The organism is Methanospirillum stamsii, from assembly GCF_003173335.1.
Taxonomy (GTDB): domain Archaea; phylum Halobacteriota; class Methanomicrobia; order Methanomicrobiales; family Methanospirillaceae; genus Methanospirillum; species Methanospirillum stamsii.
Genome location: NZ_QGMZ01000018.1, coordinates 173,015 through 228,523 on the forward strand (window position 1 = coordinate 173,015; position 55,509 = coordinate 228,523).

The 55,509-nt window shown below is 46.1% G+C and carries 65 protein-coding genes and 4 tRNA genes (2 of these 69 only partly in view); 52 read left to right on the plus strand and 17 right to left on the minus strand.

The genetic code is table 11. The annotated features are described in order from the left end of the window. On the plus strand, positions 1-654 hold the final stretch of the coding sequence (locus tag DLD82_RS09855; RefSeq protein ID WP_181391362.1) for a phospholipase D-like domain-containing protein. The gene continues 1,014 nt to the left of window position 1, outside the view; 654 of the gene's 1,668 nt are visible here — the last part of the coding sequence; its start codon lies beyond the left edge, outside the window; it ends in the stop codon at positions 652-654. Positions 655-656: 2 nt separating this feature from the next. Here the strand turns inward: DLD82_RS09855 and DLD82_RS09860 are convergent, their stop codons facing one another. The 3 genes from DLD82_RS09860 to DLD82_RS09870 form a co-directional block, all read right to left on the minus strand. Next, a complete protein-coding gene (locus DLD82_RS09860; RefSeq protein WP_109940942.1) occupies positions 657-1,331 on the minus strand; it encodes a cytochrome c biogenesis CcdA family protein in 675 nt (224 codons plus the stop codon). 2 nt (positions 1,332-1,333) lie between these two features. Then, entirely contained in the window at positions 1,334-1,897 is a 564-nt protein-coding gene (locus DLD82_RS09865; protein ID WP_109940943.1) for a redoxin domain-containing protein, read from the minus strand. 68 nt (positions 1,898-1,965) lie between these two features. Beyond that, entirely contained in the window at positions 1,966-3,225 is a 1,260-nt protein-coding gene (locus tag DLD82_RS09870) for a GntP family permease (RefSeq protein WP_109940944.1), read from the minus strand. Positions 3,226-3,310: 85 nt separating this feature from the next. On the opposite strand from DLD82_RS09870, the gene DLD82_RS09875 reads away from it, so the two are divergent. Then, on the plus strand, positions 3,311-3,679 hold the full coding sequence (locus DLD82_RS09875) for a hypothetical protein (RefSeq protein ID WP_109940945.1): 369 nt from the start codon (positions 3,311-3,313) through the stop codon (positions 3,677-3,679). Here DLD82_RS09875 and nadC read toward each other — a convergent pair. From nadC to DLD82_RS09895, 4 genes are all read right to left on the minus strand, one after another. Beyond that, positions 3,669-4,511, minus strand: a complete 843-nt coding sequence (gene nadC, locus DLD82_RS09880; RefSeq protein WP_109940946.1) for a carboxylating nicotinate-nucleotide diphosphorylase — start codon at positions 4,509-4,511, stop codon at positions 3,669-3,671. The two genes, DLD82_RS09875 and nadC, sit on opposite strands and share 11 nt — an antisense overlap. Beyond that, on the minus strand, positions 4,508-5,410 hold the full coding sequence (gene nadA, locus DLD82_RS09885) for a quinolinate synthase NadA (RefSeq protein ID WP_109940947.1): 903 nt from the start codon (positions 5,408-5,410) through the stop codon (positions 4,508-4,510). Before nadA ends, nadC begins: the two co-directional genes overlap by 4 nt. Then, entirely contained in the window at positions 5,407-6,165 is a 759-nt protein-coding gene (nadX, locus tag DLD82_RS09890) for an aspartate dehydrogenase (protein ID WP_109940948.1), read from the minus strand. Before nadX ends, nadA begins: the two co-directional genes overlap by 4 nt. A gap of 124 nt (positions 6,166-6,289) precedes the next feature. After that, positions 6,290-7,654: a hypothetical protein gene (locus DLD82_RS09895; protein WP_109940949.1), complete on the minus strand. Its 1,365-nt coding sequence runs from the start codon at positions 7,652-7,654 to the stop codon at positions 6,290-6,292. A gap of 147 nt (positions 7,655-7,801) precedes the next feature. Here DLD82_RS09895 and DLD82_RS09900 point away from each other — a divergent pair, with 147 nt between their 5' ends. After that, positions 7,802-9,070 carry a radical SAM protein gene (locus tag DLD82_RS09900; protein WP_109940950.1) on the plus strand — a complete coding sequence of 423 codons (1,269 nt, stop codon included), beginning with the start codon at positions 7,802-7,804 and terminating at the stop codon, positions 9,068-9,070. Between the two features lie 47 nt (positions 9,071-9,117). Further along, positions 9,118-9,654, plus strand: coding sequence for a hypothetical protein (locus DLD82_RS09905; RefSeq protein ID WP_109940951.1), 537 nt, complete (start codon positions 9,118-9,120; stop codon positions 9,652-9,654). On the opposite strand, the gene DLD82_RS09910 is transcribed toward DLD82_RS09905, so the two are convergent. Together DLD82_RS09910 and DLD82_RS09915 are read right to left on the minus strand one after the other, a co-directional pair. Continuing rightward, positions 9,655-10,149, minus strand: a complete 495-nt coding sequence (locus DLD82_RS09910; RefSeq protein WP_109940952.1) for a hypothetical protein — start codon at positions 10,147-10,149, stop codon at positions 9,655-9,657. It abuts the gene before it with no gap. 10 nt (positions 10,150-10,159) lie between these two features. After that, positions 10,160-10,233, minus strand: a tRNA-Ile gene (locus DLD82_RS09915). Between the two features lie 133 nt (positions 10,234-10,366). Between DLD82_RS09915 and iorA the strand changes: the two genes are divergently transcribed. The 8 genes from iorA (at position 10,367) to DLD82_RS09955 (ending at position 18,835) form a co-directional block, all read left to right on the plus strand. Continuing rightward, positions 10,367-12,136: an indolepyruvate ferredoxin oxidoreductase subunit alpha gene (gene iorA, locus DLD82_RS09920; RefSeq protein WP_109940953.1), complete on the plus strand. Its 1,770-nt coding sequence runs from the start codon at positions 10,367-10,369 to the stop codon at positions 12,134-12,136. Continuing rightward, on the plus strand, positions 12,133-12,711 hold the full coding sequence (locus DLD82_RS09925; protein ID WP_109940954.1) for an indolepyruvate oxidoreductase subunit beta: 579 nt from the start codon (positions 12,133-12,135) through the stop codon (positions 12,709-12,711). Before iorA ends, DLD82_RS09925 begins: the two co-directional genes overlap by 4 nt. A 93-nt stretch (positions 12,712-12,804) precedes the next feature. After that, positions 12,805-13,317, plus strand: a complete 513-nt coding sequence (locus tag DLD82_RS09930; protein WP_181391363.1) for a hypothetical protein — start codon at positions 12,805-12,807, stop codon at positions 13,315-13,317. Positions 13,318-13,484: 167 nt separating this feature from the next. Beyond that, on the plus strand, positions 13,485-15,020 hold the full coding sequence (locus DLD82_RS09935) for a 2-isopropylmalate synthase (protein ID WP_109940956.1): 1,536 nt from the start codon (positions 13,485-13,487) through the stop codon (positions 15,018-15,020). Further along, complete coding sequence (locus DLD82_RS09940) at positions 15,001-16,254, plus strand: 3-isopropylmalate dehydratase large subunit (RefSeq protein ID WP_109940957.1); 1,254 nt, start codon at positions 15,001-15,003, stop codon at positions 16,252-16,254. The genes DLD82_RS09935 and DLD82_RS09940 overlap by 20 nt, the downstream gene beginning before the upstream one ends. Beyond that, positions 16,254-16,742 carry a 3-isopropylmalate dehydratase small subunit gene (locus tag DLD82_RS09945; RefSeq protein WP_109941074.1) on the plus strand — a complete coding sequence of 163 codons (489 nt, stop codon included), beginning with the start codon at positions 16,254-16,256 and terminating at the stop codon, positions 16,740-16,742. The genes DLD82_RS09940 and DLD82_RS09945 overlap by 1 nt, the downstream gene beginning before the upstream one ends. Beyond that, positions 16,730-17,845, plus strand: coding sequence for an isocitrate/isopropylmalate dehydrogenase family protein (locus tag DLD82_RS09950; protein ID WP_109940958.1), 1,116 nt, complete (start codon positions 16,730-16,732; stop codon positions 17,843-17,845). The genes DLD82_RS09945 and DLD82_RS09950 overlap by 13 nt, the downstream gene beginning before the upstream one ends. 129 nt (positions 17,846-17,974) lie before the next feature. After that, positions 17,975-18,835, plus strand: a complete 861-nt coding sequence (locus DLD82_RS09955) for a metallophosphoesterase family protein (protein WP_109940959.1) — start codon at positions 17,975-17,977, stop codon at positions 18,833-18,835. 66 nt (positions 18,836-18,901) lie between these two features. Here DLD82_RS09955 and DLD82_RS09960 read toward each other — a convergent pair. From DLD82_RS09960 to DLD82_RS09970, 3 genes are all read right to left on the minus strand, one after another. Continuing rightward, positions 18,902-18,985 (minus strand) — tRNA-Ser (locus DLD82_RS09960). 34 nt (positions 18,986-19,019) lie between these two features. Further along, the gene (locus DLD82_RS09965) at positions 19,020-19,952 is read right to left on the minus strand and encodes an RNA-guided pseudouridylation complex pseudouridine synthase subunit Cbf5 (RefSeq protein WP_109940960.1); all 933 of its coding nucleotides are present in this window, start codon (positions 19,950-19,952) and stop codon (positions 19,020-19,022) included. After that, entirely contained in the window at positions 19,952-20,647 is a 696-nt protein-coding gene (locus tag DLD82_RS09970; RefSeq protein WP_109940961.1) for a uroporphyrinogen-III synthase, read from the minus strand. The genes DLD82_RS09965 and DLD82_RS09970 overlap by 1 nt, the downstream gene beginning before the upstream one ends. A gap of 78 nt (positions 20,648-20,725) precedes the next feature. Here DLD82_RS09970 and DLD82_RS09975 point away from each other — a divergent pair, with 78 nt between their 5' ends. Genes DLD82_RS09975 through DLD82_RS09985 form a run of 3 tightly spaced genes read left to right on the plus strand, consistent with a single transcriptional unit; the run spans position 20,726 to position 23,440 of the window. Beyond that, positions 20,726-21,937: a tripartite tricarboxylate transporter permease gene (locus DLD82_RS09975; protein WP_109940962.1), complete on the plus strand. Its 1,212-nt coding sequence runs from the start codon at positions 20,726-20,728 to the stop codon at positions 21,935-21,937. 13 nt (positions 21,938-21,950) lie between these two features. Then, the gene (locus DLD82_RS09980) at positions 21,951-22,826 is read left to right on the plus strand and encodes an NOP5/NOP56 family protein (RefSeq protein ID WP_181391364.1); all 876 of its coding nucleotides are present in this window, start codon (positions 21,951-21,953) and stop codon (positions 22,824-22,826) included. Beyond that, positions 22,802-23,440 carry a fibrillarin-like rRNA/tRNA 2'-O-methyltransferase gene (locus DLD82_RS09985; protein ID WP_109940964.1) on the plus strand — a complete coding sequence of 213 codons (639 nt, stop codon included), beginning with the start codon at positions 22,802-22,804 and terminating at the stop codon, positions 23,438-23,440. Before DLD82_RS09980 ends, DLD82_RS09985 begins: the two co-directional genes overlap by 25 nt. Here the strand turns inward: DLD82_RS09985 and DLD82_RS09990 are convergent. Next, positions 23,441-23,513, minus strand: a tRNA-Gln gene (locus DLD82_RS09990). Positions 23,514-23,824: 311 nt separating this feature from the next. On the opposite strand from DLD82_RS09990, the gene DLD82_RS09995 reads away from it, so the two are divergent. The 3 genes from DLD82_RS09995 to DLD82_RS10005 all read left to right on the plus strand — a co-directional run bounded on the left by DLD82_RS09995 (position 23,825) and on the right by DLD82_RS10005 (position 29,576). Further along, positions 23,825-26,458, plus strand: a complete 2,634-nt coding sequence (locus DLD82_RS09995) for an MEMAR_RS02690 family S-layer glycoprotein (protein ID WP_245920414.1) — start codon at positions 23,825-23,827, stop codon at positions 26,456-26,458. 84 nt (positions 26,459-26,542) lie between these two features. Next, positions 26,543-28,093 (plus strand): AMP phosphorylase, encoded by a 1,551-nt coding sequence (locus tag DLD82_RS10000; protein ID WP_109940965.1) that lies wholly within the window; start codon positions 26,543-26,545, stop codon positions 28,091-28,093. 52 nt (positions 28,094-28,145) lie between these two features. Continuing rightward, positions 28,146-29,576, plus strand: a complete 1,431-nt coding sequence (locus DLD82_RS10005) for a hypothetical protein (protein WP_181391365.1) — start codon at positions 28,146-28,148, stop codon at positions 29,574-29,576. A 3-nt stretch (positions 29,577-29,579) separates the two neighbouring features. Here the strand turns inward: DLD82_RS10005 and DLD82_RS10010 are convergent. Continuing rightward, positions 29,580-29,651, minus strand: a tRNA-Arg gene (locus tag DLD82_RS10010). A gap of 53 nt (positions 29,652-29,704) precedes the next feature. Here DLD82_RS10010 and DLD82_RS10015 point away from each other — a divergent pair. Further along, the gene (locus tag DLD82_RS10015) at positions 29,705-30,142 is read left to right on the plus strand and encodes a dCTP deaminase (protein ID WP_109940967.1); all 438 of its coding nucleotides are present in this window, start codon (positions 29,705-29,707) and stop codon (positions 30,140-30,142) included. Further along, on the plus strand, positions 30,139-31,089 hold the full coding sequence (locus DLD82_RS10020; RefSeq protein ID WP_109940968.1) for a DUF128 domain-containing protein: 951 nt from the start codon (positions 30,139-30,141) through the stop codon (positions 31,087-31,089). Before DLD82_RS10015 ends, DLD82_RS10020 begins: the two co-directional genes overlap by 4 nt. A 7-nt stretch (positions 31,090-31,096) precedes the next feature. Here the strand turns inward: DLD82_RS10020 and DLD82_RS10025 are convergent, their stop codons facing one another. Then, positions 31,097-32,227, minus strand: a complete 1,131-nt coding sequence (locus DLD82_RS10025; protein ID WP_109940969.1) for a tubulin/FtsZ family protein — start codon at positions 32,225-32,227, stop codon at positions 31,097-31,099. A gap of 281 nt (positions 32,228-32,508) precedes the next feature. Between DLD82_RS10025 and DLD82_RS10030 the strand changes: the two genes are divergently transcribed. Next, the gene (locus DLD82_RS10030) at positions 32,509-33,495 is read left to right on the plus strand and encodes a 5,10-methylenetetrahydromethanopterin reductase (protein WP_109940970.1); all 987 of its coding nucleotides are present in this window, start codon (positions 32,509-32,511) and stop codon (positions 33,493-33,495) included. Positions 33,496-33,593: 98 nt separating this feature from the next. Beyond that, positions 33,594-34,529 (plus strand): galactose-1-phosphate uridylyltransferase, encoded by a 936-nt coding sequence (locus DLD82_RS10035; protein WP_109940971.1) that lies wholly within the window; start codon positions 33,594-33,596, stop codon positions 34,527-34,529. A gap of 37 nt (positions 34,530-34,566) precedes the next feature. On the opposite strand, the gene DLD82_RS10040 is transcribed toward DLD82_RS10035, so the two are convergent. After that, the gene (locus DLD82_RS10040) at positions 34,567-35,409 is read right to left on the minus strand and encodes a F420-dependent methylenetetrahydromethanopterin dehydrogenase (RefSeq protein ID WP_109940972.1); all 843 of its coding nucleotides are present in this window, start codon (positions 35,407-35,409) and stop codon (positions 34,567-34,569) included. 194 nt (positions 35,410-35,603) lie between these two features. Between DLD82_RS10040 and DLD82_RS10045 the strand changes: the two genes are divergently transcribed. The 28 genes from DLD82_RS10045 (at position 35,604) to cmk (ending at position 50,881) form a co-directional block, all read left to right on the plus strand. After that, positions 35,604-36,008, plus strand: coding sequence for a Tfx family DNA-binding protein (locus tag DLD82_RS10045; RefSeq protein ID WP_109940973.1), 405 nt, complete (start codon positions 35,604-35,606; stop codon positions 36,006-36,008). Positions 36,009-36,486: 478 nt separating this feature from the next. Beyond that, positions 36,487-37,500 (plus strand): 50S ribosomal protein L3, encoded by a 1,014-nt coding sequence (gene rpl3p, locus DLD82_RS10050; RefSeq protein ID WP_109940974.1) that lies wholly within the window; start codon positions 36,487-36,489, stop codon positions 37,498-37,500. 5 nt (positions 37,501-37,505) lie between these two features. Beyond that, positions 37,506-38,255 carry a 50S ribosomal protein L4 gene (rpl4p, locus tag DLD82_RS10055; protein ID WP_109940975.1) on the plus strand — a complete coding sequence of 250 codons (750 nt, stop codon included), beginning with the start codon at positions 37,506-37,508 and terminating at the stop codon, positions 38,253-38,255. After that, complete coding sequence (locus DLD82_RS10060; RefSeq protein WP_109940976.1) at positions 38,255-38,503, plus strand: 50S ribosomal protein L23; 249 nt, start codon at positions 38,255-38,257, stop codon at positions 38,501-38,503. Before rpl4p ends, DLD82_RS10060 begins: the two co-directional genes overlap by 1 nt. 9 nt (positions 38,504-38,512) lie before the next feature. Continuing rightward, complete coding sequence (locus DLD82_RS10065; protein ID WP_109940977.1) at positions 38,513-39,226, plus strand: 50S ribosomal protein L2; 714 nt, start codon at positions 38,513-38,515, stop codon at positions 39,224-39,226. A 5-nt stretch (positions 39,227-39,231) separates the two neighbouring features. Next, positions 39,232-39,645, plus strand: coding sequence for a 30S ribosomal protein S19 (locus tag DLD82_RS10070; RefSeq protein WP_109940978.1), 414 nt, complete (start codon positions 39,232-39,234; stop codon positions 39,643-39,645). A gap of 5 nt (positions 39,646-39,650) precedes the next feature. After that, positions 39,651-40,115, plus strand: a complete 465-nt coding sequence (locus DLD82_RS10075) for a 50S ribosomal protein L22 (RefSeq protein ID WP_109941076.1) — start codon at positions 39,651-39,653, stop codon at positions 40,113-40,115. Between the two features lie 4 nt (positions 40,116-40,119). Beyond that, positions 40,120-40,833 (plus strand): 30S ribosomal protein S3, encoded by a 714-nt coding sequence (locus tag DLD82_RS10080; protein WP_109940979.1) that lies wholly within the window; start codon positions 40,120-40,122, stop codon positions 40,831-40,833. Beyond that, positions 40,834-41,037, plus strand: coding sequence for a 50S ribosomal protein L29 (gene rpmC / locus DLD82_RS10085; protein ID WP_109940980.1), 204 nt, complete (start codon positions 40,834-40,836; stop codon positions 41,035-41,037). Beyond that, positions 41,034-41,309: a ribonuclease P protein component 1 gene (locus DLD82_RS10090; RefSeq protein ID WP_109940981.1), complete on the plus strand. Its 276-nt coding sequence runs from the start codon at positions 41,034-41,036 to the stop codon at positions 41,307-41,309. Before rpmC ends, DLD82_RS10090 begins: the two co-directional genes overlap by 4 nt. 9 nt (positions 41,310-41,318) lie before the next feature. Further along, positions 41,319-41,645 (plus strand): 30S ribosomal protein S17, encoded by a 327-nt coding sequence (locus DLD82_RS10095; RefSeq protein WP_109940982.1) that lies wholly within the window; start codon positions 41,319-41,321, stop codon positions 41,643-41,645. Further along, positions 41,642-42,040 carry a 50S ribosomal protein L14 gene (locus tag DLD82_RS10100; RefSeq protein ID WP_109940983.1) on the plus strand — a complete coding sequence of 133 codons (399 nt, stop codon included), beginning with the start codon at positions 41,642-41,644 and terminating at the stop codon, positions 42,038-42,040. The genes DLD82_RS10095 and DLD82_RS10100 overlap by 4 nt, the downstream gene beginning before the upstream one ends. A 10-nt stretch (positions 42,041-42,050) precedes the next feature. Then, positions 42,051-42,413, plus strand: a complete 363-nt coding sequence (gene rplX, locus DLD82_RS10105) for a 50S ribosomal protein L24 (protein ID WP_109940984.1) — start codon at positions 42,051-42,053, stop codon at positions 42,411-42,413. A gap of 2 nt (positions 42,414-42,415) precedes the next feature. Continuing rightward, on the plus strand, positions 42,416-43,141 hold the full coding sequence (locus tag DLD82_RS10110) for a 30S ribosomal protein S4e (RefSeq protein ID WP_109940985.1): 726 nt from the start codon (positions 42,416-42,418) through the stop codon (positions 43,139-43,141). After that, the gene (locus DLD82_RS10115) at positions 43,138-43,644 is read left to right on the plus strand and encodes a 50S ribosomal protein L5 (RefSeq protein ID WP_109940986.1); all 507 of its coding nucleotides are present in this window, start codon (positions 43,138-43,140) and stop codon (positions 43,642-43,644) included. The genes DLD82_RS10110 and DLD82_RS10115 overlap by 4 nt, the downstream gene beginning before the upstream one ends. After that, positions 43,644-43,814 (plus strand): 30S ribosomal protein S14, encoded by a 171-nt coding sequence (locus DLD82_RS10120; protein ID WP_109940987.1) that lies wholly within the window; start codon positions 43,644-43,646, stop codon positions 43,812-43,814. Before DLD82_RS10115 ends, DLD82_RS10120 begins: the two co-directional genes overlap by 1 nt. A gap of 10 nt (positions 43,815-43,824) precedes the next feature. Next, positions 43,825-44,217 (plus strand): 30S ribosomal protein S8, encoded by a 393-nt coding sequence (locus DLD82_RS10125; RefSeq protein ID WP_109940988.1) that lies wholly within the window; start codon positions 43,825-43,827, stop codon positions 44,215-44,217. 8 nt (positions 44,218-44,225) lie between these two features. Continuing rightward, positions 44,226-44,756 (plus strand): 50S ribosomal protein L6, encoded by a 531-nt coding sequence (gene rpl6p, locus DLD82_RS10130; RefSeq protein ID WP_109940989.1) that lies wholly within the window; start codon positions 44,226-44,228, stop codon positions 44,754-44,756. Further along, on the plus strand, positions 44,756-45,202 hold the full coding sequence (locus DLD82_RS10135) for a 50S ribosomal protein L32e (RefSeq protein WP_109940990.1): 447 nt from the start codon (positions 44,756-44,758) through the stop codon (positions 45,200-45,202). The genes rpl6p and DLD82_RS10135 overlap by 1 nt, the downstream gene beginning before the upstream one ends. Beyond that, positions 45,203-45,649, plus strand: coding sequence for a 50S ribosomal protein L19e (locus tag DLD82_RS10140; protein WP_109940991.1), 447 nt, complete (start codon positions 45,203-45,205; stop codon positions 45,647-45,649). Continuing rightward, positions 45,649-46,176, plus strand: coding sequence for a 50S ribosomal protein L18 (locus DLD82_RS10145; RefSeq protein ID WP_109940992.1), 528 nt, complete (start codon positions 45,649-45,651; stop codon positions 46,174-46,176). Before DLD82_RS10140 ends, DLD82_RS10145 begins: the two co-directional genes overlap by 1 nt. A gap of 1 nt (position 46,177) precedes the next feature. Continuing rightward, entirely contained in the window at positions 46,178-46,795 is a 618-nt protein-coding gene (locus DLD82_RS10150; protein WP_109940993.1) for a 30S ribosomal protein S5, read from the plus strand. Beyond that, positions 46,795-47,256: a 50S ribosomal protein L30 gene (locus tag DLD82_RS10155; protein ID WP_109940994.1), complete on the plus strand. Its 462-nt coding sequence runs from the start codon at positions 46,795-46,797 to the stop codon at positions 47,254-47,256. Before DLD82_RS10150 ends, DLD82_RS10155 begins: the two co-directional genes overlap by 1 nt. Before the next feature lie 5 nt (positions 47,257-47,261). Beyond that, positions 47,262-47,693 carry an uL15m family ribosomal protein gene (locus DLD82_RS10160; protein WP_109940995.1) on the plus strand — a complete coding sequence of 144 codons (432 nt, stop codon included), beginning with the start codon at positions 47,262-47,264 and terminating at the stop codon, positions 47,691-47,693. 22 nt (positions 47,694-47,715) lie between these two features. Then, positions 47,716-49,155, plus strand: coding sequence for a preprotein translocase subunit SecY (gene secY, locus DLD82_RS10165; RefSeq protein WP_109940996.1), 1,440 nt, complete (start codon positions 47,716-47,718; stop codon positions 49,153-49,155). Positions 49,156-49,168: 13 nt separating this feature from the next. After that, positions 49,169-49,741, plus strand: coding sequence for an adenylate kinase (locus DLD82_RS10170; RefSeq protein ID WP_109941077.1), 573 nt, complete (start codon positions 49,169-49,171; stop codon positions 49,739-49,741). A gap of 4 nt (positions 49,742-49,745) precedes the next feature. Further along, positions 49,746-50,348 carry a DUF106 domain-containing protein gene (locus tag DLD82_RS10175; RefSeq protein ID WP_245920415.1) on the plus strand — a complete coding sequence of 201 codons (603 nt, stop codon included), beginning with the start codon at positions 49,746-49,748 and terminating at the stop codon, positions 50,346-50,348. After that, positions 50,348-50,881: a (d)CMP kinase gene (gene cmk / locus DLD82_RS10180; protein ID WP_109940998.1), complete on the plus strand. Its 534-nt coding sequence runs from the start codon at positions 50,348-50,350 to the stop codon at positions 50,879-50,881. Before DLD82_RS10175 ends, cmk begins: the two co-directional genes overlap by 1 nt. 8 nt (positions 50,882-50,889) lie before the next feature. Here cmk and ftsA read toward each other — a convergent pair whose 3' ends face one another. Next, entirely contained in the window at positions 50,890-52,242 is a 1,353-nt protein-coding gene (ftsA, locus tag DLD82_RS10185) for a coenzyme F390 synthetase (protein ID WP_109940999.1), read from the minus strand. Positions 52,243-52,299: 57 nt separating this feature from the next. On the opposite strand from ftsA, the gene DLD82_RS10190 reads away from it, so the two are divergent. Next, positions 52,300-54,342, plus strand: coding sequence for a protein kinase domain-containing protein (locus DLD82_RS10190; protein ID WP_109941000.1), 2,043 nt, complete (start codon positions 52,300-52,302; stop codon positions 54,340-54,342). 114 nt (positions 54,343-54,456) lie between these two features. Further along, positions 54,457-55,509, plus strand: partial view of a protein kinase domain-containing protein gene (locus DLD82_RS10195; RefSeq protein ID WP_181391366.1) — the beginning only. It continues 1,359 nt past the right edge of the window; only the first 1,053 of its 2,412 coding nucleotides appear in the window; its start codon is at positions 54,457-54,459; its stop codon lies beyond the right edge, outside the window.

The window sequence follows — 55,509 nt, forward strand, 5'->3', positions numbered from 1 at the left end:
TCGGTAACAGACAGGTATCAACCGGTGTTTCATCCTCTCTCCTTTTCAGGAGCGGATGTAATGCCGGTCTTTTCTCCGGATACCAGTCATCTGATTGCTGATGTTATCAACAACAGCAGTCGGAGGGTGTGGATTGAGCAGGCCTATATTACTGAATATCCGGGAAATGGTTCAAATCCGTTTCTTTCTGCGGCGATAGGTGCTGCCAGAAGAGGAGCGGATGTCAGGATTCTCCTTGACGGGTATTATTACAACATCGAGGATGACAATGACAATGATGAGATGGTGACTACGCTGCAGACTCTTGCTGCCCGTGAAAATATCACTCTTGAGGCCCGGGTGCTCTATCCGGAAAAAACCGGGTTATTAAAGGTCCATACCAAGGGAGTAATCGCTGATGACCAGGTTCTGATCTCAAGCATGAACTGGAATGAAAATTCCGCCTGTTTTAACCGTGAAGCCGGGGTTATTATCCGGAATAAGGAGGTGGCTTCTTACTTTGCATCAGTATTCCTGTCTGACTGGTCCGGAAAAGGCGGATATTCAAAGGTTGAGGATACTGCCGGCAGGGATTTCTCCGGGGTAATGCAGATGATAGCTCTTGCAGCGGTGATAATATTCTTAATTCTTCTGTATCGCAGGCATCATCGATAAAATCAGAGGTGTTCCAGAAGGAATACGAACACCAGGTAGTATAAAGCAACAGAAAGCATCAGGACTCCCGCAACCCGGTTGATGATCAGGTGGTGTGAGGTAAAAAACCTGATAAACGTCCTGCTTTTTTCCATGGATAGCGCTGAAAGGAAAAGGAGGGGACTTGCCATTCCTATTCCGAACAGAACAAAATTGATAAAATTCGCAATAAAATCTGCAGTTGATGCAGAGATGGCAAAGAGCAGGATGATGGACCCGGGATTACAGGGGAGAGCCACAAGGCCGAAAAATGCTCCAAAAAGCACTGCTGTGATGTACGGAGTTTTCCCGACCGGAGTTGAAATCATCGGGAAGAATCTGCTAATATCAAATCCTGCAATCATTGCGATACTCATCGCAGCGAGTACCAGGTAAATTACCGGTCCAAGGATCTCCAGAACATCTCCTGTGGATATTTTCAGAATAGAAACAAAGAGCAGGCCAAATGAGAACATTGCAAGAAGAACCCCTCCGGTGACTGCAAGACCGAGTGATGCGGTAGAAGTACTTCCTGTTTTAGTTCGGCCGGCAAGAAATGCAAGATATCCGGGATAGAGTGGAAGCACACACATCGCTCCCAGCGGAGTATAAACCCCGGCTAAAAAAGAGATGATCCAGGTTTCAGGGGTAAAATTCATGTTTATTCTGTGCAGAGTTCGTCTGTAGCTCGTTTCAGGACATCTGCACTGAAAACCCCGTCTTCAAGGTAGGTTGCAGTCTTTCCACATATGATGATGGTCTGGGGTATGGACTGGACAAATCCTGGTCCGTATGCATTGACAAGGCTCCGGGTCACATCGGTGGGAGCTGCGGTAAATATCCCCTTGAAATTGTTAGATTCCTGGTGGCGTTTTACCTTTTCTGTATTCTCGTTTGGATCGATATCCAGAGCCACAACGATATAATCATCCGGATAGGCAGTCTGAAGTTTGGTTGATTCTAACAGCTGCATCGAACATCCCGGACACCAGACCGCAAAACTATGAATGATTACGGGTTTTCCTTTCTGTGCAAGGTCCATAAGGGAAAATCGTTCACCCGTGGCTGCATTGGTCAGCGATGAGGACAACCAGGCGAGTTCTGGTGATGCTGTTTCGGTGTAAGCGACTTCTGGTTCTTCCTCACTTGCAAGGCACCCTGTGCAAAAGAGGGAGGCGATGAGAACACCCACGATGACCGGGAGTATTGTCCGGTTATATTGCATAGAGAAAGATCTGAAGCTTCTTGTTCATATACTTCAAGGAAGAACCCCTAAAAAGGTGGAGCCAGGTCTTATATTACAGGCATAAGGAACTGGATGAGAAGTGCAACCAGGTATGTGGCGAGTCCGAAAATAATCTGAGGCACCGTGTACCGTTTAAACACTGTTTTTACATCGTCTCCCGTAGTCCGGTGGAGCAGCCAGAAGTAGGGGTCGGTCACAAAACAGATGAGTCCTGCACCGCCGATAATCATCAGGAAGAGCGCCAGGGGATTAAGCATTGATGGAATGACCGTTGTTGCAAGAACCTGGGCAGTCAGGTATGAGGTAACGATCCTCGAGCCCTGTGCAGTCTGGATAAGTGCAGCTAGTACAAAGGGGAATAGAAAAACCGGAAGTGATGTTGCAAGCAGGATTGATGCATCTGCCGGAAAACTGCTCTGTTGAATGATGTAACCAAGAGCTCCCGCACCACAGATATCAAAGATGACAACGCCGGCATGCTTTGCTCCAAGAACCCATCCGCTCCATCTGATATCCTGCCGTGCGGTTGCAACAGCGGTGATCATACCGGCAATCATGATAAACTGCAGGAGTCCCGCATGGGTCAGTCCAAGGAGCAGGTATCCGACAGGGATTGCCAGCAGTATCACAAGGAATGGTGCCCATGCCCGAAGGTGGAGTGTTCCTTCCTCTCTTTTGTATCCTATCTGTTCATTGGTGATATCAGCAAAATTGCATTGTCTTCTGACATACCAGATAAGACTCCCGATAAAGGCAAGAGAAAGAGGAATGGCAACCAGGTTATAGATGAGCGGAGAAAAATCCGGTGCAAATGCATCAAACAGGGTGTACGTGACCGGAGTCGGATATACATAGGCGACTCCAAGAACTGATCCGATTGCAACCAGGTAGATGAGCAGTGAGCGTTTTTTCTCATCTGAAGTAAAGAATTCGATAACCGGAGTCAGGATGATAAACGCGGTTATCGGGCAGGTTGAAGGGACGGCAATCAGGTATCCTGCAATACCTGCAAGACTTGGCGGCCTTTTCAGAAGCGTCTTCAGGTCTGATACAATCTGCTGGATAAGTCCCTGTTCGGCAAGGTATTTTGCAATGACTGAACCGGCCAGAATTGGGATACCAAGGCTGTTAAAGATGCTGGCGCATCCCATGGCAACCTGCTGAAACACGGTATCCGGGTCAGTTCCGATAAGAAGGCCGAAGGCTATTGCCCCCCCGACAAGGGTGAAAAATGGTGGAAGCCTGTATCGAAAACCGATTACAGATATTGCCACCATCACGATGATGAAGATGAGGATGGTATTCATTCCTTATTCTATCTGCAGGTGATCATATCAAAGCCTCTTGGTCTTTGCATAACTGCTGATAGTCTTTACAACAAACCGGATAGGGATGGTTGTGCTTTTTCAGCAGGAGTGGATTGCGGTGTGGATTCTGGTCCTGGTCACCGGAGTGTGCCTTGCAGGAACCATTCTACTTGATGGAATAGGAAAAGAACCTTTCACCAAGGAGTATATGCCTGGAATGGCAGATGGAACATTAGTCCGGTATTCTGGTGTTGCCGGTCAGGTTACCCATGTTACCGGTGGGAGTGCTATGCTTGAAGTATCTGGGGTAAAAATTTTCATTCCAGCTTCGGCGGGTATCATCCCGGATATTCGGGAAGGCAGCGGAGTTTCACTCATTGGGGTTGTTCAGCACTGGAAAGGGGCAGAAGAGATTTTAATCGAGGATTCCACAGATATCCGGATTATTTCATGATATCAAGAGAAAGATCAGCGTTTGTAACCGAGTGAGTAAGCATCCCGAGACTTATCCGGTCAATGGGCAGGGATGCATATGAATCGATCGTGTCTCCGGTAATACCTCCGGATACTTCGATGACAACCTTTTCACGGAGTCCCTTTTTTTTCAGAAGATTGACTGTTTCCAGTACTTCCTGGGGAGACATGTTATCAAGCAGGATAATGTCTGCTCCGGCCTCTGCTATCATGACTGCTTCTTCGATGGTATCTGCTTCAGCCTCGATGCAGTGATAGGCACCGGATTTTCGTGCCCTTCTGACTGCCTCGTCAGCACTCACTAAAACACGGTGATTATCTTTTATGAGCACGGCATCAGAGAGTGAGAACCGGTGAGGGTCTGCCCCTCCTGTCATGGCTGCTTTTTTGTCCATCAGCCGGAGTCCCGGAGCAGTCTTCCTGGTCGCTGTAATCCGGCAGTCCGGGTTTATTGTTGAAACTCTCTCCTGCAGTATTCTGGTCTGTGTTGCAATCCCGGACATCCGTCCGAGAATATTAAGGAGTGTCCGCTCAAGTAACAGAATGGTATGGGCATCTCCCCTGACAATAAGGATCTCATCCCCGGGGGCATACGAAATGCCATCGGTACCTGCCCTTATGATGGAAAGGTCGTACCATTCTGAAAGCCGTATGCATTCTGAAATACCAGAAAGGATCAGGTTTTGGCGTGCTGTTATTACTGCTGTAGAGTCCTGTTCATCTATTACCGCCGCTGATGTTATGTCTCCATAAGGACTGTCTTCTTCGACAAATGAGATGAGTTTTGAAAGAGGGATGTCAGGGAGTTTCATGGGACACTAAGCATATAATCAAGAGATTTACGTGCTCCATCCATTATCTCCGGTGGAACCTTTACTTCACCTGAAAGGTCACGAAGGCATACAAGAAGTTCCTGGAGGGTGGTCTTTTTCATATCTGCACAGATGGCATCTTCATTACCGATGAATGACTGCTCCGGGCAGAGAACACACAACCTCTCAAGCATACCGGTTTCTGTGCAAATATACCATCTATCACCGGATTTTGCAATCTCTACCATCTTTCCGGTTGAAGCGATATGATCTGCATAAGTCCGTATTTCTTCCGGACATTCAGGGTGAGCAATAATTGATATTCCTGCTGCCTTTACCTCAACCAGGTCATCGGGAGAGAACTGCATATGGACATAACAGTGTCCTCCTTCAGGAATCGGTATTATCTCCTTTTCCGGAAGGACTGACTGGACATAAGAGGCGAGGTTATTGTCTGGTCCGAAGATGACCTGCCGGTGAGGAAGAGATTTTACAATTTTCACCGCATTTCCTGATGTACAGACCGAATCAGCAACCGCTTTACATGCTGCGGTACTGTTGATGTAGACAACGACCGCTGCCTGCGGGTATTCTTCTTTTGTCTTCAGGATGAGTTCCGGGGTTAAATAGTCCGCAAGCGGGCATCCGGCGTTAATATCCGGCATCAGAACCGTCCGGTCGGGGTTTAATATGTGGGCAGTCTCGGCCATGAACCTGACACCACACATGACAAGTACCGGCTCTGTCGCTTTTCGTGCAGCAAGAGCGAGTTCAAGACTGTCGCCGATGACATCAGCTACGGCATGGATTTCCGGGAGCTGATAGTTGTGTGCAAGGATCAGGGCTTTTCGTTCTGATTTCAGACGTAGGACATCTGCAATGAGGTTATGCTTGGTCACGATCCTATCACCAGGGGGTTGTCAAGGTTTTTCAGAAGTGAGAGTACAGAAAGGGCTGCAAGATAACTCGTTGCCGGATTATCCGGACTTGGGTGGTTGATAACCCTGATGTTTGCCTCTCCGAATTCTCCGGTCACAAAGATATCATGAATATTCCTGTCAACTTCCGGATCTGCCCAGAGTTCAACATCCACGTCACAACCCGTGGCAATGGCAATTGCAACTGATACGTTGATATTTTTTGGGAACTGTTTGATGCACTCGTTCGCCTTTCCCCTAAAGGCAAGAGTCCTTTCAGTAACCTGCATGTTCAGGCTTTCAGGACTTTTTGTGGTTCTGAGTAGAACGGAGTCAATCTTACTGATCTGACCTACTTTCAGGTTATCAAGCCCCATGATGGCACCACTTGGGATATGGATCTTCCTGCCATGTTCCCGTGCCTTATCAAGGAGAGACTTCCGGAAATATGTGTCTGAAAGGGCCCCCACCGAAAGTATGAGTATATTTTTGTTGTTTTCCAAAACTTTTGGGGCATATTCCCTGACTGCCAGTACTGACGCTGCTTCTACACAGATATCAAAGTCCTGGGATATGAATTCCTGAAAATCGGAGTATGCAGGAGCGCCACAGATCCGGGCCAGATCCTCTGCATGGTCCGGCAGGCGATCAAAGAGTGCCTCTACCGTAAATCCATCCTGATGGGTAGCAATTATTTTGCCGACATTGCCACAACCAAGGAGCCCGATTCTGACCATTGCCTACATATATGCAGAATAGCTTAATATGGCCTCTGGAAGATAAACCTTAATTGAATATATAATACGTTTTTTTATTTATTTTGAAAATTTTTTTTCTCGTTCTATTTTTTTAATGATTTATTTAACAAGCTTCACGGGTAAAGGTTATAGTGCCGCCTGCGGTAAGTGTATCAGTAGCATAATCATAATTCCCAAGCGACATAAACGTATATTCCCCAATTGGTGCATCATTAATAGTTTGGGTACCCTGACCACCATCATAATTAGATGGCCCTGTGAGTTCCCACCAACACTGCGCTACGATAATTATTGTCCCTGTTTGTGGATTTGGTGTTGGGGTTGGTGTAATACTTGTGCGACTTAACCTATCGTAGTCATCTGGATCTCCTGTTCCGGTTATTCCTGAAGTATATGCTGGATCTCCGAAGGTCTTCTGGAATGTCTTTATGCCCCCAGTAACTGATGCTACATCTCTCCAGTTGTTCGTAGCAGAGGGGATATTGTTTCGTCCGTGAGCTTCCATGATTGACCCTCCGAACAAGGTTTTTACTGCTCCCTCAGCAAAACCACTGTTTGAATTCGAATCCGGTGAGACTGCAATCCGATAACTCATCGCTCCAGGTACATCGCCTGTTTCTGCAACACCTCTAACCGCACCTCTGGAAGAAATCTGACCTGAATTCATATTGACAAGTTCACTTTTTGCTTTGACTACATTACAAAATGCAGGAATGATGGATCCTGAAGTATCAGTAAAAACACAACGAATAGAATCCCCGGTTCGCTCCCAGTTTCCTGCGACATCAAAAACCCATTCCTCCGACCCGATTAAATGAGCCCCTTCAGTACTCGCATAGGTCAGAATTTTCTCTGATTTGAGGTTGGAGAGGCTTTTTCCTTTATCCTGTGAATCAAAATCAATGTTTTTGTTTAGAGATATCTTACCCCCGTTGCTACGCAGAAAATCTGTCCAGGTAAGGATCATGATCTCTTCAGTTGAATTGAGTTTAGTATTGTGAATGGATCCTGTGTCTATTTTCTGATCAACAATATAATCGTTGTAATCTTCATCTAATGTCTCTAACAGTTCTCCCCAAGATGTAGAAGTGCCCGGAATATGCTTGGTATATAAATAATCATCAACATTGAGATACGTCAGACGCAGGTTGCCGTTATTATCTTTTACCCATTTATAATCTGCAGAATTGAGATCGTTTATTGCACTCGCAATGGTCTGCGATGGCGAATATAAATTATTTACATTGTATCCGTCGGCTACATATGCGTAATGAACAGCTCTGTTCTGGTCATCCAATGTCCAGTCCAAACTACTTTCATCATATATCGGTCCTGTTGAATCGATCAAAGTATCAACGGTAAATATCTGGTTTTCCGGAACCTGTGATGGAAGGCGATCTGCAGTTATTATGCCAATTAATATTATGAATGTCGCCAAAATTATGGAGATTGAGATATACTTTTTCATCTTTCCTCCACTCTATTTTAAAATGAAAAGATTGTCTATATATTACGTATATAAATGCGCTGATTTGGATCTCGCGTCAGAAAATATCCCGAGATCATAATCAATTCTTAATATTACACGAAACAGGTACAATAATCATTTTTGACTATGTCACTCTATAATGCTGGAATTAATATTGCTGATAACCATGTTTGGGTCCATTCTCTCTCGAAAAAACAAATTTACATTGGAACTTTCGGATGTGCATATAATGAGGGGGATTCAGTTTTTTTAAAAAAAATTCTGAAACACAAGAATTGCACTATTGCTACCAATCCGGATGATGCAGATGTTATAATTCTGAATACCTGCATTGTGATTGATAAAACCGAGAGAAAGATGATAAAACTCCTCCGGAAATATTCCGGGAAAGAGCGTTGGGTCACCGGTTGTCTTCCCCTAGCCCGTCCTGATCTCTTGCAGGATTTCCCCGATGTAGGGATTATCTATCCGGATTCCATTCACGAAGCTGCAGAAGACCTTACTATAAATTGGGAAGGGCCGATACAGGTTGTGCAGGTAGGTCCCGGATGTACGGGTTCATGCAGGTATTGCATTACTAGGTGTGCACGGGGTATAATCCGGAGTATTCCTCCCGATATTATAATTTCACAGATAATTGCATGTGAAAAGGGAGGTGCGGCAGAGATCCGACTTGCCGGGCAGGATCTCTCCTGTTATGGTCATGATACAAAAGTCCTGTCTCTTTCCTCTCTGCTAAACAAGGTGCCCCACCTTCCGGAAACCTGTCGGATTCGGCTTGGCATGATGAACCCTGCCACACTGCTCCCTATTGCACGTGATGTTGCGAAGGCAATGAAACAGGGTCCGTTTTTCTCTTTTCTTCACCTGCCAGTTCAGTCAGGTTCGGACCGGGTGCTTGAACTGATGGGACGAAGATATCAAATCGCCGATATTCTCAACATTCAGGAGATATTCAGATCAGAAATGCCTGGGATAACCATAGCAACAGATATCATCACGGGTTTTCCCGGAGAGACTGAAGAGGATCATAGAAAAACCCTTGAGTTCCTTGAGAAGATGAAACTAGGCATGGTCAATGTCACGAGATACTCATGGCGGCCCGGCACCGGGATGGGCCGCGAAGGAGAACTTCCTGATCGGATACGAAAAGACCGGTCCCGCGAGATCATCCGTGATGCATATGCGATGCTGCTGGAAGCGAATGAGAAGAAGGTTGGCACCGTAATGCAGGTCATTACCACTGAGTCACTCCGGCCAGGTTCAGTCATGGCTCGGTCATTATCATATGAGGGAGTCGTAATCCCGGAGGAAATTACGCCTGGAACATTGTGTAAAGTTAAGATCTCCGGCTGTACTCCGCATTACCTGGTAGGTACCCTGGTTGGAGACTGACCAGACGATTCTTTGCCTGGCCGGATGACCTGTATATACTGGTACTGATGGAAGAACTGATAGAAAAGGGATTTAATCGGCTTGTTGAGGTAATCAACCTGCATGATACGTCTATTGATGCATATTCTGAAGATATCCGTAAGATGGATGCCGAGCTCATGAACCGGATGGCAATGCAGGTGACAAAAGTTATCTCAAAAACCGGGATTGAACTTCTCGAAAAAGGAAAGAAGGACAACCATGGGGAGATTTATGACTCGCGGCATTATCCTACGAAGATGATTATCCTGGGAAAAAGTGCTGAACCTGCCCCGTACCGTCCGGATAACATGTCACGTGCGGTGCAGGATCAGTTCTGTCTTTTAGGTGACGATGGAAAATTTTACGAGATTATGTATAGTGCCGATGAACTGGTAATTGATTCATATATGGCCGAAATTTCTTCCCGCCAGGTCATTGATCTTTATGGATATGAAGCCATGTTCATGCTCTATAAAGCAATGCAACAATACCTGGAAAATCAGGAAGATCTCTTATTTGCACTCGAAAAAACGATATCTTTTATCCGTGCAGGAAACTCTTGATCACTTCTTTTCTTTCCAATTAAAAAGCGGAAATGTCGGTTTGAATGGATCATCCTGAACTTCATATGATCCAAGGGTAAATGCCTTCGATTTTCTGTTCTCATTCCCTGCCTGATATGTAACTTCAATAGTCAGATTGGTTACCATCGTTGGGAGCGAAATCTCGGTTTGAGTATCAGGCTCGAGAACAGGGATATCCCATGGTTTTTCAATACCTGCAGCGGTAACCTGGATCTTTTCTGCTGCCTTATTTCCGGCGTTCTCCAGGATAATTCTTCGGTGATTGGCTGACAAATCAGCGAGAAGAATGGGACGAGGGGATCTCGCTGCATCTGCTGATATAATCATACCAAGGGCCGCTGTCCCGCATATGATGATCGTAAAACCTGCAAAAATTGGCTGATTGAGAACAAAAAAAAGTCCTGCAAGTGCAATACCAACAATTGAAAGAATTATGATGCGGGTATTTCCTGCTATAAACTTTGAAGATGACATAAAAGAGAAATGGGCCCGATGCGATTCGAACGCATGACCTCCCGGTTATCAGCCGGGTGCACCACCTGTCTATGCTACGGGCCCGAGGCTCTTATCAGGTGGATCATCCTCTTTATTAAACCTTGCGAATCCTGATCTGCCTTCTTGCGGATCATAACAGAACAGAACTCATACGATGACAGGCAATACTGTTAGAGAATCTGCTCCGGGATTGAATATGGTAGTTCATTATCTGCTAGGAAATGAGGCGATTGCGCACGGATGCCTTGAAGCAGCCGTTGATATCGCCTGTGGGTATCCGGGTACTCCCTCATCCGAAGTGATTGATACCCTCAGGATGGACCCTGACCGCGCCTGCAAGGTTGAATGGTCTGTGAATGAAAAAGTCGCATTTGAGGAAGCTCTTGCCGCATCATGGTGTGGGCTTCGAACCATCTGCACGATGAAACATGTTGGTCTGAATGTTGCCGCTGATCCCCTGATGACCTCGGCGTATACCGGAACAAAAGGTGGTTTTGTCATCCTGAGTGCAGATGATCCGTTCGCCCATTCATCACAGAATGAACAGGACAGCCGGTGTTATGCACAGTTTGCGCGAATACCCTGTTTTGATCCCTCAACCCTTCAGGAAGCCCATGACATGGTTCGTGACGCCTTTTCCATTTCTGAGGAATTCTCTCTGCCGGTCATGTTCCGTCCGACTACCCGTATCTGTCACTCAAAAAGTGACGTTGACATGGGTGAAGTGAAGGTTTCCGACAGAACCGCGTTGTTTGAAAAGGATCCCCGGCAATATGTGGTAATTCCCGCGCACACTCGCATTCTTCACCAGAAACTGAATCAAAAACAGCCGGCAATAAAGAAAAAACTTGTAGAATTGGGATACAATCGATATGAGGTAAAAGGAAAGACCGCTGTCATCTGCAGCGGTGTCGGAGCTTCCTATGTCCGGGAAGTCATCGGGTCTGACGTTTCTCTTGCGGTTATTGGTGCATATCCTATTGATGAAGGATGGTTGGCCGGGTTTATTCAGAAACATGAGAAGGTCCTCGTTGTCGAAGAACTCTCTCCGATAATTGAGGAAATCGCAAGACAGGTAAGTGGGTTTGTCCTGATTTATGGCAAAAAGACCGGACAAGTACCATATGAGGGAGAACTTTCACCAGAACGGGTTGCAAAGTACCTGACCGCAGCAGGGATTCAAACATCAGTCAGGTATGAAGAGCCACAAAAACCTGCCGCACTTCCGGTTAGGTCTCCTGTCCTTTGTGCAGGATGTATGCACCGGGCTGCCATGTATGCGATGAAGAAAGTTTTCCGTGACGGGATTTTCCCCAGTGATATCGGATGTTACACCTTAGGCATTCAGCTTGGAACTGTTGACACCACGATCTGTATGGGTGCTTCAATTACAATTGCATCCGGTATGTCCCTTGCTGGTGAGAAGCGGGATATTGTATGCACGATTGGTGATTCCACGTTCCTTCACACGGGTATCCAGGGCCTCATCAATGCAGTGTATAATGGTGCGAATATTACCGTTGTCATCCTGGACAATCGTATCACGGCAATGACCGGTCACCAGCCAAACCCGACCACGGGACTTACTGCCTGTGGAATTTTGACCCCTCCGGTGTCCATTGAAGCGATCTGTCGTGCAGCCGGAGCAACGTTCGTCGAAACGGTAAGTCCGAGTAATCTAACCACCTTCATGAATGTCCTGAAAGAGGCAAAATCAAAAACCGGAGTAAAAGTAATTATCGCCCGCCAACCCTGCGTCATATCGGAAAAGAGGTCTAAAATTAACCGGGGTAAATATATCGTACATCAGGATGTCTGTATCGGATGCAAGGCATGCATTAAATTCGGTTGTCCGGCAATAGAACTTCGTGGTGGTCTTGCTTTTATTACTGATCTCTGTTCCGGGTGCGGAGTGTGCTCAGAATTATGTCCGGTCGGAGCAATCAGCAGGGAGGTGAAGGAATGAGCTTTGACGTCATGATTGTAGGTATCGGAGGTCAGGGGACCATTCTTACTTCCAACATTCTGGGGAAGGCATGTGTGATTGAAGGTATCCCGGTCAGGGGAGCTGAGACGCATGGGATGGCCCAGCGTGGTGGATCCGTGGAGTCACAGATTAGAATCGGGCAGCAGTATGGTCCACTGATCGCCCCCGGCACTGCGGATCTTCTCCTGTCATTTGATCTTCTTGAGGCTGCCCGTGCTGTTCACTGGTTAAAGCCCGACGGAAAGATATACACCAGCCAGGAGTTTGTAGTTCCAACTTCGGTGTTCATGCAGGACTATCCATCACCGGAAGAACCGATGTTACTTGAAATGCTTGGTTCGCGGCCTTACAAGGTCGTTGACTGCCGCCGTATAGCAGAAGAAGCCGGTAATGTCCTGACCCAGAACATTGTGCTCCTTGGTGCAGCATCGCCTGACATCCCCCTGAAAAAGGAATCGTTACTGGAAGCTATCAGAAGAACTGTTCCTCAAAAAACAGTTGATATGAATCTGAAAGCCTTTGATATGGGAATTGATGCGGGAAAAAGTGAATAAAATTTATAAATCCCGTTTTTTGGCCTTCATGTTTGTAAAATCGAGTTTTATAGGAAAAACCTCTTCTTATTCTCCGTTAGATTATCTACTGGTATGAATTCCTGTTACATTCTCCCAATATTGCTTCTCTTCATTTTCATTCCATGTAGTGTTCAGGCGTTTTCTGTAGATATGGTGGACATTTCGATTGACAGTGCCGGTGACGCAACTGTGCAGATGAATTACAATACAAATCATATTGAACTGGGTGCATATTCTCTTGCCAATGTGGTGATGGATGTAAGCAGCGTTGCAAAGGAGAGACTTGAAGCTGTTTTTGATAAATCTGTATCGGTTGAGGAAATTACTCCTGAAGTAACCAGGTTCAGGGTGTGTAATTTTGCCTATGTGGATAACAAGACCTGCACAAGTCCGTCATTTCAGTTTCTGCAGGCCGAAGACCTCTTTGATAAAAACTTGCTATGGGTGAAAGACAGCCTTTCTTTGGATTTCACTCCAAAGGTAACAAAAGTTCATTTTTTTGATGGGTATATTGAAACATTTGAAGATACGGATTCAATTCCGAAAATCAGGCATACTCTCAACTCTCCTGGTTCAGCACCATGATTGCATCGATCTGCACCAAAAACCGTTCCCGCATCACCTCGCCCTGAGGTTCTGGTGCAATTCCCTCTCATTCGTATGCACCAGTGATCAAAACATATATTAATCGCAACTTACTACCTGTATGATCATGTCTCAACAAGTAACCGGGACAGGGAACGTCGTATCATGTGGTACGGCAGGTCGCTTTCTCCAGCGATAAGAATAGCAGACGAAGAATTACTGTTTTCGATACGACACTCCGTGACGGTGAACAAACGCCGGGTGTGTCATTTACGCCTTCAGATAAAATCGAGATCGCTCATCAGCTGTCTGACATTGGTGTTCACATCATTGAGGCAGGTTTTCCGGCATCATCGGCCGATGAATACTCGACGGTAAAAGCCATCGCAGCAGAAAATCTGGATGTAATTATCTGTGGCCTGGCTCGTTCGGTTAAACAGGATGTTGACCGGTGCATCGATGCCGGAGTTGACATGGTACATGTCTTTATCCCGACATCTGAAGTCCAGCGGATCCATACCATCCGGAAAAGCCACGAGGAAGTTGTAGCAATCACCGGAGATATTGTCAGGTATGCACGTGACCATGCGGACAAAGTGCTTTTTTCTGCGATGGATGCAACACGGACCGGCATTCCTGAGTTGATTGAAGTTTATACTGCAGCAGTTGAGGCCGGTGCTACCGCTATTAATGTGCCAGATACTGTGGGTGTTGCAACACCGACATTCATGCAGGCAATGATTGGTGCGTTACGCCCGAAGATTCCGGTCACTATTGATGTCCATTGCCACAATGACTTTGGGATGGCCACTGCCAATACCATTTCAGCAGTAGAAGCAGGTGCTGATCAGGTCCAGGTGACGGTGAACGGGATCGGGGAACGTGCGGGTAATGCAGACTTAGCCTGCACGGTGATGGTTATCGAGTCAATCTTCGGATGTAACACCGGAATTAAAACCGAACGGCTGGTTGAGACTTCGCGGATGATTTCACGATTTTCCGGCATCATGGTCCCGCCGACCTATCCGGTAACCGGAGAGTTTGCCTTCTCACATGAGAGTGGTATCCACTCACAGGGGGTCATAGAAAATTCCAGTACCTTTGAGCCTGGGATCATGACTCCGGAGATGGTAGGTCATAGGCGAAGGCTGAAACTGGGTAAACATGTCGGAAGGCATGCAGTCCGTGAAATGTTAAGCCAGGTTCATATCTCACCTGATGATGCACAGATGGACGAGATTATCAGCAGGATTAAACAGATCTCCTCAAAAGGAAAGAAGGTCACCGAACATGATCTGTATGAAATTGCAGAGACCGTAACCGGAATGTCCACCGGGGGTCGTTATGTTGAACTGGTGGATATTGCCATCATGACTGGCAATCACATGATCCCGACTGCTACTGTAAGGGCGAGAGTGAATGGTGTGGAAGAGGTCTGTTGCAGGACCGGAAACGGGGCAGTGGATGCTGCTATCAAAGCCCTGATTGGAACCGTTCCAAAGCCGGCGACCTTAAAAGAGTTTCATATCTCTGCGATATCTGAAGGAAGTGATGCAATCGGTCATGTCACTCTGGTGGTCGAAGATGAAAAGGGCAGAGTGTTTGATGCTGCCGCATCAGGTGATGACGTGGTTTTAGCGTCTACGGAGGCAATGATTAACGCAATAAACATGGTGTACCGCAATGGCAGGAACAATCACTGAGAAGATATTCTCCGCCCGGTGTGGCAAGGAGGTAGCGGCAGGCGAAGTTATCATGGCTCCGATAAGCGGGGCTATGATCCATGATATCACTGGTCCGCTTGCTATCGAGAAGTTTTATGAAATGGGTGGAAAAAAGGTCTTTGATCCGGCAAAGATCATCATGCTTTTTGATCACCAGGTACCGGCTGACTCCCTCAACGCTGCAGAAATTCAGAAAAACATGCGAATTTTTGCAAAAGAGCAGGGTATTCATAACTACGACATCAAGGAAGGTGTATGTCACCAGGTAACCCTTGAAAAAGGTCGTGTATGTCCCGGAGATATCGTCATTGGCAGTGATTCACACACCTGTATGTATGGTGCAGTTGGAGCATTTGCAACCGGAGTAGGATCAACCGACATGGGTTTTGCCCTCCGGTACGGCTGTCTTTATTTCCGGATACCGGAGAGCATCAGGGCAGATGTAACCGGAAAATTCCAGAAACGGGTCGGTGCCAAAGATCTTATCCTCAATATTATCAAGGACATTACCGTGGACGGGGCTACTTACAAGGCAGTAGAGTTCACCGGTGATACCATTGGTTCACTGAATATGCCAGGACGGATGACATGCTGTAACATGGCCATCGAGATGGGTGGAAAAGCAGGGATTGTTCCTCCGAACAGGGTAACAAAGGAATACCTATCTGGAAGATGTACCTGCAGGGATGAAAGCCTGGTCAGTGATCCGGATGCCGTGTATGCATCATGGCGAAATTATGATGTGTCTGACCTGGTTCCGCAGGTTGCAGTGCCCCATAATGTTGATCAGGTTGTTGATGTCACAGACATTGCCGGAACCCATGTTGACCAGGTCTTTATCGGTTCATGCACGAACGGACGGTTTGAAGATCTTATGGAGGCTGCTGAAGTCCTCGGGGACAAAAAATTCTCTGATGAGGTCAGGGTTCTTGTGATTCCGGCATCAAAAGCCGAGTATCTCAAGGCTCTCCGGGCTGGTATTATTGAGCAGTTTGTCGAGGCTGGTGCTCTCGTCGAGGCTCCCTGCTGTGGGCCATGTATGGGTGGCTCTTTCGGACTTATTGCTTCCGGAGAGGTATCCTTCTCAACTTCCAACCGGAATTTTAAGGGTAGACAGGGTTCTGCCGAAGGGAAGGTTTTCCTTGGTTCTGCAGCTACTGCTGCTGCAACTGCTATTTATGGTGAGATTACTGATCCACGGGAGGTGCGATGATGCGAACCTGGAAATTCGGTGACAACATAGATACCGATGCCATCATTCCAGGCAGATTTCTGACCATTAATGATGCAGCAGAACTTGCAACCCATGCCTTTGAGGGAATCAGGGATGAGTTCTCAAAAGAGGCGAAGGAGGGTGATATCATCGTTGCAGGTCGGAATTTCGGGTGTGGTTCATCACGTGAGCATGCACCCCTGGCATTGACCGGAGCCGGGATCCAGATGGTAATCGCAGAGTCATTCGCGAGAATATTTTACCGGAACAGCATTAATGTCGGGTTACTGCCGGTGATATGCCCACAGGCATCAGAGATTACTGAGAAGGATCAGGTAATCCCTCACCTCAATGAGGGCTTTCTGGAAGTTTCCGGGAAAAAAATGCCGACTGAACCGGTCCCTGAGTTCCTCCGCCGGATTATTGATGCCGGAGGTCTTGTTGCCTATGCAAAAACCATCAGGAGTGAAGATTTGTGCACAAAGTAGCGGTTATTGGAGGAGACGGAATAGGACCTGAGATCATTGAATCAGGGAAAACCGTCCTCGATGCAGCAGGAGAAAAATTCGGGTTTGATATTGAATGGACCGGATTTGATATCGGTGCAGACAGATATCTTGCAACTGGCGAACTTCTGACCGAAGAGGATCTTAAAGAACTTGAGAAATTCCAGGCAATCTACTTTGGAGCAATCGGTGATGACCGGGTAAAACCAGGAATCCTTGAGAAAGGAATTCTTTTAAACCTCCGGTTTTACTTTGACCAGTATATTAACCTTCGGCCGATCAGGATGCTTGCCGGAGTGGATACGCCGCTTGCAAACAAGAGGCCGGAAGATATTGATTTCGTAGTGGTCCGGGAAAATACCGAGGACTTCTATGTGGGTATTGGATCACGGCTGAAGGGTCATGAAAAGAAGGTCCTTGAGGTGAAACGGGATCTCTATTCCGTTAAGTTCGGACTTGATGTCGAGACAGATTCAGATGAACTTGCATATCAGATTGGGGTTATCAGTCGTGAAGGTGCAAGCCGGGTCATCTCTTATGCCTTTGATATGGCACAAAGCAGGGAGAAGAAAGTAACCTCAGTTGACAAGGCAAATGTTCTGTCTGATATATACGGTCTCTGGAGAGATGTCTTCCTTGAGACGGCGGCAAAATATCCGGGAACAACCCACGAGTTTACCTTCGTGGATGCCATCACAATGTGGTTTGTCAAAAATCCGGAATGGTTCGATGTTGTTGTTACCCCAAATATGTTTGGGGATATCATCACTGATCTTGGTGCCATGATCCAGGGAGGTCTGGGTCTTGCTCCGGGTGGAAATATTAATCCGGACGGGACCAGCATGTTTGAACCGATTCATGGGTCAGCACCAAAATACAAGGGTCAGAATGTGGCAAATCCTCTTGCAACCATCTGGGCAGGATCAATGCTCCTTGAACACCTTGGAGAAAAAGATGCTGCAGACCGTGTTTTGCAGGGTATTGAGGCTTCTATCCGGGAACGGGTTGTTACAAAAGATATGGGCGGTTCTGCCAGTACAAGTGGTGTTGGTGACTGGATAGCCCGGTGGATTAATAACTCATAACTCTTTTTTTGGTATTCTTGTGTAAATTACCAAAACCCACTTTTTCACCTGTAAACTATATGATGATATATATCATTCATTTCACCTGAAAACAAATAGTTACGTTGCAACAATTATACTGGTAAAAAAATGGGTGACCGAAGAGACTATAATATCCTTGCCATCATCTTTTTTCTTCTTTTGCTGGCACATCCAACAATTTCAGATGTAAGCAAGGAGGGCAATAACAGTTTGTCGGTTTATTCACTTGTCCACCTTTCAGATACTCAAAACCTTGCGTCTTTTCATCCTGAAGTCTACAATCACACCTTTTCATATCTTGAGTCGATAAAAGAAGTGCAAAATATCTCTGCGATAATCATCACTGGAGACTTCGTTAACACATATGATAATGAAACTGAATGGAATGCATATCGTAATGCAATAAACAAGACATCTATTCCGGTTTATGCAACCGCCGGAAACCATGATACTGCATATGGTCTTGTGTACTCCTTTTTCTCTCAGTATACCGGTAACACTAAGCCATATTCTGTTACTTCAATCAATGACTTCAACCTCGTGAGCATTGATTATTCAATCGTTTCATTGGCATCTCATGAATTTCAGAGTATACGGGATAAGATGGATCAGTATCCTCATTCGTTTACTATCATTGCAACCCACCATTATATGGAGCCGGATGGTTCCTTGTCCCTCCTTGGAGAGAACATCGATAAAGAATTAATACGTTATCCTACCCTGGTGATGGCAGGTCACCGGCATGTCCAGTCCATCAGCACCCATATCGTAGATCAATACCCGGTGATTGTTGATATTGCCAATTACCAGGATGGTGATTCACAAGGAATGAATAGAACAGATCACTCGGCCGGGACCCTTTTTACCGTAACGTCCCGTAATGGGGTCGTTGAAAAAATTTCCTCACGGATAATCCGGATATTTCCTGATCCAGTAATCGGTCAGGAACATGTTGTTTATGAATTATAATCAACCCTTTTCGGGAGAATTATTTTTTTTCAGATTGAGATTATGTGATGGTGTAAAAAAAATGAGCGCTAAGGGGGAGATTTGAACTCCCGAGGGATTGCTCCCACAAGATTTCCAATCTTGCGCCTTCCCAGACTAGACTACCTCAGCATGAGATGCCTATATACATTAACAGTCAGTTCTTTTAAGACTTTTCTCTCTTTGTCTGATGGGTTTTCCACACCTTTGGATAGACTCCGATATCCTGCATCACAATATGGGGAGCAATAACAAGACCCTTTTCCCCAGGTACAATTCGTGAACTGCTGATCAGAGCATCACCAACTGCGATAAGATCTTTTTCAACAAGGATGGCTACCTGGTCTTCCATCTGGAAATTATCATGGCTGATGATTCCTTTGGATGAGAGCCTTGCTCCATGACAGATTGCATCTGCTGCAGACTCCTTGATGTACACACGGGGTATTCCTTCAAGTGCTTCAAGAGGAGAACGAACAATACTTCGTAGTGGTGCATCATCTCCTGCTCTTGCCAATTCCACAGCATCACGCAGAGTATGAAGGGTGACACAATCTTTCTCAAGGAACGGTCCGGATCTGGTTCTCCGGAGTTCTGCCATGTGTCCTCCGACTCCGCATGCCAAACCGATGTGATGACAGAGGGATCTGATGTATGTTCCTGAATCACACCTGACCCTGAGCAGAACAAGTCGCCCTTCCCGTGACAGGAGCTCAATATCCTGAATCTCCCTAATTCGAAGTGCCCGCTTTACTGCACTTCTTTTCGGTGGTTTTTGGTAAATCCTTCCTGTGAAAAGTGCAATGACTTCTTTGAGTTCTGCATCCGAAACATCTCCCTGCAATCGAAGAAGAGCAATGTACTCCTTATCATCCTGGTGAAGGATAGTGGTAAGACGCACTGCTCTTCCAATCAGGATTACCAGAACTCCTGAAACCGGAGGATCAAGGGTTCCTGTGTGACCTACCGACGAAACTCCGGTCATATCCCTGACCCATGCAGCAACCTGGTGGCTTGATGGTCCACGTGGTTTGTCTATCAGGATAACGGAACCCTGATGGGATGAAATGTCTTGTAAAACTGATGTTTTTGTCTCCATTATCCACCTGGATTCATGAGAAGAAAGAGATTGAGTTCATCAAGAGTTCCTTCCAGTGATCCATCTCCAACTACATCTGGAGAAAGACCTGCTTCTTCCATTGCTTCTGCAGTCACATCACCAATTGCAATCAGAATAAGATCCTCCCTTCTTTTCCAGAGAGCAGACTTAAAGGATAAGGCACTGGTAAAAAGGATAGCCTCGGCACCATTTAGGTTCAATAGTTCATAAGTCGGAATCAGAGAGTAAATTTGATACTCAATTGGAAACCCCCCAGCATCCCTGATTCCATCAAGAAGTTTTTGGTTGGGTGCATCAGATCGTGGAATTCCTACCTTTTTGTTAACAATCCAATCGCCAAGGTATGGGACAAATGCCCGGGAATAAAATTCATGAAGGACTTCACAAATGATTCCATACTCACGGAGTGCTTTTGCAGTCTGGGGTCCAATTGCAATTACCCGGGGGAGAGGGAGATCCTGAAGGATTGGCCCGAGCTGGCCTGCTGGAAGGGCACTTGTAAAGAAAATACAGTTAAATTTTCTGTCTTTTACATCCTGAATAAACAGATCAATGGTATCATGATTCATCTCTCCAATCATTGGGGATATTGAAAAACAATCATGGCCTCTTCGTGCGCACCTTGCCTGGTCATCTCCCTCTTTTCCTTTCAGACGTGTTATTGCAATCCGCATATCATCCCCCGGCCCCAATTTTTCAGAACGGATGCGGATATTTTATGCGTTCTATACACTTAAATCCATGAGAACCAGATGTTTCACGTTTTGGCCGGTAGTATCGGTGGTGTAGTATGTGGTATGATCAGTGGTCTGACGCCAGGAATTCATGCAAATATGATTGCAGCCCTCATGCTTGGGTTTTCGCCTGCAATTCTCTCCTTCCTCGGGCCCGAAGGATTGGCAGCAATTCTTATTGCCACGCTTATTACCCATTCATTTCTGGAAATTGTACCTGCAACCTTTTTGGGAGTGCCCGATGACGGCACTTCTCTTTCAATTCTTCCTGCTCATTCACTTACGATGGATGGAAAAGGTGAAGAAGCGGTCCGGATTTCTGCTCTTGGAAGTCTCTGGGGGGTAATTCTTACAATCCCCCTGGCGTTATCTGCATTATGGTTCATTCCTCTCATGCAACCCTCAATAGATGTGCTGACCGGTTCAATCCTGGTTTTAATCATGGGAATGATAATCGTGCGCAGTGAAGCGTCCGGGTGGCTATTTGCACTGTGTATTGTATCAGGTATTCTCGGACTTTTCTCATTCAGATTTGAATATCTTTTATGGAATACGCTTGGTGCAGGTAGCATCCTGATGCCACTTCTGACCGGGCTTTTTGGTCTCCCTTTTCTTCTGACAGCATCTGAAGGCACTATTCCCAGGCAACACTTTTCAGGAACTATCATTTCAGGAAGTTCGGTTATCAAATCTGCAATTCCCGGGACCTTTGCCGGGCTGGTGGTTGGATGGCTCCCAGGATTATCCACCGCTTCGGCAAATACTCTTGTATCCGGGTTCATTCCATATGATAATAAGCGACGAAATTACCTGGCAGCTACCGGGGCTTCAACATTGGCCAATAGTATTATTGGCATTGCAGTCTTCATTGCAATTGGCAGGATGAGAAATGGAGTTATGGCTGTTTTCTCCGGATTTGAAACTCCTCCGGTTTTTCTTCTCCTTTTTGTCGCTGGATTTTCCGCTCTCCTGGCATATGGTCTCACGATTTTCTGTGCAGGAAAAGCAGAATTGTTATCAGGGCTGAATAGTTCATCTCTGAATACTTTTGTTGCAATATGTCTGGTTATTGTTTGTGGCGTTCTGACCGGTCCTTTTGGTCTGGTGATTCTCATCCTTGCAACAGCTGTTGGAATGATACCTGAAATTCTCGATATTTCCCGTATTCCCTGCATGGGTGTTGTTACAATTCCGGTAATTCTCTATTCATTCGGAATAATGGGGCTATGAGGTGAACATGGATGTGAAGACATTAGAAAAAAAATACTGGTATCATCTTTGCATTGATGAGCAGGGTTCAATTATGAGTTCTGTTTCACGAATCCCTGAAAAAATCATAACAGATGTTCAAAGAAAAAGAGAGGAAGGATGTATCAGTTTCCATCCAAGTTGGCGGGATGCGGTAGCGGAAGGTATTGTCGCAGACCGGGCCGGATATCTTTCGCTTCTTCGGGATCTTTCTATCGGACTTGTTGTTCGTGAACTTGCAGATAATTCGGATAAAGATGAAGCTTCTCTTATTCATCTTGTCAGGATTCTTGATGAGGCAGACCGTTCACTTTCAAAATTGTCAGAAAAAATTGAGGATTATTACATTGCACTGAACCCTGCCGAACTCGCCGGATACCAGAGAAATATCAGGTCTCTGATAGACACACTCACGAAAACTACTGAAGATCCGCTTAACCGGATGGCAAAAGATCTCCAAAGGCTCCAGGAAACAAGAACTACTCTGGCCCATGATATCGGCAGGCTGGCAGAAAAAATCCTTCCAAATATGTCTGCCCTGTGTGGCCCTCTTGTTTCAGCCCGGTTACTTGCAAAAGCAGGGAGTAAACAGCATCTTGCAAGCATGCCTGCATCCTCTCTCCAGGTTTTTGGGGCAGGATCTTCTCTTTTTGTCCATCTGACTGCTGGTACAAACCCTCCGAAACATGGAATTATATATCAATATAAGGGAATTCGTCATGCAAAAAGAAGATTCAGAGGACGTGTCAGCAGGGTTGTAGCCTGTCAACTGGGAATTGCAGCAAAAATTGATCTTTACCGTGGTGTTTCGGATGAAATTTTCATTAAAAAAGCAGGTGAGCGGATATGCAGGGCCGGAAAGGAAACCTAATCTGGCAGGATGGTAATCTTCTATCTCCTGGACGGATATTACCAGGAGATCGGGTTTATAATGGAAAACGTGTTTGGGAGCCGAAGCGGAGTAAAGTTGCTGCTCTTTGTCACCTTGGTTTTGAACCGCCCCTTGATAATACACGGGTGCTCTATCTTGGGGCTGCAGCCGGTACAACGGTATCATTTGTAGCCGATTATGCTGAAGTGGTATATGCTATCGAGTTTGCATATCGTCCGGTTCGAAATCTTGTCCGTCTCGCGAACCAGCGATCTAATATTATTCCATTTTTTCAGGATGCCAGATATCCGGAGCGGTATACTCCTTTTGTTGAAGTGGTGGATGTTTTGATCCAGGATATTGCACAACGGGACCAGGCTGAAATAGCGATTAAAAATCTCTTCATGCTTAAAAATGGAGGATTGTTAATCCTCTTTTTGAAAATGTTATCTATGGGGGTCCAGAAGGAGAAGAATGAACTTATCGAAAATGTTTGCAGTTTACTTTTAGATGCAGGAGTAGGCAATATCGAGGTGATAGAAATTGGAACCTATCACACTGGTCACGTAGGCATAATTGGCATATACTCTTCAAAAAAGAATTATGAAAAATAATAGCCCGAAGCAGATTCGAACTGCTGTCACAAGGTCCAGAGCCTTGTATGATTGACCTCTACACTATCGGGCTGCGAGCCTCTATATGTTACCTTACTTTGCAGATAAATGTTTTGCCGTCTTCCCTGGCTGTATGAGTATCAGGAATGTAAATGCGCGAAAAAGGTCTCCAGATTCAGATCTGAATCTTTGGTCTGCCACAGCTGTTAAGAGAAGATCTGAAATTCTCATGAAATTTTGGGATAATCCAAAATTGAGCACACATTTTTTTCATTTTTTTTTGAGTAATACCAAAAAGGATATAAAAGGCTCTTCACAAATATCTATTCATACTTCGATTTCTCGGAGTATGTGCATACCTCCGGTGAACAGTCACCAATAACAATGACTGATCGGCGGATGAATGCGAACGAACGTTTGTTCGGAGGACATGTAATGAACGCAAAATTAGCAGTTGTCATGATGGTGCTCGTTGCACTTGCAATTGTGGCATTCCCGGCATCTGCAGCAATCAACAAGATTCCTGCAGGAGGAGAAGTCTTCCTTGGAGAAAAGAGTCTTGATGTTTCTGCAGCTGTTGGCGGTTCCAGCCAGATTGCATGGTGGCAGCCAGGTACCAACACAGAGACTGAGCAGCCTGCAGATATCCAGCAGGTAACCAATGCACAGTCATTTTACGTTTCACCTGATATCTTCGTCGGGAAGACCGGCAACTGGTATCAGTGGAATGGAAGCATAAAAGGCCAGCTTGCCTTTAATATCAAGGAACCCTCCCTGAACCTTAAAATCTGGGACGGATCTGTTGATGAAGATGTAACCGGCAAGGCAATTCCGGTAGGTAACTACGGAAACTTTGTCGTTGAGACCAACATGCAGAGCATCATCACCCGTCCGGGTTACCAGCCTGCAGATGCACCTTTCAAGATCAAAGTAAAGAGTGCAGATGGTGGTGTCTATACCACTCTCGTTGGAAACAACGGTAAGGAAATTGCGCTTACCCAGCTTTCTGTTAACCAGCAACTCTGGTACTGGGTAAGTCCGGATAACAAGCACACTGAACCAGCAACCAACGATGGTTGGTACACTGCAGCCGAAGACAAATACGGTAACCGTATGTACAAGGCTGGTACCTACACAGTCTGGGCAGAGTGTAATGCCAACAGCATGAAGGATCAGTATACCGCACCTGATGGTTCTGATTATACCGGTAAGACTATCTCTGCAGTAAAGAGTGTTCAGATCGCCACCGACCAGGTGAAGATCGAAGCCAACAAGGACACAGTAGTCCGTGGCAACCCCTTCTCTGTAACCATCACTGGTGTTCCGAATGCTGAGTACTATGTCTGGGCAAAGGGAACCGGTTCAATGACCGGCCAGCCTGATGACCAGCCCCCGATGATCCTCGATGCCCAGGTTGACGTCAAGCAGGACGCAGCCGCAGGTCCATACGAAATCGGTAAGTACCAGTATGAAGGCGGAGCAGGAAAGAGCATTAAGCAAGATGTCCCCGACGATCCCGATTATCACGGAACCAAGTTCTACGCACTTGTAAAACTTAATTCCAGTGGTACCAGAACCGTAGAGTGGAAGAGTTCCAAAGACACCAAAGACAAGAAGTACACTATCCGTGTCGAACGCAAGTCCGGCAGCCAGTACAAGTCTGATGAGGTCGATGTCAAGGTAGAGAAGGGCGATGTAACCATCGTCGCATCTGGTGACCAGAGCTACTACCTTGGTGAGGAAGTCAAACTCTCCGGTACCAACTCCGAGACTGATCTTACCTATCTCTTCATAACAGGTCCAAACCTCCCAACCAATGGAGGCATGCTGAAATCTCCACGTAAGGAAGTCAACAACGACCAGGCAGCATCCTTTGACCAGGCTGATGTCCAGGACGATGACAACTACGAATTCAAGTGGCAGACCGCCAACCTTGAGATTGACGCAGGAACCTATACCGTATACGCTGTAAGCGCTCCACGTGACAAGTCTCACCTGGCTGATGCACAGTATGACACCGTATCCCTCGTAATCAAGAAACCATACATCCAGGCAACTGCATCTGCAAGTGTTGTTGCAAAGGGTGACAAGATGTACCTCCGTGGTACAGCAGAAGGCGACCCATCTGCAGGTATCGCAATCTGGATTCTTGGAAAGAACAAAGTTCTCTACGCAACTGAGTCCGTTAACGATGACATGTCATTCGAGCACGAACTCAAGAGTGCAGATACTGCAAATCTTTATGCAGGACAGTACTTCGTAGTTATCCAGCACCCGATGTACAACAACGAGTTTGATGTCTATCCTGACAACCCACTCGAGCCACAGTACGTCTATGGTTCCTACCCTACCCGGAACTCCCAGGTATTCAAGCTTGGCGGTTCAGGTGCCCTTCAGGGAACTGACGCAGCAGAGGCACTTGTGCAGGCAATCAACTCTGCAATGGTCGACGATACCTACACTAAGCTGCAGTTCCTCGTTGAGGAGCCAAAGGTCACCATCAACCCGATCGGTGAGCAGTCTGTAGGATCCAAATTCGAGATCAGCGGAACCACCAACCTCATGTATGACGACAACGATCTGCTTGTCGAGGTAACTTCATCCTCATTCAAGCCAACCGACAAGTCACAGAGTGGTGAGTTCAGCGGTGCAACCGGAACTGTCAAGGTCCAGCAGGGCACTGACGGTCTGAACAAGTGGGCATTCAATGTCGATGCAAGCACCTTCAAGCCGGATGAGTACATTGTCCGTGTCAACGGTGTTACCACCGATGTAGTCGAGACTGCACTCTTCAACGTTGTTGAAGCAGGAGCAATTCCGACCGTTGCACCCACTGTAGAACAGACTCCGGAAGCAACTCCAGAGCCAACTCCAGAGCCGACCACCGTTCCACCAACTCCGGAACCAACTACCGTCCCACCAACCCCTGAGCCGACCCAGCAGTCCCCAGGATTTGGAGCACTGGTAGCTCTTGCAGGTCTTGGTGCAGTCGCATTCCTTGTAATGCGCCGGAACTAATCGGAAACTCAACTCTTTTTTTTTTATTAATTTCAGTTGTTCAAATCAGACGGCCATAAATAGAATCAGGCTGTATGTACCGGTATGAGACTTACCGTCAGACTGGTGGATATCGCTGCAAGAGGAATACTTTTGCATCAGAACGATGCGAAATCTCTTGGCGTTTTGCCTGGTGACCGTATTATGATATCCTGTCCGGAAACCGGGAAAGCCACTGCTGATTATGTTGAAACAACAACAACCCTGATAGATCAGGGACGGATTGGTGTATATCACCATACAAAGGAACAATTAAACCTTCATGAAAGTGAAGTCGTTGAAGTAAGGGTTGCAGATCGTCCGGCTTCCCTCGATCTCATTAAAAAGAAGATGAATGGGGAGAAACTCTCCCGCGATGATATCAGAGGTATTGTTGCTGATATTGTTCAGGATACGCTATCTCCTAGTGAAATTACTGCATTTGTTGTAAGTTCTTATATCAATCAGCTTGACATGGATGAGATTGAATCTCTTACCCGGGCCATGGTTGAAACCGGAGACCAGATAACATTTCATGCGGGTCCGATTGTTGATAAACATTCGATTGGTGGGGTTCCGGGAAATAAGATCTCCCTTATTGTAGTGCCAATTATTGCTGCCAGCGGGTTATTCATTCCAAAAACCAGTTCCCGTGCAATCACCGGTGCAGGGGGTACTGCTGATCTCATGGAAGTACTTTGCCCGGTTGAGTTTAGTGCAACAGAAGTTCAGGAAATGACCATGAAAACCGGTGGTGTTATCGTCTGGGGGGGTGCGACAAATATTGCACCAGCCGATGATAAGATCATTCTCCAGGAGTACCCATTTAAAATTGACCAGATCGGTCAGATGATTGCAAGTGTAATGGCCAAAAAATTTGCCGTTGGTGCAGATGTTGTTGCGATTGACATCCCGGTTGGTAAGTACTGCAAGGTGAATTCAATAGAAGAAGGAAGAAAACTCGCACGTCAATTTATTGACTTAGGCGAACGGCTGAATATGCGGGTTGAATGTGCACTGACATATGGTGATGCACCGGTGGGACGTGCTATTGGGCCGAAATTGGAGATAAAGGAAGCTTTGAGCGTTCTGGAAGGAAATGATTCTCCCCGATCACTTATTCAGAAAAGTTGTGTTATTGCCGGCATAGCATTTGAACTGGCAGGAAAATCGAACAGGGGAGAAGGAGCAGAACTTGCATTAGAGTTACTCAAATCAGGCAAAGCACACAAAAAATTCCTTGAAATAATTGAAGTTCAGGGCGGCAGTCCTGATATTAAATCAGATCAGATAAACCCTGGTGAGCATTTTTACATCGTGCGTGCAGACAGCAACGGGTATGTGATTGATCTGAATAACCATTCCCTGATCTCAATTGCCAGAACTGCAGGTGCGCCGGCAGATCATGGGGCAGGAGTCTATCTTCATGCAAAACACGGAACAAGTCTTTCCAAGGGGGACCCGATATTTACGATCTATGCAGACCGAAAATGGCGGCTTGAGAAGGCAATAGAAGAAGCAAGAAGGCTCCGACCAGTCATGGTGGAAGGTATGCTCATTGATCGTGTTCCGAATATCAGGGAATGGACTCCTGGAAGATCACGCACCATTGAATAGCGGGATATCCCGCATCCTTTTGTTATAGAACCACCAACACACTATATTACGTATGCATATTCCTGGCGCATGTTTCGTTAGTATCTGTCTTATCCTGTCAATGTTCCTTGTATCAGGTTCTTCTGTGATGGTAATAGTATTTGAACAGTCAGATCGCACTGTTCTGATTCCTGATGCAATCATTTATGCTGATGGAAAAATCGCTGGAAAAACTGATATTAACGGTGCATATAACCTGAGTTTTGAAGGGCATCATCCCAGTATCAGGGTGGCAAAGGGGGGATATTCGGAATGGACTGGTTCTCCAGCTGAAAATGATACGGCAATGCTGGTCCCTTTGCAGGTGCGGAATAGTACATTACACATAGATGTTTTTGACGCAGATACGTTAAACCCGATAAAGGATGCATACATTTTTGCGACCAGTGAAGATGGAGTCCGGAGTGAAGCCAATTCTGCATTTGACGGGAAAGCTGAAATTGCACTTCGTGCAGACCAGGTATACAATATTGAGATAAAGGCACAGGATTTCCAGGCTGTCCGCGATACAATTGTAACCGGGGCAGATTTCTCTACCGTCCAATATCCGCTTGTGCGAAATGATAGGATTTCAATCCGGGTAACAGATTCTGTTAGCGGTGTTTCGATTCCTTTGGCAGTTATCAAAATAGATGGGGCAATTGCCGGAATCACAAATGAAAGGGGGGTTGTTATCTCCAATATCAGTCGTAATGTTGAACATGCATATGATGTCTCTGCAGAAGGATATGACCTGGCAAACCTGACAAAAACGATATCATTCGAAGACCAGGTTGTGGACATACCCCTGGTAAAAGCAAAAACTACCGTATTTGTATCAGTATATAACAAGGATCAAAAACCATTGTCCGGAGCAAAGGTCACTCTTGATGGCAATTTAAAAGGTGATACTAACGAATTTGGCCGGATAATGATAAGTTCTCTTGAGATGAAGCCCTACGAATTCGGCGTTACCCACGATGGATACAAGAAAAATACTCTCTCTTATGCTCCGGGAAATGAGACGGGAGAACTCATTGTGGTTCTGGAAAGTGAACTTATTGATCTGTCGGTTTTTGTTAGTGATAATTATGGAAAACCACTCTGCAACGTCTCTGTTAATCTCCTGGGCGATGGCCAGGAAACTTTGAGTACAAATGAAACCGGGCTTGACGGAATGAGTGTTCTCCCGGCGATAGAAGGGAAACCATACCGGGTCAAAGCTGAGAAAGGTGGATTCTACCCAAATACAACTGCGGTAAATACACAAAATAATCCGAACCAGATTGTTCTCCACACTCCTGCTACGATTAATGCATCTTCACCCTCGGAAGGTGGTATCCCTTGGGTATTTGTGATTGGATTACTGGTTGTTCTTGCAGGAGGGGCTGGAATCTATGGTGCAATGTCTAAAAAGAAACATCCGCGAAGAAAAAGCAGGAGTAGTCGGCGAAAGTCCCTGTAATGACGGATCCAGTGGGAATCGAACCCACGTCACCGGGTCCGAAGCCCGGTAGGATATCCGCTACCCTATGGATCCCCTCATAACTTCTATCCATAAGCTGATAATCTTTATTCTCCCACATTTAGGATATGATTCTGTCATCAAATTCAATACGTCTTCGATTGGAAAAACCCTCTGAAATGGGTGGTCTGATCCTGAATCCCTATGCTGAGGAGAGTCAGCAGCCTGCATCTTATGATCTCAGGGCATCCGAAACCATCATGATTAGACGAAATATTATGACTCTTCTAGCTAGCAAGGAGTGGGTTGAACTCCCCTTAGACATTGCCGCGACACTTCGGTGTCGATCTTCATATGCAAGGCGCGGAATTTTTATCAGCGGAGGGTTTGTGGATCCGGGTTTTCGTGGACATCTCACGTTATGTCTTTACAATTGTGGAACGGAAGATGTATCTGTGCAGGAAGGAGACAGAATAATACAAATGGTCTTTCATGAAGTAGATACGCCTACTGATGGATACTCCGGCCGGTATCAGGATAGTCATGGGGTGGTTACAGCACGATGATCAAGACCGAGCATAAATATATCGAAATTCTCCGGATTTTAAAAGACCATCAGGAACCGATGGGGGCCAAGCGGTTATCTGAGTTATTGGCAGAACGTGGGTATGTCATGACTGATCGTGCTGTCCAGTACTATCTTCGATATCTTGATACTCGTGGGTTTACTGAAAAAGTTGGGAACCAAGGGAGGATCCTTACGACCTCCGGGATAATGGAAACCGATCGGGCACTTGTTGATGACCGGATTGGTTTTGTTATTTCAAAACTGGAGAGGCTTGCCTTTCGAAGTACATTTGATCCATCCAGTTCTACCGGGGATGTTGCATATAATCTCACCATTGTACCGAATGAAATTCTTGAACCGGTTTCACACTTATTTGATCAGGTACGGGACGCCGGTTGTAGTTTTTTCTCCGGTTATTCTTTCATCGACCGGGATCCGCGTGTTCCTCCGGGACATACCGGAATTCTGACCCTTTGCAGTATAACAATGGACGGGGTATTCCAGCATAATGGCATTCCAGTTAAAGTTGCATATGGTGGAACCATTCAGGTTGAAGAAAAAAAACCTCTTCGTTTCATGGACATTATCGGCTATCAGGGTTCAACCGTTGATCCCCTACAGCTCTTTATCGGAGCAGGTCTTACGACCATTCATAATTATATAAATACCGGGTCTGGTTTTCTCCTGGCAAATGTCAGGCAAATACCCGGTAGAGCAGAAGAACGAGGCAGATCATTAATCTCTCAAATGCAGGATTGTGGGTTTCGTTTTCCTCTGACCATGGGAAAGGGTAGGATTTTTAATCTCCTTACCGATCCCCAGCGGTTATCCCTGGTCTCATTTTCCGGTATGAATTCTATTGGTTGCGCATTTGAAGCGGGCTATAAATTGCGAACAGAAATAGGGGCAGGGACTATTCCCTTTTCGAAAGTAGTGGATAAATAATTAAAATTCACTCTTTTTTTCCAAACCGTTCATATAGGTCCTGAACTCTGGTTACCGTTGGAAGACCAGAAAATAATATGAGGACCGAAACATGGTTCATGTATCTGGCTGATACGGGATTGTCTCCAGATCTCATCTCAAATCCGTCAATACTTTCATCAATCCATTTTCGTACAGCCATGTACCCTTTCATGGATAATTCATCTTCAGGGCCGGAAAGAAGTATAAGGGCTTTTTTTGCCGTAGTAAAATCACAATATGCTGAAATTTCCCTGAATACTGCCCTTTCAGCTAATTTTACAATTCTCGCCGCTCGTTCCTGTCTTCCTACGCGGGACTCATTCCTTTGCCTGAGAATACTGATTTTCCCTGAATCAGGGAGTTCTTCTTCAGCATAACCGATGGTAATGAGTGACATTCCGGTAATGGTGTTCAGGATTTCACGTGAGTCAAGAACGGTCTGGGGTGCTCCTTTTTGAATCTCTCCCGCGTTGATGAGAATCCTGATTCTGCGTGCGATGTGTCTGTTTACCAGATCAAAAGGTCCGAGGTTTTCTTTTTCGGAAGTTCCGGGAAGCCAGAACTTTTCAGATAATCCGGTCTCCTTTTGCATCAATGTATCCTGCATTTCTCCTCTTGCCTTGTCCAGCCAGAGTTGATTATCAAATATTATGACGCCATCAACAAGCGGGCGTATCATCTGCAGGTTTTTCATCGCCTGGATTAATCTGGTTTCACCTTCTTCTTCAGCAGGTATGGTAACAAGAGAAAAGACCGGTTCATACATCGTTTCTCTGATTATTGACACCAAATGAGGTACCAGGTTGACCAGACCTCCACCAAGGCCGGCACAAAGGAGGATTGCATCATGGGTGCCTACATCAAATCCTTTGAGTTTGGATTTCACTTCGTCAATGGTAAACCGTGTCGTCAGAAGTTCCGGGTTATCTATGTTATCTTTCGGGAAATAGAATTTTGCCTCTTCATCTATGTAATTCAGGTGTTCAAGAACATCAGGGTCGTTATCTACTGTTATAGCATGTAAATCAGAACAGCGGGATGAACTACCTGAGGGTCTGACTATCGCATCAGCAATTTTACTTCCTGCAGTTCCAAGCCCGATAATTAACAGTCTCATATCGTTATGTCACGCCCGTGTTGTCTCCACTGGTAATATGAATATATGTATTCAGTTCATCTGATACAAGTGTTCCTGAAATAATTTTGTGATATCCACATAATGTGCGTTTATCACACAGAAACCGATGCGTTAAGCAGGATATTTTACAATTCTTATCCTCGTGTCGTCAAATTGTTATGAATTGTCTTATCGGATGCGAAATTTTCCTAAAAAACCCAATATCAAATGATAATATTTTTACCGGTATGGGTGTTAATAGTGAATTGAGGTGTTTTACCTTGAGTTATGGAATAGAATTCGTTCCGGGAAATATTAGCGTCAAACAGGTAGTCAATTATTGTAAACTTGCAGAATCAAAAGATATCGATTTTGCATGGATTACCAACCACTACAACAACCGCCACTGCTATCCGACCCTTGCTGCAATTGCACAGGCAACCACAACCCTGAAGATGGGTCCGGGTATCATGAACGCATTTACCGACACACCTGCAGCAATGGCCTCATTTGCATGCACTCTTAATGAGATTTCCGATGGCCGTGCTGTAATGGGTATCGGACCAGGTGACCTTTCAACCCTCCCGAAGCTCGCAATCAGCCCTGACAAACCAGTTGGCCGTCTTGAAGAAGCAGTCATACAGATGCGCAAACTCTGGGGTGGAGAAGAGGTTAAAAAGAGCGGGATGAAATTCTTTGACTACGACGGTGCAAAGCTCACTGGTGTCACTCTGCCTGGAAAGAAGGGTATTCCTGTATATATCGGTGCACAGGGACCAAAAGTTCTCGAACTTGCAGGAACTATCGGAGATGGTGCACTGATTAATGCATCCAACCCAAAGGACTTCGATGTCGCAATTCCAATCATCAAGGCAGCCTGTGAGAAAGTAGGCAAAAAAGGCTTTGACATTGGTGCATACACTGCTATGTCCATTGACATGAATGAGAAGAAAGCACGGAATGCAGCAAAGATTGTTGCAGCATTTATCGCAGCAGGATCTCCGGAACCACTGCTCCAGCGTCATGGACTTGATCTTGCCAAGGTTGCAAATATCAAGGCAGCACTTGCAAAGTTCGACTTCAAGACTGCAGGTGAGAATGTCGATGATAAAACCATCGATGCATTTACCATCGCAGGTAGTCCTGACACGGTGAAGCAGAAGTGTGAAGACCTGACCAAGTCTGGTGTGACCCAGATTATCTTTGGTTCACCACTCGGACCTGACATGGTTAACTCCATCCGTCTGCTCGGCAAATACGTCGTGTAATTTTAATTTATACTCTTTTTTTTGTGAAGCAGACAGAATTTTTCTGTTCACATTCTGATACAAACAATGATATCTCCTGAGGGGGATGAAAAGATGAGATGTTTCAGTCCAACCGTCATGAGCATGCAAGCGGGTTTATTGAGTTCAGAACTGAATCACTGACTGGTATCCGAACACGGATCTGTCCGGAGAGGGTAAAACGGGGTATTGGTGTTCCGGACATCCCGGAATATTCAGAAGAAGGGTGTCCTTTTTGTCCTGAAAAGGTCTGTCAGGTTACTCCGGTTTTTCCTGATGGTTCAAGGCTCAAAGTTGGAGATAGCATTACGTTTCCGAATCTCTATCCCTTTGCACACTATCATACCGTGACTGTTATGTCCGGGGAACATGTTGTTCGCCGTTTTACCTATGATTTGATTCACAATGCCTTATCTGGGCAGATAAGGGCGATGAAAGATCAATCCGGGTATGTTTCTATTAACTGGAATTATCTTCCATCTGCAGGTGCATCATTACCACATCCTCATCTCCAGGGACTTTGTGATGCGGTTCCGGATACTTTGCTAATGAAATATCTCCGGGGATCACTGGAGTATTATAATGAGCACAATCAATCCTGGTGGAATTATTTGAAGGAATCTGAATCTCAAACTGAGCGGTGTCTGAAAGGGACCGACCTTTTCTGGTATGCGCATCATGTTCCGGTGGGTGAGAAGGAAATCAGGTGTATTCTACCGGCTACAACAGTTTCAGATTTTCAAGCATCCGTTTCATTATTTTCCGAAGATCTTATCCGGATCCTTGAATTTTACCAGGATATGGGTCATGGTGCATGGAATATGTCAATTTTCTTTGCAACAGATGATGAACGTGAATACTTTTCTGCATTTGCAACTCTTGTTGCTCGAATAAACCCAAATCCTCTTTCTACCTCTGATACTGCTTTTATGGAAAAACTTCACCTTGAACCGGTAATTCTTACCCTTCCAGAAGATCTAGGAAACATCTGGCGTAATTGTAATGGTAATCAATAAGCGCCAATAATTGAAAAAAGAAGAATTTTATAGGATTTTATTCTGGCTTGCTGATGAGTGTTTTCTTTGCAACCCGTGTACCATCGTTCTTGTGTGGTTTACGGATTACTGCATCAGTTGCCTTTTCCATCTCGCGTGCTTCATCACAGAGAACCATTGCCTGGCGCATCATCTCATGTGCAGATGCAACTATCGGGGTGTAGTTTTCAAATCCTTTTGTCATGAAACAACCCTTGACATTAACGCCGGCTACTGCCTGCGCGATTTCATATGCTGCACGTGCCTTTGCATATGCGTATGGGTTGCTGAATTCTCCCTCAACAGCTTTGTCTGAAGTCATGACGATCTTCGGGAGTGCAAGATCCTTACCCTTCTTTCCTGCTTTAACCTGGTCGATTACTTCATCGAGAGCAACCTGGAGTTTTCTGAATGCCCCGGTGAGGGAGAGAACTTTTACCAGGTTACCGTTGTAGTCTGCCATTTCAATGGGGTCAAGGAATTCACGACGGGCACCGATCATGGAGTCTCCCTTCATGATGATGTATCCGAATTCGCTTGCCTTGAGTGCTTCCCACTCCTCTTTCTTGGAGGTAATGTCATCGGTTATGACAACACAGGGGATGCCAGCTGCGCCGAGTGCTTCACGTGCGCCCTTTGGTCCTGGGAGAACTCCGTTCGGGGAGACCACAATACAGAAATCTGGTGCCCATGCTTTCATGTTGGTAACTACGCGGTCGATATCTTCCGGCTGGAGTTTTGTTCCTGAAGTGGCCATGAAGGTCTGCATGTCTTCACGGTCTGCACGCTCGTCAAGGAGAAGTTCAGCCATGACACCGCTGGCGATATTTCCAAGTTTTGCAATTCCTACTTTTACAACCATTCTACACCTCTGTGTGTTCAACGATACTTTGACAAAATATCATAATAAATATTGTGAAATCGTTTTTTGTCAAAAAACACCCGGAGGGCGCGGATAGATATATTTTATCGGTAATTGGTTGTTTATTGTTAACCTTGTCTGATTATTGACCGGGTTAACGAAACCAGTTTAAATTTTGATGTTCAAGATTCTTTATGAAAGAAGGGCTATTAACTGACCGTCAAAAAGAAGTGCTCAGGTACAGGCGTTCAGGCCTTACTCAACAGCAAATTGCCGATATTATTCACACTTCAAAAGCAAACATCTGCACAATCGAAAAATCGGCAATGGAAAATATTAAAAGAGCCCGCGAGACCCTTGATTTCTTTTATAGTCTTGATGCACAGCATCTTTGTACAATCGAGAAAGGATCTGATCTCTTTGAAGCTGTCACTAAAATTTTTGAAGAAGCTGAAAGTGCCGGAATTAAGGTAAAATATGATAGTATTCAATTAATGAACCGGATTCGGGATGATATACCTGAGAAAAATAAATCGCGCCTCATCCGGGAAAAAATTGAGGTCTACCTTAAGGATGATGGCGATCTTTACTTTGAATGAGTAGGATGCCAAATCTTTATACCCTATTTTGGTGAATATTAAGGAAGCCTAGGCACCAGGGAATCTGATTCCTGGTTGTCTGAATGTTATGATTCTGACTTTTTTCAGTCATGAAACAGACTAAAATTGCTTTAATTGCAATGGGCTGATAGAGTGGGATGTGATGTCGGCAAGGGTGGACGATGCGGCCCGAACCCTGCTTGCAGGGTAAGCCGAGTTATCACGCATCTTACGAGAGACCGGTATCCAGGCGATTTAAAACGATCTGTCTACACGTGTGAGTAGTTATTCTGGCAGGTTCTCTGCATATCCAAGAGGATCTCCGCGATGTAGGGAGGGATCATAGAATCGTTCCTGGCAGACAGCAGTTATCGCGAAAGCGCATATACAGCTCATGTCCCGTGTCTCTTTCCTGCATCGAAACATGTGCGGATTTCGCAGATGTTCCCAGATACAGTAAAGAAGGACTGATTGATACATGCCAAATATTCACAGACCTCGCATGGGTTCTCTGGCTTACAGCCCAAGGAAGAGAGCAAAAGGCCCTGTTCCAAAGTACCATGCCTGGCCCGCGTACCAGGGAGAACCTGCACTCCAGGGTTTTGCAGGATACAAAGTGGGGATGACCCATATTGTCATGGTAGATGACCATGTCAGCAGCCCGAATGAAGGAAAGGATGTCATGGTGCCAGTCACGGTGATAGAGGTTCCGGATATGCGGATTGCAGCAATTCGTGTCTATCGCCATGACACCTATGGAAACCATGTCCTGACAGAAATCTGGGCAGACTCTTTTGATAAGGAACTGAGCCGGAGACTGAATCTTTCAAAGAACTACAAGCGCGAAGATGCAGAAAAGAAGATTCGTGAAGCGCTTGAGGCAGATAAGATTGTAGATGTCTTTGCTCTTACCTACACTCATCCCGCAGTTCTGACCGGTGTTCCAAAGAAGGTCCCGGACCTTATGGAAACACGCATTGACGGTGGTTCAATGACTGAACGGTTCGAGTACGGGCTGAGTGTTCTTGGCAAGGACTTTGACATCCGGTCTCTTTTCCAGGTGGGTCAGTACACTGATGTGACTGCCATCACCAAAGGAAAAGGGACCCAGGGTCCGGTAAAACGCTGGGGTGTACACCTCAGGAAAAGAAAACATTCCCGTGGTAAAAAAGAGCGTCATGTCGGAACTCTTGGACCATGGACTCCACATCACGTCCGCTGGCAGGTTCCGATGATGGGTCAGATGGGATATCACCAGAGAACCGAATTTAACAAGCGTCTGCTTAAGATTGGTGAAAACGGTGCTGAAATAACTCCTGAAGGCGGATTCATTAACTATGGAGAAGTCCGTGCACGGTATGTGCTGATAAAAGGTTCAGTTCCAGGACCGTCCAAGCGTTTGATTAGAATCAGACATGCAATACGCCTCGGAGAACACAAGATCCGTGAACCGACTATCGGGTTTGTGAGTCTGGAGAGTAAGCAGGGGTGAAATAAATGAAAGCACAGGTATTGACACTTACCGGAACTGTGGCCCATGAAATTGATCTTCCATCGGTCTTCAGTTCAGAATATCGCCCTGATCTCATCAAAAAAGCGGTCATCGCTCAACAGAGCCGCCGATACCAGCCACATGGTGCATATCCCTATGCAGGAATTTCTGCATCTGCTGTCGGGTGGGGAAGTGGCCGTGGTGTTTCACACGTTCCACGTCTGAAAAACAGTTCCCGAGCCGCAAAGGTACCGCAGGCAAAGGGTGGGCGTGAGGCACATCCTCCCAAAGTTGAGAAAATTCTGGTTCGCGCAATCAACCAGAAAGAAAAGCGGAAAGCGATAAATTCAGCGATTGCAGCAACCATCTCTGATGAACTTGTTCGTTCAAGAGGTCACGTTTTCAGCGGTTCTCTTCCGTTTGTTCTTTCAGGCGAGTTTGAATCATTGAAAAAGACGAAAGAAGTAATTACTGCGCTTCGTGCAATTGGTGTATATGGAGATGTTGAACGGGCAGAACGGTCACGGAAGGTCCGTGCCGGCCGTGGTAAACTTCGTGGACGCCGTTACAAACAGCGTAAGAGTCTTCTTATTGTCACCGCGAATGAAAACCTCCGGGCAGCCAAAAACCTTGCTGGTGTTGATGTTTGTCTTGTGGATAACCTCAATGTCGAACTGCTTGCACCCGGAACTCATGCAGCCCGGCTTACACTCTGGACTGAAGATGCCGTAAAAAAACTCGGTGGTGAGCAGTAATGATTCTGAAATATCCCTACGCAACAGAAAAAGCAAGTATGATCGTTGAGCGTGACGGTCAGATTCAGTTCATTGTTGACCGTAAGGCATCAAAATTCCAGATTAAACTTGCAATAGAAAAGATGTTTGATCAGCAGGTGACAGCGGTCCGGACTATGATGACAAACCGGGGAGAAAAGAAAGCAATGGTGAGTTTTTCAAATCCGAAAGCCGCCGAAGAGATTCTCAGCCGGCTTGGAATAATGTGAGGTGCAAGCATGGGACATAGAATAACAACACAGAGTCGTGGACATGGAAGCCCGACATATCGTGCACCTTCACACCGGTATAAAGCTGCACTCAGACACCTCGGTCGTTCTGGCGAGACAGTCACTTATAAGATTGTGGATATTGAGCATGACCCGGCACGTCATACTCCGATTGCCCTGGTTGATGTTCCGGGTGAAAAAGAGACCTACGTTCTGGTAACTGAAGGTATGGGTATCGGAGATATGCTTGCCTGGGGTCCTGAAGCAGAAATCAAGAATGGAAATACTCTTCCGCTTCAGTCAATTCCAACAGGTTCATCAGTCTGTAACATTGAAGCAAGTCCAAATGACGGCGGAAAGTTTGTCCGCGCCAGTGGTGTCCAGGCAACAGTTACCGATAAGATGGAAGGTCGCGTTGCAGTCAAGATGCCAAGTGGTTCAACCAAGTGGTTTAACGGTCTGTGTCGTGCAACAATTGGTATCGTTGCCGGTGGTGGGCGGAATGAAAAGCCGTTCGTGAAAGCCGGTAAGAAATATCATAAGATGAAAAATACCGCAAGTACCTGGCCAAGAGTCAGAGGTATTGCCATGAATGTCATCGATCACCCATTCGGTGGTGGAGGTCATCAGCATCCGGGCAGACCAAAGACGGTAAGTCGTGGTACTTCTCCTGGTAGAAAGGTTGGGCATGTTGCAGCCAGGCGGACTGGAAGAAGGAGGTGAACGGGATGGCAAAGAAAGTACAGAAGAAACTGCCACGACGGAAGGAGGAATTTACCTACCATGGCTATAAAATTGATGAACTTCGTGAATTGAGTCTGCAGGATCTGCTCCCGGTCATGCCCTCCTATGCCCGGAGGAAAGTGAACCGCGGCTGGACGATTGGAGAAGAAAAACTCCTTTCTGACATCCGCGAGGGAAGATCACGTATCAGGACTCATCAGCGTGATATGATCATTCTCCCGGAAATGATTGGACGGGAACTGGAGATTTATAACGGAAAGGATTTTATCCGTGTTGAACTTCAACCCGAATCTGTATTTCATTATCTTGGAGAGTTTGCATTAACCAGAAGGCGGGTTTCCCACGGTTCTGCCGGTATCGGTGCAACCAGGTCGAGTAAATTCGTTCCGCTGAAGTGATGAATATGGCCAGATTTGATTATTCAAACCAGGTAACCGGGAAGGACATCGCCCGTGGCCGCGTGAACGAGGCTCCGATCTCACCAAAACATGCAATTGAAATTGCACGGTTTATCAAGGGTATGAAACTGGATGATGCATCTGCATATCTGCAGGGTGTTCTCACTCTTGAAAAACCAATCCCGTTCAAGCGGTTTAACCGCAATGTTCCTCACCGGAAGGGTCTTGTCGGCTGGGATGCCGGCCGGTACCCACATAAAGCCAGCCGTGTATATCTCCGGCTGCTGAATAATGTCCGTAAGAATGCAGAATACAACGGACTTGAAGGCGAACAACTTCGTATTGTCCACGTGTGTGCAAACCGAGGTATCAGAAGAAGGAGTTTCATGCCTCGTGCAATGGGACGGGCAACTCCCAAAGATCGTCAGACGGTAAACATTGAGCTGGTCGTCCGCGAGCAGGAGGCCTGATATTGTGGCAGTAGAACGAAAATTTGTTGCAGACGGAGTCAGGAAAGTCCGTGTCGAAAGACATCTTGGTCATGAACTGAAACGTGCAGGATACGGAGGTATGGACCTCATCCGGACTCCTCTTGGCACTCAGGTGACAATCTTTGCTGAGAAGCCTGGTATTGTCATCGGAAAAGGTGGTAAGGTTGTAAGAGGTCTGACACAGGATCTTGCTACCACTTATGGTGTCGAATCCCCGCAGATTGAAGTGCAGCAGGTCGATAATCCAAACCTGAATGCCCAGATAATGGCAGAGAGACTTGCAAGTGCTCTTGAACGTGGCTGGTATTTCAGGAAAGCCGGGTCTTCAACCCTCCGGCGGATTATGGATTCTGGAGCACTTGGGTGCGAGGTCGTTATATCCGGGAAACTCACTGGTGCCCGTGGTCGTGTCCAGAAGTTTGTTGAAGGATATATCAAGCATTCAGGTGACCCGGTAAATACGCTTGTTGATAAGGGATATGCAGTTGCAATCAAGAAACTTGGTGTAATTGGTGTTCAGGTAAGACTTATTCCACCGGGCGCCCAGCTTCCTGACCACTTTGAGGTTACTGCAGAAGTGACTCAGAAAAAGCGGAACATGGCTCACATCACTCGTATTCCTGAAGATTACGATGAGGAAAACCTGGATCTTGATGCAATCGTGAATGAGCCTGATGACTTCATGGAGGACGAGTAAATGGCAATATTCCGAGCACGGGACGTTTCACAGCTCTCTGATGTGGAACTTGTCGAACAGGTCGATAAACTCCGGATGGAACTTATCCAGTACCATGGAAAGGTCAGTGCCGGAGGTTCCACTGAAAACGCCGGCAGGATTCGCGAAATTCGTCGGACCATTGCCCGGATGAAAACCGAGCAGAACCGCAGAATACACGCATGATCACCCCACAGAATATCCTCCGGCATGAACTGACCGGTCTGGATGTCCGGGTGAAACAAGCAAAAAACCAGTATCTTGAAGGGATTTCCGGGACGGTTGTGGAAGAGACACGAAATATGTTTCTTTTAAAAACTGTTGACGGAATCCGGAATATTCCAAAAAATGTGGCAATATTTCGTGTGACCCTCCCTTCAGGAACCACTGTTGATGTGAATGGTCAGGCGCTTGTAATGGCGCCGGAAAAACGCATCAGCATGAGAATCAAGAGATAGAGGCTCATAATGGCAAGAGATATCGGATTAAACGTCCCGGTCCCTGAAACGGACTGCAGTGACGTAAACTGCCCGTTTCACGGCACCTTGCCGGTGCGCGGCCAGGTGATCACCGGCAAGGTCGTGAGCGATAAGATGACAGGATCGATAGTAGTTCAGCGGGACTACCTTCATTTTGTCAGAAAATATCAGCGATACGAGAAGCGGAGTTCAAAGATCCATGCACACAACCCTCCATGCCTCCACGCACGGGTTGGTGACATGGTAAGTATAGCAGAATGCAGGCCTATTTCCAAGACGAAAACATACGTCGTGGTTGAGGTGAACCGGTCATGAAGGGTCTTGGGATAAAAGTCCCACGAGCAGTCAGCACCGGTACAAAGCTTGTCTGTGCTGATAACACCGGTGCACGTGTTGTCCAGGTGGTATCAGTCTTCGGATATCACGGTGTCCGGAGAAGGCAGCCAAAATTAGGGCTGGCAGATATTGCAACCGTGTCGGTCAAAAAAGGTACGCCCGACATGCGGAGAAAACTGGTTCGTGCAGTTGTTATCCGTCAGAAGAAAGAAATCCGGCGCCCGAGTGGTCTCCGGCTTAGCTTTGAGGATAATGCAGTTGTTGTTGTGGATGACAAGAACGAACCAAGAGGAACTGAAATCAAAGGTCCGGTAGCCCGTGAGGTTGCTATTCGGTATCCCCGTATCGGTTCAATGGCCACCATCATTGTGTGAGGAGAGGTACATGGTACGAGTAATTAGTAGTCAGCCAAGGAAACAGAGGAAGGCCAGGTACAATGCTCCGCATCATATGCGTGGCTCACTCCTGCATGCCGCTCTTTCCAAGGAGCTGCAGGGGAAATACAAGCGCCGGAGTATTCGGGTAATTAAGGGTGACACCGTAAAGGTTCTCCGTGGAGACCATGCCGGATCTTCCGGGCTTGTTGACTTTGTCATCACTAAGGATGCACGAATTGTGGTCGATGGAGTTTCTGTCAAGAAAGCAGATGGGACTGAAGTTCCCCGTCCGGTTGATCCCTCAAATGTGGTGATTACCGATCTGAATCTTGAGGACAAGAAACGTGAGCAGAAACTGAGCGGTGAGTAAAGATGGGACATCACCTCAAGCGGGTAGTATCTCCAAAATCCTGGGGAATTGCAAGAAAAAGTGATAAATTTGTCACAAAAACTTCTCCAGGCCCGCACAATAAAAATGCACTTCCGATTGTTGTCTGGGCTCGTGACCAGATGGGCATTGTCCGGAACATGAAGGAAGTAAAGCACGTACTTCGTGCTCGTGACATAATCGTAAATGGCAGACCTGTCCGTCATTCGGATATGGGTATTGGTATCTTTGACATCGTATCCATTCCAAAGAGCGGAAAACACTACCGGATTCTCCGTGACAAAAAGGGAAGACATGTTTCTATTCCTATCGATGAGGAAGCAGCATCCTCTCGTCTTGTGAAGATTACCAACAAGACGATTGTAAAGGGTGGAAAGATCCAGTTAAACCTCCGTGACGGTTCAAACGTCATTACTGACCAGCAGTACAAGTCCGGTGATTCAATCGTCCTTTCACTAAAGGATGGAGAGAAGAACAAGATTGTGGGGCACTTCCCATTCCAGACCGGTAACATGGCAATGATTATCGGTGGAAAACACTCCGGGATTGTCGGACGGGTAACTGAATGTATTACTGTTCCGGGCAGCCTTCCAAATCGTGTCATCCTGAAAGATGAACAGTCTGGTGAAACCTTTGAGACCATTGAAGAATACGTCGTGATGGTTGGAAGAGAATCACCTGCAATTGACCGTTGGGGGATTGAAGAATGAACCCGAACAGGGCGGTTGCTGTAGACAAAGTCGTCGTACACATGGGTGTCGGAGAAGCCGGTGACAAACTGGTCAATGCAGAAAGAATCATCTCCGAGATTACCGGAAACACTCCGGTTCGGAGTGTTGCAAAACAGACTCTGCCGGCTTTCGGTATTCGGAAAGGGGCTCCCATGAGCTGCCGTGTTACCCTTCGGGGCGATACTGCTCATAAATTCCTTGAGACTTCAATCCGTATCGTTGAAAATAAAATAAATTCCCGCGCCTTTGACAAACAAGGCAACTTTTCCTTTGGTATTGAAGAACACACCGATTATCCTGGCCAGAGTTATGATCCAAAGGTTGGTATCTTTGGTCTTGATGTGACCGTTGTTCTTCGAAGAAATGGTGTCCGGATTGCAAGACGCCACATCCAGCAGAAGAAATTACCGCTAAAGCAGCAGGTAACCATTGATGATGCGAAAGTCTTCCTGAAAGATCGCTATAGCGTGGAGGTACAGTAATGGCAAATAACAAAGCCGGGAAGGAACGGACCAAGATATTTGGCCGTGGATCCCATGAATGTCTGCTTTGTGGTCGGAAACAGGGACTTGTCCGCAGATACAATATATTCTTCTGCCGCCAGTGTTTCCGTGAATGGGCCTCTAAAATGGGCTTTAAGAAACTGAACTGAGGGGAGTGTCATGGCAAGACTGAATACAGTGGCGGATGCTATGAGCACGCTAAAGAATGCCTCTGATACCGGCCGGTCTGAATGTATTTTACAGCCCGCCGGGAGGCTGATTGGCGAGCTCCTCCGCATTATGAAAGAAGCCGGATATATCAAGGATTATACCCGGATTGAGGACGGTCGTGGTGGCCAGTACAAAGTGGCCATGTCTGGTTTGATTAACAAGTGTGGTTGTATCTCTCCCCGGTACTCGGTATCTCTTGATGAGATGGAATACTGGGAACAGCAATACCTTCCGTCCAAAAGTATTGGAATGCTTATGATTTCCACTTCAAAGGGAGTCATGGGTCATCATGATGCCCGCCGGAATGGAGTCGGCGGTGAATTGCTCGGATACGTATACTGAGGAAAATAATGGCAGTTGAGAGAATAGTATCCATACCTGCGGGAGTTTCTGTCACGATGGATGGAAGCGTCCTGAACGTGAAAGGTCCGAAAGGTGACCTTAAGCGGGATATGTGGTATCCGGGAATTGAAATCACCGTTGGTTCTGAAGATGTCCGGTTTTCAACCGAGTCACATAAGAAAGCGGTAACCTCAATGATTGGGACCCTTGCAAGTCACTGCACCAATATGTGTGCAGGGGTGAACAAGGGATATCTGTATACAATGAAAGTTGTATACGCCCACTTTCCCATCCAGTTAAAAGTTCAGGGAGAACGTCTGGAAATCGTAAATTTCATAGGCGAAAAACACCCCCGCTACGCACGCATTCTTCCAGGTACCACCGTAAAGGTTGGAACTGATGAAGTTACCGTGACTGGCATCGATAAAGAAATTGTCGGTTCCACTGCAGCAAATATTGAGCGTGCAACTCATATCCGCAACCGGGATCCCCGGGTTTTCCAGGATGGTATTTACATTATATCACGGAGTGTGCAGTAATGGCAGATGAAATCCGCCGGCTTTTAAAAGTCCGGAAATCCAAAGATGCACGCTTTAAACGTGAAGGTGTTGATAAGAAGAAAACTATCGCTGACTCCTGGAGAAGGCCCCGCGGTCTGCACAGCAAGCAGAGAAAACTACGGAAAGCGAAAGGTCCACATCCGACACCCGGATATGGAAGTCCTCTTGCCGTCAGAGGGATGCATCCCTGTGGTCTTAAGGAAATCCGGGTTTTTAACCTCAAAGATCTTGAAGGTGTTGACCCGGCAGTTCAGGCAATCAGGATTGCTGCAACAGTCGGCAGAAAAAAACGCGAACTTGTGCAGAACAAGGCAGCTGAAATGAAGATCCGGATTTTGAACTACAAGGATGCAAGCCATCCGGGTTCAAAGAAGGCATCTGAAGAAAAAGTTGCAGAAGAAGAGAGAACTGAGGAGGAGGAGTAAATGAGTCAGATTTCTGGTCAGAGACGCCTCGCTGCTGATGTTATCGGATGTGGTGTGAACCGTGTATGGTTTAACCCCGAGAAACTGAGCGAAGTGCAGCAGGCCATCTCACGAGAGGATATCAGAAACCTGATCCAGGAGGGCGTTATCGCCGCCCACCAGAAGCGGGGAAATTCCCGTGGCAGAGCCCGAGCAAAAATGGCCAAACGAAGTTATGGTCATTGTAAGGGTCCGGGTCGCAGGAAAGGAGCCGCAGGATCACGTACGAATAGTAAAGATCGCTGGATTCAGCGGATACGAGCACAACGCCGTGTGCTTCGCGAACTTCGTGAATCCGGAGATATCGAACGGTCAATGTACCGGACTTTCTACCGCCGTGCAGCCGGAGGTCAGTTCAGGACTGTTTCCCATATGAAAGCCCAGATAGAAATCGGGAGGAACCAGTAATGGCAACCGGCCCACGATACTTTGTTTCATTCCGTCGTCGCCGTGATGGAAGAACCAATTATCATGCTAGAACGAAACTGGTTGTTGCCACCCGGCCACGACTGGTTGTAAGAAAGACCAACCGTCACATTATCTGTCAGATTGTCACTGCACACATGGAAGGAGACAAAACCCATGTTGCGGTTAACTCTTCAGAACTCCGAAAATTCGGATATGAAGGTTCATTGAACAACACACCGGCAGCATATCTGACCGGAATGCTCCTTGCAGTCCGAGCTCTCAAAGTCGGTCAGGAAGGGGCAATTATGGATATTGGTCTTCACCGTGCTACCCGGGGTGCCCGGGTATTTGCTGCTTTGAAAGGGGCAGTAGAAGCTGGATTTGACATTCCTCACAACGAGGAAATACTTCCGGCTGATGAACGGTGTAAAGGAGAACACATTGCGGCATATGCTCCGGACCGTGCGGGCAGCCTTCCTGCAAATGTAGCAGCAACGGTTGACGCAATCATGGGGGAGCTGAACTGATATGGCATTTGACAAGTCAGAATGGGTGCCCCTGACCGGCCTTGGACGTATGGTCCAGGCTGGTGAAATTAAGAGTATTGACGAGATACTCACCAGCGGGAAACCCATCAAGGAACCTGAGATCGTCGATGCATTCCTCCCGGACCTCGTCGATGAGGTGCTCGACATCAATATGGTACAGCGGATGACCGACTCTGGTCGCCGGGTAAAATTCAGAGCAGTTGTAATTGTCGGAAATCGCGACGGATACGTCGGATTCGGACAGGGAAAAGATGCTCAGGTTGGAGAAGCCATTAAAAAGGCTATTGTGAGTGCCAAGATAAATCTTGTTAAAGTCCGTCGTGGCTGTGGTTCATGGGAATGTGGCTGCAGTCATCCGCACTCTATTCCGATGCTTGTCACCGGAAACGCTGGTAGTGTTCGTGTAACACTCCGTCCGGCTCCACAGGGTATCGGTCTTGTAACCGGAGATATTGGTAAGAAAGTGCTTGAGCTCGCAGGTATCCGTGATGTCTGGGTACAGACCCAGGGACAGACCCGGACTACCATCAACTATGCGAAAGCAATGTTCAATGCATTGCAAGCAACGAATATGATTCGTCTCGGAGGAATGGAGTAATGTATGCGGTTGTACAGGTCCGCGGAACGGTTAAGACCCGTCGTGAGATAAAAGACACCCTTAAGATGCTCCGCCTGCATCATATCAACCATTGTGTCCTTATCCCGGATACTCCGGCATATGCCGGAATGATTCGGAAAGTAAAGGATTTCATCGCTTATGGTGAAGTGAATGCATCAATCCTCGAAGAATTGCTTACTAACCGTGGTCGTCTTATCGGTGATATTCGCCTTACTGATGAGTATGTGAAGGAGAATTCCCAGTATGGTGGAATTTCAGAATTTGCAACAGCACTTGCCGGTGGACAGGCCCGCCTGACAGATGTACCCGGATTAAAGCCGGTACTTCGTCTCCACCCGCCACGGAAAGGATATAAGACTACGAAGAGGACTGTCCAACAGGGTGGTTCCCTGGGTTATCACGGGGAGAATATCAATGATCTCCTCTACAAAATGAGGTAATTGCAATGCCAGTAAATAAGCGTTCCAAGTACCGGGGTTCTCGAACCTGTGGTGGAGGAACTCATAAAAACCGTCGTGGTGCAGGGAACCGTGGAGGTCGTGGCAGAGGAGGATCCCGAGATCACAAATTCGTGAGAGGGGTTGTCCATGCCAACTGGACTTATGGTACCTGTGGATTTAAACACCACCACCGTTCTTCAATGACTGGTGATGTGCTTGACATTGGTCTGATTGACCAGATCATTCCATCACTTCTGGAGCAGGGAACAGCAACCCGCGATGGGGAATGCGTCGTTCTCAATGCAGCAGATATAGGAATTGCGAAGGTTCTTGGTGGTGGTCAGATCACCTGCAAGATGAATATCACAGCAGAGGCGTTCTCCCAGTCCGCGATCCAGAAGATCGAGGCCAAGGGCGGTCAGGCCCTGCTCTCCTGATTTATTTTTGGGGAGGTTCTGAATGGGTGAGATACTCGACCGGATGGAGCCGATTCTGGCTAAGATGCCATCTGTCAAATCGCCAGAAGGCCATGTTCATTTTAAGAACAAACTTGCCTGGACAGCTGCAATTTTAATTGTATATTTTATTCTCACGAATATTCCTGTATTTGGACTTTCAGCCGAATCGCAGGATATGTTCCAGTACTTCCGTGCTCTTCTTGCAGGTTCAAGCGGATCCATTGTTCACTTAGGAATTGGACCGATTGTTACTGCCTCAATTGTTCTTCAGCTCCTCAAGGGTGCGGATCTCATTCACATTGATACATCTGAGATACGTGGTCAGATTCAGTACATGGGTCTGCAGAAACTCATGATCTTCATCATGATCGTGGTAGAGGCTCTCCCGATGATTGTCGGAGGATTTTTACAGCCGGACCAGGCAGTAGCATCTGCACTGTTCGGAGGAAATGCCACAATCCTTTCATTGTTGATATTTGTTCAGATCTGTATCGGTGGAGTGCTCATCTTCCTGATGGATGAAGTAGTAACCAAATGGGGTATTGGTTCAGGAGTCGGGCTGTTCATTATTGCAGGTATATCCGAAGCAATTATTAACGGTTTTATTAACTGGGCCCCTGTAAACGATGCATATCCTGTCGGTTTCTTCCCACGGATTTTTGCCGTTGTGCTCGATGGAGCTAACTTTATCCAGTACTTCGGAACGGATTTGATCGCATTTATCACTACCGTCGCAATATTCCTGCTTATTGTGTATGTGGAATCCACCCGTGTTGAGATTCCCCTTGCACATACTCAGGTCCGGGGAGCCAGGGCGAGGTTCCCGGTAAAGCTGATTTACGCAAGTGTTCTGCCAATGATTCTCGTTCGTGTTTTGCAGGCAAATTTCCAGATGATTGGATTGTTCCTAAATAATGTCGGGATTACGATCTTTGGGACATTTGACGGACAGAGTCCAACAAGTGGTCTGATGTGGTATCTGGCCCCAATTAACAGTCCAAGTGACTGGATGTGGTGGATGCCGATGTATACCGGAGGTCATATGCCATGGGAGGTACTCATTCGTCTTGGAATTGATACTGTCTTCATGGTCGTCGGTGGTGCAATATTTGCCCTGTTCTGGGTTAAAACCGCTGGACTTGATTCAAAAGCGGTTGCACGTCAGATTCAGATGTCCGGAATGTCCATTCCTGGTTACCGGCGAAACCCGGCAGTCCTTGAAAAAGTGCTTGACCGTTACATTCCCCGTGTAACTATAATTGGTGGGGTATTTATCGGTTTAATGTCGGTTGTAGCCAATCTCTTTGGTGTGATCGGTTCTGTATCCGGTACCGGTCTCTTACTGACTGTTTCCATTACATACCGCCTCTATGAACAGATCGCCAGTGAACAGATCATGGAAATGTATCCGTTCATGCGAACATTCTTTGGTAAAGAATAAAAGAGATTCCAATATGACCGGGAAGAAAGTCATTATTACCGGAGTGCCCGGGGTCGGAAAGACCTCGGTCATTACTGAGTCAATCAGACGGCTTGAGGAAGAAGGGGTACCATATCAGAGTATTAATTTTGGTACCTTTATGTTTGAAGTTGCACAAAAAGAGAATATGGTTCAGGACCGCGATGAAATGCGGAAACTGGATAAAAACACTCAAAAACGGCTTCAACAACTAGCTTCCCAGGCGATTGCCCGGATTGATGGGAACGTCATAATCGATACTCATGCATCGGTTAAGACTCCTGTCGGTTTTCTTGCCGGACTACCTGAATGGGTATTAAAAGAATTAAAACCCGATCTAATAATTCTTGTAGAGACAGATTCTGATCAAATTCTGAAACGCAGGTTATCTGACGCATCACGAGTTCGGGATATTGAAGGATACAGGGATATTCAGGATCATCAGGATTTTAACCGTGCAGTAGCAGCAGCATATGCGATGTTTACCGGATGTACGATTCGATATATCAAAAATCCGGACTTTTTGCTTGAAAAAGCAGTAGAAGATATGGTCCAGACCCTTAGGTAACATAATGGCATCTCAATCAACAACGATGAGTATGATGCCCCTGATCCTGGCGATGGGGCTGCTTTTTATAGCGAGTATTGAATCTGTCAGGAATACCTTAGGAACATCACTAAATGTGGTATTAGGTCCTCTTGTTGATTCTTTTCATATACCATTTTATATTGTTATTATCATCCTTTCTGCGATGACCGGTTTTTATTCTTCTATCATCCAGAAATATACTATTAATTATAAGAAGATGAAAGAGACGCAAAACCGGATGAAAGAGTTCCAAAAGGAATATCGGGAAGCGATGCTCTCAAAGGATGAGAAAAAGATTAAGAAGATGGAATCCAAGCGGGATAAAATGATGAAGGACCAGATGGAGATGAGTCAGGCCCAGTTTAAGCCGATGGGGTACATTATGGTCATAACGTTACCCATCTTCTTCTGGCTCATATTTAGGCTCAATAATTTTGATGCCATGATCAATATGCCATTCTTTGGTCTGGTTCATCTGACCGACCTGATTCTTGGGCCGGCTCCTGCCTGGATCATCTGGTACATGCTTTGTTCCATAACACTTTCCCAGGTAATCAGGAAGGCCCTTGATATCGGGGGACTGTAATGCGCATTACGATCAGCGGGCTTCCTGGTAGTGGAACCACCTCACTCACCTATCATCTTGCTGAAATTCACCGGATGGATGTCATATCCGCCGGAGAAGTATTCAGGCAGATGGCAAAAGAGCGAGGGCATACTCTTGCAGAATTTGGTGCTTTCTGTGAGGAAGATCCATCGGTTGATAAGCTGATCGATGAAAGACAACGGGATATTGTTCTCTCAAATCCTCATATTATTGCTGAAGCAAGATTATCCGGATGGATGATTCCTGAAGCAGATTTGAAAATATGGCTCAAAGCCTCGCTTGAATGCAGGGTGAAACGAATTCTTGCTCGTGATCAATTTGCTGACTTTGATGCGGCAATGAAGGCAACTGAAGAACGTGAAGCAAGTGAAGCACTTCGCTATAAAAAATATTATAATATTGATATTTGTTCTCTGACTCCTTATCAAATGGTGCTGGATACTGAGATGTGGACCGTTGAACAATTGGGGAATATTGTCTCTTCTGCAATAAATGCAATAAAAAACCCCTGAATAAGGGGTTATCTCCTATCAATTAATCTTTTAGGTCTGCCTCGTATCTGGTGTAATTCTAATCCTCCAGGTCCGGTTATGTGGATCAGAATCTGAAATACTCCTTCATCATAACTTCCGGCGAGTTTGGGCTTATTTTTTAATATTGAGTTGATGATGGTATCTGAAATATCGTGAATGCTGCATGCATCCTTATCCTCGGCTTCGACTGATATCCGGAGAGTAATTTCGTTCTCTTCTTCTCCATATACAAATGCTTCATATTCGCCGGTTAGGGAAGGAAGGTTTTCTGGCTGGAATACAGCACGTTCTATATCTATCCGGTTAATCGGAACCTCGAAGATCTGAATGGTTTCTGTTTCCCGCCATGGATTTTTTATCCTCATGTGGGTTCTACCACAGGAACACCTGCTTCTGCTGATTACTTTTGTTGTGTCATCAGTATCATAATTGATGAGCAGCGAGCCACACTTTTCTCCAGGTTTCAGGAGGGTTGTAAGTACGATATGTCCCTCTTCCCCATCCGGAAGGAATCTCTGGTGCCTTGGATCATGAATATCGAGATGAACGATATCCTCCGGAACATGAAGGCCGGCAAGTGCTTTGCATTCTCCACACATAGTTCCTTCAGTGCTTCCATAACTGTTGTAAACTTCACAATCATAGAGCTCCTGTACATATTTTCTTGATTCATCTGCAAAACTCTCCCCTCCGATTACGAGACGTTGCAGACTTGAAGATGCAGGGTCCATCCCTTCTGTTTTCATTCTCCGCGCCAGGCGCAAAAATTTGAATACACTCCCAACTATCCCGGTTGGTTTATATGATTGGATAAGACGTATCGGGAAGGTGCATTTTCCGGTTGGGATAATGCTCATTCCTACTTCTCGTGCTGCAAGGGTCATGGTGTTGGCACCGACGTTCATTCCATAACTGGCACAGATAATCAGTTTGTCTCCAGGTGAAAACCCTTGTGAGACAAATATTCGTCCGTATTTTTCTGCATATCGTTTCCAGTCATCCCAGGAGAGGAAAAAACTCTTTGGCGTACCACTGGTCCCGCTGGTTTCATGAATAGTGTAGACATCTTTCCAGTCAAGGCTTTTAAGCATAAATTCCTGCGTTACCGGGGGTTGGTTCTCCCTGATAACCTGACCGTTTATAACGGGTAATTCAAGCAGGTCTTCATGACTTTTGATATCTCCCGGGGTAACGTTGTGTTCCCGGAAATATTTTTTATAAAAAGGTGAATGCTCTGCAGCATAGTCTATTGTATATCGGATCCGCTCGTCAATCAGGGCTTCAAGATCCGGATAATTCATCGTTTCTATTTCAGGTCTGAGATACTCTGATGCGTGCATTTTTGAATCATAGGTGCAAGAATTGTTTATACATTTCTTAGGTTTTGGAAGGGACGAATGCCAGGTTCAGATTATTTCAGAGAAAAATTTGTCAGATTTGTAATAATCAGTCTTATTTTCATTTTTTTTCAGGGCGTTCCTGTTTTAGCGGTGAATGGAATGTATGACAATCCCTCCTCCAATGTCGGATATTACATGGGAGAGTATGTTTCAGATACGATTCCTTCGAGCATTGAAGCAGGTTCAACATATCCGATAACCATTACCTATCGGAATGCCGGTATGGTCTCATGGGAATGGGGCGTTGAAAAATTCGGGCTCCTTTACCAGGGATTACAATCTTCAATAGAAGTTGAACCTGTTTTTTCTCAAATTCCATCTGATATTAAGGTGGAAACACAGGAGGATTTTTCTTTTCCCTTCACCCTCACCCCGCCGGAAAAACCGGGAGAGTATGATCTCAGTTTTTCCATGTCTACCCGGAAGGGAGATAACAAGTATACTCCTTTCTCCAATGGGTTTACCAAAAAGATAACCGTAATACCAAAGGAAGGTGTCTCTTCCGGAGATGTCGGATCAATAATCGTTGATTCTAATCCCTCAAAGGCAACCGTTCAGATGGGCGGGGAAGAGAAAGGAATAACTCCCCTGACGCTCCCTGATTTAAATCCTGCGAAATATGAAATTACCATTACCCATCCTGATTACCCGACAAAATGGACCCAGGTCCAGGTAGAGGCCGGATCGGTCAGCAGAGTTACTGTTGATCTGACAACCGGTGAGATACCTTCCGTAAAAACTGAAAAGCTTCTAAAATTTACCCCCCTTGGATGGGTAATCGATAACCTGCCTCTGCTTATTATTACTATTGTTGTATTATTCCTGGGATTTCAAATCCTCATGATGAATACCACCCGTATTCCTGAAAATCACCCGATACGGCGGTTTACAAGGCCGATTATTCTTGTATCCTCCTCTCCGGATGGAAAAGGAAGATTTCGAAGGGCTGAAAAAGAAAAGGGAAAAGGGGGTACATCGGGTGACAGCACAACGAATACCGGGCCTGGAGGATTATCGGAGCAGAAGAAGTCTGTAAAAACTTCCGGTTCAGGCACGGGAAAAGAAAATGCAGTGCGTGACCGGACTTTACGACGGGAAGAAGGGGGTGGTATTCAGAAACCCATTGAAACCGATGAGGAAAACCCGGATATCAATGTGGATGATCCAGACCAGGAAGGGAAAGAAATTGAAGGCATGTGGGGGTTTCCGCATGCTCTTCGTGATCGGTATGAACCACTGGGCATTGCCGGATCTGATTCATATGCCCGTGTCTATAAAGTCCGGAAAAAAGATACCGGAGCGGTAAGGGCCTTAAAAATTGGTAATATGAAACAGGAAGGAAGCGAAATACTACAGAAGGAGACTTCAGTATGGCGCTCACTTCGTCATCCAAATATTGTTCATCTGTTTCGGTCTGAATTTCTTGATGATATGTCCTATCTTGAGAATGAGTACCTTGGGGGAATAACGTACAAGGGGAACCACCATACCTCATTGTGCGGGCTCCCAAAACCAATCCGGGAGCATTATGCAGTCTCCCTTATAAATGATATTGCGGAGGGCCTCAAATATGCCCATGATATCGGTGTCCGGCATTACCACCTTCAGACCGGAGATGTTCTCCTGACTCCCAAACTCCGGGCAAAGGTATCCGGATTTGCGAGGGGGAGGAATGAACTTGGGTTTTCCATCAAGGATTCTGATGTTCGTGAAGCAGATGCTGCTTTTATATCCCCCGAACAAAAAAATTCAGAACGATATGGTAATCCTGGTAGAAGAACTGATATTTATCAGCTTGGTGTAATCTTTTATGAACTCCTGACCGGATACCTCCCATATAGTCCGGAAGCGTTCAAGGCATCAGGAAAACCCGGATCTTTTAAGGATCACTCTGAAGAGTTGGTTCTTCCTTCTGAGATCCGGAAAAATCTGGCAGTCTATGATCCAATCGTCTTAAAAATGTTATCCCTGAAGAAATCTGATCGATATGACCTGATGGATGAATTATTATCTGACTTGAATGCTTTCAGAAAGGCCTAATCCACGCATTTATATAGGCGGCACACCTACTAGATTGATTATTGGTAATTCCGGATGTATGCCCGAATTCTTGCGTTATGCCTAATTTGTACTTCCCCTTTTATAGCCGGAGCGTTGGCAGATCTGGATATTGGTATTCCAGGTTTTGGTCCTTCATATGTGAGTGACACGATTCCTGACCGGGTACTTCCCGGTCATTCATACCCGGTTCTTGTTTCGTTCAGGAATAGCGGACTTGTGAGCTGGGAAGATGAGATGAGGCGGTTTGGCCTGTTATATGAAGGAGATTATTCAAAAATTACGGCAATCCCTTCATTTGTCGGGTTAACAAAAGGCATGAACATCACTCCGGGGAAAGTGGCAACATTCGGTTTTACACTGCTTCCTCTTGGTATTCCCGGGACGTATGATCTGAAATTTTCTGTGGTTATGCGGTCCGGAACAGGTGATCAGAAAGTTACCGAAACCTATGTGAAAAGGGTAGTAATTGTTCCAACAGATGGAATTTCTTCACCGGTGAATGGATCTGTTTTTGTCGAGAGTCCGATTCTTGATATGAAAGTATCAATGGGTTCTCAGACAATTGGTAACATTCCTGCAATAATCGCAGATATCAAACCTGGTAGTTATGAAATCCGCGTTTCCAATCAATCCTTTGATAAAACCTATCCGGCTGATGTTGAACGGGGTACGATGACCCGGCTATTTATCCGGGGTGATGAAAACCCTCCGGTCATTGAGAAAAAAAAGGCCGGACCTGTTTCAGATGGCACGCTTCTTGGATATATCGAAGCAAATATTCCACTAATCCTGATTATCCTTCTGATAATTTGTGCTTGTTCTGGTGTGGCAATACATGGGCTCCGAAAAAGAAGGCGACTTGAAGAAAAGCAGGAAAAGAAAGAAGAAAAAGATAATGAATCTGAAGATCGGGATAGCGAGAGATTAAAACAGGAAAAAAAACTCCTTGAAAAAGTCCATAGTAAAAAACCACTTATTGAGGGGATTTCATCAACCGGAACCGGTGGATCAGGAGGGATGGACTCCGCCCGAATGGAGGATCCAGGTAAATCAATTAAATCCGGAAACGTTGTGCGAAAGGACGGGACTATCTCTCACAAAAAGAAAGCATCTGCACAGAAAAGCAAGGATAAAAGTTCCTCATTA

What these genes read in the sequence shown, in the direction of transcription:
- DLD82_RS09865 (WP_109940943.1), bottom strand. Translation starts at nt 1,897, where the DNA reads ATGCAATATAACCGGACAATACTCCCGGTCATCGTGGGTGTTCTCATC.
- DLD82_RS09875 (WP_109940945.1), top strand. Translation starts at nt 3,311, where the DNA reads ATGGTTGTGCTTTTTCAGCAGGAGTGGATTGCGGTGTGGATTCTGGTC.
- iorA (WP_109940953.1), top strand. Translation starts at nt 10,367, where the DNA reads ATGGTAGTTCATTATCTGCTAGGAAATGAGGCGATTGCGCACGGATGC.
- DLD82_RS09965 (WP_109940960.1), bottom strand. Translation starts at nt 19,952, where the DNA reads ATGGAGACAAAAACATCAGTTTTACAAGACATTTCATCCCATCAGGGT.
- DLD82_RS10040 (WP_109940972.1), bottom strand. Translation starts at nt 35,409, where the DNA reads ATGGTTGTAAAAGTAGGAATTGCAAAACTTGGAAATATCGCCAGCGGT.
- DLD82_RS10110 (WP_109940985.1), top strand. Translation starts at nt 42,416, where the DNA reads ATGGGACATCACCTCAAGCGGGTAGTATCTCCAAAATCCTGGGGAATT.
- DLD82_RS10090 (WP_109940981.1), top strand. Translation starts at nt 41,034, where the DNA reads ATGATCACCCCACAGAATATCCTCCGGCATGAACTGACCGGTCTGGAT.
- DLD82_RS09985 (WP_109940964.1), top strand. Translation starts at nt 22,802, where the DNA reads ATGCAGGGCCGGAAAGGAAACCTAATCTGGCAGGATGGTAATCTTCTA.
- rpl4p (WP_109940975.1), top strand. Translation starts at nt 37,506, where the DNA reads ATGAAAGCACAGGTATTGACACTTACCGGAACTGTGGCCCATGAAATT.
- DLD82_RS09910 (WP_109940952.1), bottom strand. Translation starts at nt 10,149, where the DNA reads ATGTCATCTTCAAAGTTTATAGCAGGAAATACCCGCATCATAATTCTT.
- DLD82_RS10070 (WP_109940978.1), top strand. Translation starts at nt 39,232, where the DNA reads ATGGCAAAGAAAGTACAGAAGAAACTGCCACGACGGAAGGAGGAATTT.
- nadC (WP_109940946.1), bottom strand. Translation starts at nt 4,511, where the DNA reads ATGAAACTCCCTGACATCCCTCTTTCAAAACTCATCTCATTTGTCGAA.
- rpl6p (WP_109940989.1), top strand. Translation starts at nt 44,226, where the DNA reads ATGGCAGTTGAGAGAATAGTATCCATACCTGCGGGAGTTTCTGTCACG.
- DLD82_RS09955 (WP_109940959.1), top strand. Translation starts at nt 17,975, where the DNA reads ATGGGTGACCGAAGAGACTATAATATCCTTGCCATCATCTTTTTTCTT.
- DLD82_RS10065 (WP_109940977.1), top strand. Translation starts at nt 38,513, where the DNA reads ATGGGACATAGAATAACAACACAGAGTCGTGGACATGGAAGCCCGACA.
- DLD82_RS10145 (WP_109940992.1), top strand. Translation starts at nt 45,649, where the DNA reads ATGGCAACCGGCCCACGATACTTTGTTTCATTCCGTCGTCGCCGTGAT.
- DLD82_RS10045 (WP_109940973.1), top strand. Translation starts at nt 35,604, where the DNA reads ATGAAAGAAGGGCTATTAACTGACCGTCAAAAAGAAGTGCTCAGGTAC.
- DLD82_RS10005 (WP_181391365.1), top strand. Translation starts at nt 28,146, where the DNA reads ATGCATATTCCTGGCGCATGTTTCGTTAGTATCTGTCTTATCCTGTCA.
- DLD82_RS09870 (WP_109940944.1), bottom strand. Translation starts at nt 3,225, where the DNA reads ATGAATACCATCCTCATCTTCATCATCGTGATGGTGGCAATATCTGTA.
- DLD82_RS09900 (WP_109940950.1), top strand. Translation starts at nt 7,802, where the DNA reads ATGTCACTCTATAATGCTGGAATTAATATTGCTGATAACCATGTTTGG.
- DLD82_RS10135 (WP_109940990.1), top strand. Translation starts at nt 44,756, where the DNA reads ATGGCAGATGAAATCCGCCGGCTTTTAAAAGTCCGGAAATCCAAAGAT.
- DLD82_RS10155 (WP_109940994.1), top strand. Translation starts at nt 46,795, where the DNA reads ATGTATGCGGTTGTACAGGTCCGCGGAACGGTTAAGACCCGTCGTGAG.
- DLD82_RS09995 (WP_245920414.1), top strand. Translation starts at nt 23,825, where the DNA reads ATGACTGATCGGCGGATGAATGCGAACGAACGTTTGTTCGGAGGACAT.
- DLD82_RS09945 (WP_109941074.1), top strand. Translation starts at nt 16,254, where the DNA reads ATGCGAACCTGGAAATTCGGTGACAACATAGATACCGATGCCATCATT.
- DLD82_RS09930 (WP_181391363.1), top strand. Translation starts at nt 12,805, where the DNA reads ATGAATTCCTGTTACATTCTCCCAATATTGCTTCTCTTCATTTTCATT.
- DLD82_RS09895 (WP_109940949.1), bottom strand. Translation starts at nt 7,654, where the DNA reads ATGAAAAAGTATATCTCAATCTCCATAATTTTGGCGACATTCATAATA.
- DLD82_RS10170 (WP_109941077.1), top strand. Translation starts at nt 49,169, where the DNA reads ATGACCGGGAAGAAAGTCATTATTACCGGAGTGCCCGGGGTCGGAAAG.
- DLD82_RS10035 (WP_109940971.1), top strand. Translation starts at nt 33,594, where the DNA reads ATGTTTCAGTCCAACCGTCATGAGCATGCAAGCGGGTTTATTGAGTTC.
- DLD82_RS10115 (WP_109940986.1), top strand. Translation starts at nt 43,138, where the DNA reads ATGAACCCGAACAGGGCGGTTGCTGTAGACAAAGTCGTCGTACACATG.
- DLD82_RS10020 (WP_109940968.1), top strand. Translation starts at nt 30,139, where the DNA reads ATGATCAAGACCGAGCATAAATATATCGAAATTCTCCGGATTTTAAAA.
- DLD82_RS10160 (WP_109940995.1), top strand. Translation starts at nt 47,262, where the DNA reads ATGCCAGTAAATAAGCGTTCCAAGTACCGGGGTTCTCGAACCTGTGGT.
- rplX (WP_109940984.1), top strand. Translation starts at nt 42,051, where the DNA reads ATGGTACGAGTAATTAGTAGTCAGCCAAGGAAACAGAGGAAGGCCAGG.
- DLD82_RS10125 (WP_109940988.1), top strand. Translation starts at nt 43,825, where the DNA reads ATGGCAAGACTGAATACAGTGGCGGATGCTATGAGCACGCTAAAGAAT.
- DLD82_RS10120 (WP_109940987.1), top strand. Translation starts at nt 43,644, where the DNA reads ATGGCAAATAACAAAGCCGGGAAGGAACGGACCAAGATATTTGGCCGT.
- secY (WP_109940996.1), top strand. Translation starts at nt 47,716, where the DNA reads ATGGGTGAGATACTCGACCGGATGGAGCCGATTCTGGCTAAGATGCCA.
- DLD82_RS10175 (WP_245920415.1), top strand. Translation starts at nt 49,746, where the DNA reads ATGGCATCTCAATCAACAACGATGAGTATGATGCCCCTGATCCTGGCG.
- DLD82_RS09860 (WP_109940942.1), bottom strand. Translation starts at nt 1,331, where the DNA reads ATGAATTTTACCCCTGAAACCTGGATCATCTCTTTTTTAGCCGGGGTT.
- ftsA (WP_109940999.1), bottom strand. Translation starts at nt 52,242, where the DNA reads ATGCACGCATCAGAGTATCTCAGACCTGAAATAGAAACGATGAATTAT.
- DLD82_RS10140 (WP_109940991.1), top strand. Translation starts at nt 45,203, where the DNA reads ATGAGTCAGATTTCTGGTCAGAGACGCCTCGCTGCTGATGTTATCGGA.
- DLD82_RS10190 (WP_109941000.1), top strand. Translation starts at nt 52,300, where the DNA reads ATGCCAGGTTCAGATTATTTCAGAGAAAAATTTGTCAGATTTGTAATA.
- DLD82_RS10100 (WP_109940983.1), top strand. Translation starts at nt 41,642, where the DNA reads ATGAAGGGTCTTGGGATAAAAGTCCCACGAGCAGTCAGCACCGGTACA.
- nadX (WP_109940948.1), bottom strand. Translation starts at nt 6,165, where the DNA reads ATGGTCAGAATCGGGCTCCTTGGTTGTGGCAATGTCGGCAAAATAATT.
- DLD82_RS10060 (WP_109940976.1), top strand. Translation starts at nt 38,255, where the DNA reads ATGATTCTGAAATATCCCTACGCAACAGAAAAAGCAAGTATGATCGTT.
- DLD82_RS09905 (WP_109940951.1), top strand. Translation starts at nt 9,118, where the DNA reads ATGGAAGAACTGATAGAAAAGGGATTTAATCGGCTTGTTGAGGTAATC.
- rpl3p (WP_109940974.1), top strand. Translation starts at nt 36,487, where the DNA reads ATGCCAAATATTCACAGACCTCGCATGGGTTCTCTGGCTTACAGCCCA.
- cmk (WP_109940998.1), top strand. Translation starts at nt 50,348, where the DNA reads ATGCGCATTACGATCAGCGGGCTTCCTGGTAGTGGAACCACCTCACTC.
- DLD82_RS10150 (WP_109940993.1), top strand. Translation starts at nt 46,178, where the DNA reads ATGGCATTTGACAAGTCAGAATGGGTGCCCCTGACCGGCCTTGGACGT.
- DLD82_RS10095 (WP_109940982.1), top strand. Translation starts at nt 41,319, where the DNA reads ATGGCAAGAGATATCGGATTAAACGTCCCGGTCCCTGAAACGGACTGC.
- DLD82_RS10075 (WP_109941076.1), top strand. Translation starts at nt 39,651, where the DNA reads ATGGCCAGATTTGATTATTCAAACCAGGTAACCGGGAAGGACATCGCC.
- DLD82_RS09925 (WP_109940954.1), top strand. Translation starts at nt 12,133, where the DNA reads ATGAGCTTTGACGTCATGATTGTAGGTATCGGAGGTCAGGGGACCATT.
- DLD82_RS09975 (WP_109940962.1), top strand. Translation starts at nt 20,726, where the DNA reads ATGTTTCACGTTTTGGCCGGTAGTATCGGTGGTGTAGTATGTGGTATG.
- DLD82_RS10015 (WP_109940967.1), top strand. Translation starts at nt 29,705, where the DNA reads ATGATTCTGTCATCAAATTCAATACGTCTTCGATTGGAAAAACCCTCT.
- DLD82_RS10025 (WP_109940969.1), bottom strand. Translation starts at nt 32,227, where the DNA reads ATGAGACTGTTAATTATCGGGCTTGGAACTGCAGGAAGTAAAATTGCT.
- DLD82_RS09940 (WP_109940957.1), top strand. Translation starts at nt 15,001, where the DNA reads ATGGCAGGAACAATCACTGAGAAGATATTCTCCGCCCGGTGTGGCAAG.
- DLD82_RS10000 (WP_109940965.1), top strand. Translation starts at nt 26,543, where the DNA reads ATGAGACTTACCGTCAGACTGGTGGATATCGCTGCAAGAGGAATACTT.
- DLD82_RS09970 (WP_109940961.1), bottom strand. Translation starts at nt 20,647, where the DNA reads ATGCGGATTGCAATAACACGTCTGAAAGGAAAAGAGGGAGATGACCAG.
- rpmC (WP_109940980.1), top strand. Translation starts at nt 40,834, where the DNA reads ATGGCAATATTCCGAGCACGGGACGTTTCACAGCTCTCTGATGTGGAA.